At 68.4% G+C, this 53,712-nt stretch carries 60 protein-coding genes and 1 tRNA gene (2 of these 61 only partly in view); 37 read left to right on the top strand and 24 right to left on the bottom strand.

Annotated features, from left to right (window positions below):
* On the top strand, positions 1-1,365 hold the 3' portion of the coding sequence (locus ACFYWJ_RS03025; RefSeq protein WP_387160697.1) for a molybdopterin-dependent oxidoreductase. 597 nt of this gene lie to the left of the window's left edge; the window shows 1,365 of its 1,962 coding nt (coding positions 598-1,962); its start codon lies off the left edge, out of view; its stop codon occupies positions 1,363-1,365.
* Between the two features lie 92 nt (positions 1,366-1,457).
* On the top strand, positions 1,458-1,922 hold the full coding sequence (locus ACFYWJ_RS03020) for a hypothetical protein (RefSeq protein ID WP_355270816.1): 465 nt from the start codon (positions 1,458-1,460) through the stop codon (positions 1,920-1,922).
* 141 nt (positions 1,923-2,063) lie between these two features.
* Here the strand turns inward: ACFYWJ_RS03020 and ACFYWJ_RS03015 are convergent, their stop codons facing one another.
* From ACFYWJ_RS03015 to ACFYWJ_RS03000, 4 genes are read right to left on the bottom strand one after another with little or no spacing between them, the layout of a single operon-like run.
* Positions 2,064-3,149 carry a nitronate monooxygenase gene (locus ACFYWJ_RS03015; protein WP_355270818.1) on the bottom strand — a complete coding sequence of 362 codons (1,086 nt, stop codon included), beginning with the start codon at positions 3,147-3,149 and terminating at the stop codon, positions 2,064-2,066.
* Positions 3,146-3,892, bottom strand: coding sequence for a CoA-transferase (locus ACFYWJ_RS03010; protein ID WP_355270819.1), 747 nt, complete (start codon positions 3,890-3,892; stop codon positions 3,146-3,148). The genes ACFYWJ_RS03015 and ACFYWJ_RS03010 overlap by 4 nt, the downstream gene beginning before the upstream one ends.
* Positions 3,889-4,770, bottom strand: a complete 882-nt coding sequence (locus tag ACFYWJ_RS03005; RefSeq protein WP_355270821.1) for a CoA-transferase — start codon at positions 4,768-4,770, stop codon at positions 3,889-3,891. The genes ACFYWJ_RS03010 and ACFYWJ_RS03005 overlap by 4 nt, the downstream gene beginning before the upstream one ends.
* A gap of 5 nt (positions 4,771-4,775) precedes the next feature.
* The gene (locus ACFYWJ_RS03000) at positions 4,776-5,540 is read right to left on the bottom strand and encodes an enoyl-CoA hydratase family protein (RefSeq protein WP_355270823.1); all 765 of its coding nucleotides are present in this window, start codon (positions 5,538-5,540) and stop codon (positions 4,776-4,778) included.
* Between the two features lie 69 nt (positions 5,541-5,609).
* Between ACFYWJ_RS03000 and ACFYWJ_RS02995 the strand changes: the two genes are divergently transcribed.
* The 5 genes from ACFYWJ_RS02995 to ACFYWJ_RS02975 all read left to right on the top strand — a co-directional run bounded on the left by ACFYWJ_RS02995 (position 5,610) and on the right by ACFYWJ_RS02975 (position 10,354).
* Positions 5,610-6,386, top strand: a complete 777-nt coding sequence (locus ACFYWJ_RS02995) for an SDR family oxidoreductase (protein WP_355270825.1) — start codon at positions 5,610-5,612, stop codon at positions 6,384-6,386.
* Between the two features lie 28 nt (positions 6,387-6,414).
* A complete protein-coding gene (locus ACFYWJ_RS02990; protein ID WP_355270827.1) occupies positions 6,415-7,329 on the top strand; it encodes an SDR family oxidoreductase in 915 nt (304 codons plus the stop codon).
* Positions 7,330-7,530: 201 nt separating this feature from the next.
* On the top strand, positions 7,531-8,796 hold the full coding sequence (locus ACFYWJ_RS02985) for a hypothetical protein (protein ID WP_355270829.1): 1,266 nt from the start codon (positions 7,531-7,533) through the stop codon (positions 8,794-8,796).
* 11 nt (positions 8,797-8,807) lie between these two features.
* Complete coding sequence (locus ACFYWJ_RS02980) at positions 8,808-9,323, top strand: ImmA/IrrE family metallo-endopeptidase (RefSeq protein WP_019044757.1); 516 nt, start codon at positions 8,808-8,810, stop codon at positions 9,321-9,323.
* Positions 9,320-10,354: a hypothetical protein gene (locus ACFYWJ_RS02975; RefSeq protein WP_355270831.1), complete on the top strand. Its 1,035-nt coding sequence runs from the start codon at positions 9,320-9,322 to the stop codon at positions 10,352-10,354. Before ACFYWJ_RS02980 ends, ACFYWJ_RS02975 begins: the two co-directional genes overlap by 4 nt.
* Positions 10,355-10,484: 130 nt before the next feature.
* Here the strand turns inward: ACFYWJ_RS02975 and ACFYWJ_RS02970 are convergent, their stop codons facing one another.
* Both ACFYWJ_RS02970 and ACFYWJ_RS02965 read right to left on the bottom strand, forming a co-directional pair.
* Positions 10,485-10,901, bottom strand: coding sequence for a helix-turn-helix domain-containing protein (locus ACFYWJ_RS02970; RefSeq protein ID WP_019044759.1), 417 nt, complete (start codon positions 10,899-10,901; stop codon positions 10,485-10,487).
* Positions 10,902-11,266: 365 nt separating this feature from the next.
* Positions 11,267-12,430, bottom strand: a complete 1,164-nt coding sequence (locus ACFYWJ_RS02965; RefSeq protein ID WP_355270832.1) for a steroid 3-ketoacyl-CoA thiolase — start codon at positions 12,428-12,430, stop codon at positions 11,267-11,269.
* Between the two features lie 132 nt (positions 12,431-12,562).
* Between ACFYWJ_RS02965 and ACFYWJ_RS02960 the strand changes: the two genes are divergently transcribed.
* A complete protein-coding gene (locus tag ACFYWJ_RS02960) occupies positions 12,563-13,861 on the top strand; it encodes a cytochrome P450 (protein ID WP_355270834.1) in 1,299 nt (432 codons plus the stop codon).
* A 60-nt stretch (positions 13,862-13,921) separates the two neighbouring features.
* On the opposite strand, the gene ACFYWJ_RS02955 is transcribed toward ACFYWJ_RS02960, so the two are convergent.
* The 5 genes from ACFYWJ_RS02955 to ACFYWJ_RS02935 are packed head-to-tail and all read right to left on the bottom strand — an operon-like array spanning position 13,922 to position 18,400.
* Positions 13,922-14,344, bottom strand: a complete 423-nt coding sequence (locus ACFYWJ_RS02955; protein WP_355270836.1) for a nuclear transport factor 2 family protein — start codon at positions 14,342-14,344, stop codon at positions 13,922-13,924.
* On the bottom strand, positions 14,341-15,231 hold the full coding sequence (locus ACFYWJ_RS02950; RefSeq protein WP_355270838.1) for a TIGR03619 family F420-dependent LLM class oxidoreductase: 891 nt from the start codon (positions 15,229-15,231) through the stop codon (positions 14,341-14,343). Before ACFYWJ_RS02950 ends, ACFYWJ_RS02955 begins: the two co-directional genes overlap by 4 nt.
* Complete coding sequence (locus ACFYWJ_RS02945; RefSeq protein WP_355270839.1) at positions 15,228-16,397, bottom strand: thiolase domain-containing protein; 1,170 nt, start codon at positions 16,395-16,397, stop codon at positions 15,228-15,230. Before ACFYWJ_RS02945 ends, ACFYWJ_RS02950 begins: the two co-directional genes overlap by 4 nt.
* Positions 16,394-17,419 carry a thiolase domain-containing protein gene (locus ACFYWJ_RS02940; protein WP_355270840.1) on the bottom strand — a complete coding sequence of 342 codons (1,026 nt, stop codon included), beginning with the start codon at positions 17,417-17,419 and terminating at the stop codon, positions 16,394-16,396. Before ACFYWJ_RS02940 ends, ACFYWJ_RS02945 begins: the two co-directional genes overlap by 4 nt.
* 9 nt (positions 17,420-17,428) lie before the next feature.
* Complete coding sequence (locus tag ACFYWJ_RS02935) at positions 17,429-18,400, bottom strand: OB-fold domain-containing protein (RefSeq protein ID WP_355270842.1); 972 nt, start codon at positions 18,398-18,400, stop codon at positions 17,429-17,431.
* A 61-nt stretch (positions 18,401-18,461) separates the two neighbouring features.
* Here ACFYWJ_RS02935 and ACFYWJ_RS02930 point away from each other — a divergent pair, with 61 nt between their 5' ends.
* Together ACFYWJ_RS02930 and ACFYWJ_RS02925 are read left to right on the top strand one after the other, a co-directional pair.
* Positions 18,462-19,499: an LLM class F420-dependent oxidoreductase gene (locus tag ACFYWJ_RS02930; RefSeq protein WP_355270843.1), complete on the top strand. Its 1,038-nt coding sequence runs from the start codon at positions 18,462-18,464 to the stop codon at positions 19,497-19,499.
* 22 nt (positions 19,500-19,521) lie between these two features.
* Positions 19,522-21,057, top strand: a complete 1,536-nt coding sequence (locus ACFYWJ_RS02925) for an acyl-CoA synthetase (protein ID WP_355270844.1) — start codon at positions 19,522-19,524, stop codon at positions 21,055-21,057.
* 13 nt (positions 21,058-21,070) lie between these two features.
* Here ACFYWJ_RS02925 and ACFYWJ_RS02920 read toward each other — a convergent pair whose 3' ends face one another.
* Positions 21,071-22,069 (bottom strand): sigma-70 family RNA polymerase sigma factor, encoded by a 999-nt coding sequence (locus tag ACFYWJ_RS02920; protein ID WP_355270846.1) that lies wholly within the window; start codon positions 22,067-22,069, stop codon positions 21,071-21,073.
* Between the two features lie 151 nt (positions 22,070-22,220).
* On the opposite strand from ACFYWJ_RS02920, the gene ACFYWJ_RS02915 reads away from it, so the two are divergent.
* Positions 22,221-22,637, top strand: coding sequence for a VOC family protein (locus tag ACFYWJ_RS02915; RefSeq protein ID WP_355270848.1), 417 nt, complete (start codon positions 22,221-22,223; stop codon positions 22,635-22,637).
* Between the two features lie 53 nt (positions 22,638-22,690).
* On the opposite strand, the gene ACFYWJ_RS02910 is transcribed toward ACFYWJ_RS02915, so the two are convergent.
* Positions 22,691-23,473 (bottom strand): crotonase/enoyl-CoA hydratase family protein, encoded by a 783-nt coding sequence (locus ACFYWJ_RS02910; RefSeq protein ID WP_355270850.1) that lies wholly within the window; start codon positions 23,471-23,473, stop codon positions 22,691-22,693.
* A gap of 60 nt (positions 23,474-23,533) precedes the next feature.
* Here ACFYWJ_RS02910 and ACFYWJ_RS02905 point away from each other — a divergent pair, with 60 nt between their 5' ends.
* Positions 23,534-25,177, top strand: a complete 1,644-nt coding sequence (locus ACFYWJ_RS02905) for an acyl-CoA synthetase (protein WP_355270851.1) — start codon at positions 23,534-23,536, stop codon at positions 25,175-25,177.
* Positions 25,178-25,238: 61 nt separating this feature from the next.
* On the opposite strand, the gene ACFYWJ_RS02900 is transcribed toward ACFYWJ_RS02905, so the two are convergent.
* Positions 25,239-26,417 carry an FAD-dependent monooxygenase gene (locus ACFYWJ_RS02900; protein WP_355270853.1) on the bottom strand — a complete coding sequence of 393 codons (1,179 nt, stop codon included), beginning with the start codon at positions 26,415-26,417 and terminating at the stop codon, positions 25,239-25,241.
* Between the two features lie 99 nt (positions 26,418-26,516).
* Between ACFYWJ_RS02900 and ACFYWJ_RS02895 the strand changes: the two genes are divergently transcribed.
* Genes ACFYWJ_RS02895 through ACFYWJ_RS02885 form a run of 3 tightly spaced genes read left to right on the top strand, consistent with a single transcriptional unit; the run spans position 26,517 to position 27,721 of the window.
* On the top strand, positions 26,517-27,122 hold the full coding sequence (locus ACFYWJ_RS02895; RefSeq protein WP_355270854.1) for a TetR family transcriptional regulator: 606 nt from the start codon (positions 26,517-26,519) through the stop codon (positions 27,120-27,122).
* Between the two features lie 33 nt (positions 27,123-27,155).
* Positions 27,156-27,353, top strand: a complete 198-nt coding sequence (locus ACFYWJ_RS02890; protein WP_189029939.1) for a hypothetical protein — start codon at positions 27,156-27,158, stop codon at positions 27,351-27,353.
* Positions 27,350-27,721, top strand: a complete 372-nt coding sequence (locus tag ACFYWJ_RS02885) for a type II toxin-antitoxin system death-on-curing family toxin (protein WP_378825257.1) — start codon at positions 27,350-27,352, stop codon at positions 27,719-27,721. The genes ACFYWJ_RS02890 and ACFYWJ_RS02885 overlap by 4 nt, the downstream gene beginning before the upstream one ends.
* Positions 27,722-27,796: 75 nt before the next feature.
* Here ACFYWJ_RS02885 and ACFYWJ_RS02880 read toward each other — a convergent pair whose 3' ends face one another.
* Together ACFYWJ_RS02880 and ACFYWJ_RS02875 are read right to left on the bottom strand one after the other, a co-directional pair.
* Complete coding sequence (locus ACFYWJ_RS02880) at positions 27,797-28,894, bottom strand: acyl-CoA dehydrogenase family protein (protein WP_355270856.1); 1,098 nt, start codon at positions 28,892-28,894, stop codon at positions 27,797-27,799.
* Between the two features lie 22 nt (positions 28,895-28,916).
* Positions 28,917-30,110 carry an acyl-CoA dehydrogenase family protein gene (locus ACFYWJ_RS02875; RefSeq protein ID WP_355270858.1) on the bottom strand — a complete coding sequence of 398 codons (1,194 nt, stop codon included), beginning with the start codon at positions 30,108-30,110 and terminating at the stop codon, positions 28,917-28,919.
* Positions 30,111-30,298: 188 nt separating this feature from the next.
* Here ACFYWJ_RS02875 and ACFYWJ_RS02870 point away from each other — a divergent pair, with 188 nt between their 5' ends.
* The 12 genes from ACFYWJ_RS02870 to ACFYWJ_RS02815 all read left to right on the top strand — a co-directional run bounded on the left by ACFYWJ_RS02870 (position 30,299) and on the right by ACFYWJ_RS02815 (position 41,844).
* Positions 30,299-30,487: a ferredoxin gene (locus ACFYWJ_RS02870; protein ID WP_019044780.1), complete on the top strand. Its 189-nt coding sequence runs from the start codon at positions 30,299-30,301 to the stop codon at positions 30,485-30,487.
* Between the two features lie 43 nt (positions 30,488-30,530).
* Entirely contained in the window at positions 30,531-31,433 is a 903-nt protein-coding gene (locus tag ACFYWJ_RS02865; protein ID WP_355270861.1) for a 3-oxoacyl-ACP reductase, read from the top strand.
* A 324-nt stretch (positions 31,434-31,757) separates the two neighbouring features.
* Positions 31,758-32,522, top strand: coding sequence for an ABC transporter permease (locus tag ACFYWJ_RS02860; RefSeq protein WP_355271716.1), 765 nt, complete (start codon positions 31,758-31,760; stop codon positions 32,520-32,522).
* Positions 32,523-32,527: 5 nt separating this feature from the next.
* On the top strand, positions 32,528-33,379 hold the full coding sequence (locus ACFYWJ_RS02855) for an ABC transporter permease (RefSeq protein ID WP_355270863.1): 852 nt from the start codon (positions 32,528-32,530) through the stop codon (positions 33,377-33,379).
* Positions 33,380-33,383: 4 nt separating this feature from the next.
* Positions 33,384-34,589, top strand: coding sequence for an MCE family protein (locus tag ACFYWJ_RS02850; protein ID WP_355270865.1), 1,206 nt, complete (start codon positions 33,384-33,386; stop codon positions 34,587-34,589).
* Positions 34,586-35,614, top strand: a complete 1,029-nt coding sequence (locus ACFYWJ_RS02845; RefSeq protein ID WP_355270866.1) for an MCE family protein — start codon at positions 34,586-34,588, stop codon at positions 35,612-35,614. Before ACFYWJ_RS02850 ends, ACFYWJ_RS02845 begins: the two co-directional genes overlap by 4 nt.
* Entirely contained in the window at positions 35,607-36,674 is a 1,068-nt protein-coding gene (locus ACFYWJ_RS02840) for an MCE family protein (protein WP_355270868.1), read from the top strand. The genes ACFYWJ_RS02845 and ACFYWJ_RS02840 overlap by 8 nt, the downstream gene beginning before the upstream one ends.
* Positions 36,671-37,936 carry an MCE family protein gene (locus ACFYWJ_RS02835; protein WP_355270870.1) on the top strand — a complete coding sequence of 422 codons (1,266 nt, stop codon included), beginning with the start codon at positions 36,671-36,673 and terminating at the stop codon, positions 37,934-37,936. Before ACFYWJ_RS02840 ends, ACFYWJ_RS02835 begins: the two co-directional genes overlap by 4 nt.
* Positions 37,933-39,159 (top strand): MCE family protein, encoded by a 1,227-nt coding sequence (locus tag ACFYWJ_RS02830; RefSeq protein WP_355270871.1) that lies wholly within the window; start codon positions 37,933-37,935, stop codon positions 39,157-39,159. Before ACFYWJ_RS02835 ends, ACFYWJ_RS02830 begins: the two co-directional genes overlap by 4 nt.
* The gene (locus tag ACFYWJ_RS02825) at positions 39,156-40,559 is read left to right on the top strand and encodes an MlaD family protein (RefSeq protein ID WP_355270873.1); all 1,404 of its coding nucleotides are present in this window, start codon (positions 39,156-39,158) and stop codon (positions 40,557-40,559) included. Before ACFYWJ_RS02830 ends, ACFYWJ_RS02825 begins: the two co-directional genes overlap by 4 nt.
* On the top strand, positions 40,556-41,359 hold the full coding sequence (locus tag ACFYWJ_RS02820) for a hypothetical protein (RefSeq protein WP_355270875.1): 804 nt from the start codon (positions 40,556-40,558) through the stop codon (positions 41,357-41,359). The genes ACFYWJ_RS02825 and ACFYWJ_RS02820 overlap by 4 nt, the downstream gene beginning before the upstream one ends.
* The gene (locus ACFYWJ_RS02815; protein ID WP_355270877.1) at positions 41,356-41,844 is read left to right on the top strand and encodes a h domain protein; all 489 of its coding nucleotides are present in this window, start codon (positions 41,356-41,358) and stop codon (positions 41,842-41,844) included. Before ACFYWJ_RS02820 ends, ACFYWJ_RS02815 begins: the two co-directional genes overlap by 4 nt.
* Positions 41,845-41,884: 40 nt before the next feature.
* On the opposite strand, the gene ACFYWJ_RS02810 is transcribed toward ACFYWJ_RS02815, so the two are convergent.
* The 4 genes from ACFYWJ_RS02810 to ACFYWJ_RS02795 all read right to left on the bottom strand — a co-directional run bounded on the left by ACFYWJ_RS02810 (position 41,885) and on the right by ACFYWJ_RS02795 (position 45,877).
* Positions 41,885-43,336 carry a HAMP domain-containing sensor histidine kinase gene (locus ACFYWJ_RS02810; protein ID WP_355270878.1) on the bottom strand — a complete coding sequence of 484 codons (1,452 nt, stop codon included), beginning with the start codon at positions 43,334-43,336 and terminating at the stop codon, positions 41,885-41,887.
* Positions 43,333-44,049, bottom strand: a complete 717-nt coding sequence (locus ACFYWJ_RS02805; protein ID WP_355270880.1) for a response regulator transcription factor — start codon at positions 44,047-44,049, stop codon at positions 43,333-43,335. Before ACFYWJ_RS02805 ends, ACFYWJ_RS02810 begins: the two co-directional genes overlap by 4 nt.
* Before the next feature lie 67 nt (positions 44,050-44,116).
* Positions 44,117-45,652 (bottom strand): trehalose-6-phosphate synthase, encoded by a 1,536-nt coding sequence (locus ACFYWJ_RS02800; RefSeq protein WP_355270882.1) that lies wholly within the window; start codon positions 45,650-45,652, stop codon positions 44,117-44,119.
* Between the two features lie 66 nt (positions 45,653-45,718).
* The gene (locus tag ACFYWJ_RS02795; RefSeq protein ID WP_019044795.1) at positions 45,719-45,877 is read right to left on the bottom strand and encodes a hypothetical protein; all 159 of its coding nucleotides are present in this window, start codon (positions 45,875-45,877) and stop codon (positions 45,719-45,721) included.
* A 172-nt stretch (positions 45,878-46,049) separates the two neighbouring features.
* Between ACFYWJ_RS02795 and ACFYWJ_RS02790 the strand changes: the two genes are divergently transcribed.
* The 6 genes from ACFYWJ_RS02790 (at position 46,050) to ACFYWJ_RS02765 (ending at position 48,782) form a co-directional block, all read left to right on the top strand.
* Positions 46,050-46,883 carry an alpha/beta hydrolase gene (locus ACFYWJ_RS02790; protein WP_355270883.1) on the top strand — a complete coding sequence of 278 codons (834 nt, stop codon included), beginning with the start codon at positions 46,050-46,052 and terminating at the stop codon, positions 46,881-46,883.
* 120 nt (positions 46,884-47,003) lie between these two features.
* On the top strand, positions 47,004-47,240 hold the full coding sequence (locus ACFYWJ_RS02785; RefSeq protein WP_022565839.1) for an MbtH family protein: 237 nt from the start codon (positions 47,004-47,006) through the stop codon (positions 47,238-47,240).
* A 127-nt stretch (positions 47,241-47,367) separates the two neighbouring features.
* Positions 47,368-47,439: transfer RNA gene (locus ACFYWJ_RS02780), tRNA-Thr, on the top strand.
* A gap of 153 nt (positions 47,440-47,592) precedes the next feature.
* Positions 47,593-47,814, top strand: a complete 222-nt coding sequence (locus ACFYWJ_RS02775) for a hypothetical protein (protein WP_387160671.1) — start codon at positions 47,593-47,595, stop codon at positions 47,812-47,814.
* 244 nt (positions 47,815-48,058) lie between these two features.
* Complete coding sequence (locus ACFYWJ_RS02770) at positions 48,059-48,433, top strand: DUF4189 domain-containing protein (protein ID WP_387160668.1); 375 nt, start codon at positions 48,059-48,061, stop codon at positions 48,431-48,433.
* A gap of 130 nt (positions 48,434-48,563) precedes the next feature.
* A complete protein-coding gene (locus ACFYWJ_RS02765) occupies positions 48,564-48,782 on the top strand; it encodes a hypothetical protein (RefSeq protein WP_355270888.1) in 219 nt (72 codons plus the stop codon).
* Between the two features lie 340 nt (positions 48,783-49,122).
* Here the strand turns inward: ACFYWJ_RS02765 and ACFYWJ_RS02760 are convergent, their stop codons facing one another.
* Both ACFYWJ_RS02760 and ACFYWJ_RS02755 read right to left on the bottom strand, forming a co-directional pair.
* Positions 49,123-49,596 (bottom strand): hypothetical protein, encoded by a 474-nt coding sequence (locus tag ACFYWJ_RS02760; protein ID WP_355270890.1) that lies wholly within the window; start codon positions 49,594-49,596, stop codon positions 49,123-49,125.
* The gene (locus ACFYWJ_RS02755; RefSeq protein ID WP_355270892.1) at positions 49,593-49,841 is read right to left on the bottom strand and encodes a hypothetical protein; all 249 of its coding nucleotides are present in this window, start codon (positions 49,839-49,841) and stop codon (positions 49,593-49,595) included. Before ACFYWJ_RS02755 ends, ACFYWJ_RS02760 begins: the two co-directional genes overlap by 4 nt.
* Positions 49,842-50,521: 680 nt before the next feature.
* Here ACFYWJ_RS02755 and ACFYWJ_RS02750 point away from each other — a divergent pair.
* From ACFYWJ_RS02750 to ACFYWJ_RS02735, 4 genes are read left to right on the top strand one after another with little or no spacing between them, the layout of a single operon-like run.
* A complete protein-coding gene (locus ACFYWJ_RS02750; RefSeq protein ID WP_355270894.1) occupies positions 50,522-50,863 on the top strand; it encodes a WXG100 family type VII secretion target in 342 nt (113 codons plus the stop codon).
* On the top strand, positions 50,863-51,162 hold the full coding sequence (locus tag ACFYWJ_RS02745) for a WXG100 family type VII secretion target (protein ID WP_355270896.1): 300 nt from the start codon (positions 50,863-50,865) through the stop codon (positions 51,160-51,162). The genes ACFYWJ_RS02750 and ACFYWJ_RS02745 overlap by 1 nt, the downstream gene beginning before the upstream one ends.
* Before the next feature lie 3 nt (positions 51,163-51,165).
* Positions 51,166-52,515: a hypothetical protein gene (locus ACFYWJ_RS02740; protein WP_355270897.1), complete on the top strand. Its 1,350-nt coding sequence runs from the start codon at positions 51,166-51,168 to the stop codon at positions 52,513-52,515.
* Positions 52,512-52,895, top strand: coding sequence for a DUF6188 family protein (locus ACFYWJ_RS02735; protein WP_355270899.1), 384 nt, complete (start codon positions 52,512-52,514; stop codon positions 52,893-52,895). The genes ACFYWJ_RS02740 and ACFYWJ_RS02735 overlap by 4 nt, the downstream gene beginning before the upstream one ends.
* A 155-nt stretch (positions 52,896-53,050) precedes the next feature.
* Here the strand turns inward: ACFYWJ_RS02735 and ACFYWJ_RS02730 are convergent, their stop codons facing one another.
* On the bottom strand, positions 53,051-53,476 hold the full coding sequence (locus tag ACFYWJ_RS02730; RefSeq protein ID WP_355270901.1) for an HIT family protein: 426 nt from the start codon (positions 53,474-53,476) through the stop codon (positions 53,051-53,053).
* Positions 53,477-53,490: 14 nt separating this feature from the next.
* Positions 53,491-53,712, bottom strand: partial view of a PH domain-containing protein gene (locus ACFYWJ_RS02725; protein WP_355270903.1) — the 3' portion only. It continues 156 nt past the right edge of the window; only the last 222 of its 378 coding nucleotides appear in the window; its start codon lies off the right edge, out of view; it ends in the stop codon at positions 53,491-53,493.

The raw sequence follows: 53,712 nt of genomic DNA, 5'->3' as shown, positions 1-53,712 counted from the left end.
CGCACCAAGACCTCCGAGCGTTGCGACGAGCACATCGCGCCGCTGCCCGGCACCGACGCCGCGCTCGCGCTCGGGCTGCTGCACGTCATCGTCTCGCTCGGCGCGCAGGACGAGCGCTTCCTCGCCGAGCACACCGAGGGCTGGCCCGAATTCCGCGACCGCGTCCTGGAATTCACCCCGGAGCGCACCGCGGCGATCACCGGCGTGCCGCGGGAGCGGATCGTCGCACTCGGTGAGCGGATCGCCCGCACCAGGCCGACCGCCATCCGCGCCTCCCAGGGGATGCAGCGGCACGCGGGCGGCGGTATGGCCCTGCGGGTGCTGGCCTGCCTGCCCGGCGTCACCGGTGACTGGGCGATTCCCGGTGGGGGACTGCACTATTCGACCAGCGGCCATTTCCGGCTCGACGACGCCGCGCTGGTCCGCGACGACCTGCTGCCGCACCCGGTCCGCACCCTGTCGATGACCCGGCTCGGCGAAGCCCTGCTCGAGACCGAAAACCCGCCGGTGAAGGCGCTGTTCGTGATCGGCGCGAATCCGGTCGGTTCCAACCCCGACCAGCGCCGGGTGATCGAAGGGCTCGCCCGCGAGGACCTGTTCACCGTCGTGCTCGAGCACTTCGGCACCGACACCGTCGACTACGCCGACATCGTGCTGCCCGCCACCATGCAGCCCGAACACCTCGACGTGATCGCGGGCTACGGCCACCTCTACCTGGTCTGGAACGAACCCGCCGTCGCGCCGCCGGGCGAATGCCTGTCCACCACCGAGACCTTCCGCAGGCTCTCGCGCCGCCTCGGTCTCACCGAACCGGCGCTCTACGACTCCGACGAGGAACTGGCCAGGCAACTGCTGAAGGGCCACGACCTGGACCGGCTCCGCGCCGACGGCTTCCTGAAGATCCAGCCCGGCTCGGTCCCGGCGGGCAAGCTCCAATTCGTCTCGGCGCGTGCCGAACTGGCTGGCCACGATCCGCTGCCGGACTACACGCCACCGGCCGATGAGGGCGACGGGCTGGTCCTGATCTCCGCCGCCTCGCACTACTTCCTGAACACCTCCTTCGGCGGCAACCCCGAATTGCGCCGCCGGGCGGGCGAATCCACCATCACGCTGCATCCCGACGACGCCGCCGCCCGCGGCATCGCCGACGGCGAGCCGGTCCTGGTGTCCAACGCGCGCGGGTCGTTCGAGGCCGTGGCCGAGGTGTCGGATCGGGTCCGGCCGGGCGTCGCGGGTACCACGAAGGGCCGCTGGGCCAAGTTCACCAACGGCGCCACCGTCAACGCGACCATCGCCGAACGGGATTCGGACTACGGCGGCGGCGCCGTCTTCCACGACAACCGGGTCGAGGTACGTCCGCGCTGATCCGGGTGGTCGGCGCGCGGGCATGCTGGTGCTGTCCGGCCCGAGGTGCCACGCTGGACCGAGCCATGAACGGCGACGAAGGGATGACAGCGATGCCTCAGTACCTCGGCCGGGCCGCGATCGTGGCGGCAGCGGCAGGTGGCCTGCTCCTCGGCACGACGGTGACCGCCTCGGCCGCCACCACCCTGGCCCCCACCTACACGCTGGCCACCGGCTGGACCTGCGCGGGCCAGGTCGACGGCACCGCCATTCCCGGTCCCAGCGACTACAGCGGGCCCGGCGAAGCCGCGGTCTACCTGCGCGGCACCTTCTGGAGCGCGACGCCGGGTTCGCACGAGAGCGGCTGCTCCGTGACAGCCACCGTCGACTGGCGCAATCTCGACACCGGCGCGAGCGGCTCGACCGCGACCGTCGTCGCCGGCGGCCCCGCGGGCCAGACCGGCCCCGCGGTCGGCGTGCTCCTGCCCACCGGGCCCGGCCGGATCGAGGCGACCGTGCGGACCACGCCGCTGGCGCATCTGCCCGGCACCACGCAGTTCACCGTCTTCGCGCCCTGAGTCGAAAAGAGCACCGGACCCGGGCGCACCTCGTGAGTGCGGCACCGGGTCCGGTGTTCGATCGCCCCATGGTGACCGACGGTTGGCTCTGGGCCGTCGATCGGGGGCGAGCTTGTGGTGGGAGCCGGGTACGGCTCCGGGTCAGTGGGCCTCGGCGGCCGGCTCGGTGGTCAGTGCCGAGACGGCCGCGATCCGGGCGACGGCGTCGGCGACGATTCCGTCGATCAGCTCGGCCACGGTCGGCAGGCTGTCGATGATGCCGGTGACCTGGCCCGCGGGCAGCACGCCCGCGTCGGTGCGGCCCTCGACGAGGCCGGCCTTGGTCAGCATCGCCGAGTTCGCCGCCATCACGACCTGGGACCAGCTGAGGTCCTTGGTCTTGCGCATGGCGAGACCGTCGCGCATGATCGTCGACCACTTCATGCCGGTCATGGACTTGAACTTGGCCGCGTTGCCGACCGCCGCGGACAGTCCGCGCCAGCCGCCGGAATGCTCCAGCTTGTCGACAAGTTCGGTGTTCAGCATCCGGTGCGGCATGCCGTCGACCTTCACCGAGACCACCGTGTCCTGCAGGCCGCGCGCCAGGTACTCCTGCTTCACGGCCTCGGGGACGGTGCTCTCCTGGGTGAGCAGGAAGCGGGTGCCCATCGCGACACCGGCCGCGCCGTAGGACAGCGCGGCGGCCAGGCCGCGCCCGTCGAAGAAGCCGCCCGCCGCGACCACCGGGATGTCGACGGCGTCGAGCACCGACGGCAGCAGCAGCGTGGTGGCGACCGGGCCGGTGTGCCCACCGCCCTCGCCGCCCTGCACGATCACCGCGTCGGCGCCCCAGGAGGCCACCTTCACCGCGTGCTTGGCGGCGCCGATCGACGGAACCACCACCACACCGGCGTCTTTCAGCTTGGCGATGAGGTCCTTCTTCGGCGCGAGCGCGAAGGAGGCGACCTTGACCTGCTCGCGGATGAGCAGGTCGATGCGCTCGGTGGCGTCGGTCGCGTCGGCGCGGATGTTCACGCCGAACGGCTTGGCGGTGAGCGACTTGGTCTTGGCGATCGCCGCCTCGAGCTCCTCGAAGGTCATCGTGGCCGAGGCCAGGATGCCGAGGCCGCCCGCGTTGGCGGTGGCCGCGACCAGGCGCGGACCGGCGACCCAGCCCATGCCGGTCTGCACGACCGGATGCTCGATGCCGACCAGCTCCGTCAGCGGAGTCCGCAGCCGCGCGCTCACGCCGCCACTTCCTTCTCCCGGAAGCCCTTGGGATCGAGCACGGTACGGATGATCCGCAGCTCTTCCTCATTGGGCAGCCGGGTCTCGCCCGCGGTACCCAGCTCGGCGACCTCGAAGGAGGTGTTCTCGGCGACCTCGTCGGCGCTCACGCCCGGGTGCAGCGACAGCGCGCGCAGGGTGTGGTCGGGGCCGTTGAAGTCGAACACGCCCAGGTTGGTCACCACGCGGTGCAGGTGGTGGAACCGGTAGGCCGGGTTCTCGGGATCGATGCGGTCGTAACCGATGCCGGAGATGATGTCGACCTGATCGACGAACACCCGCTTGTTGTGCCGGGGCACGAAGTAGCTGGTGGCGTGGTTGATGGTGTTGCCCGGCGCGCCGCGCACACCGAACATCTGCCGGGTCGGCTGCTGCAGCGGACCGAAGGCCGACAGGTTCTGGTTGCCGAACCGGTCGATCTGGTTGGCGCCCATCACCACGTGCCGACGGCCGGAGGCGACCACGTCGAACACCTTGGAGAACGGAATCCAGCCCTCGACCGGGGCTTTCGCGCCGATCGCCGGAACCTCGGCGAAGAACAGCGCCTCGCCGTCGGACAGCAGCAGATCGGGCTCGAAGGTGAGCCGGGCCAGCCGGGCACCGATGGTGGTGACCGTCGACATCGGGCTCGCCATGATCTCGCCCGCTCCGCGGAAGATCTCCGCGGCGGCGACGACGCAGATCTCGGCACGGGTAATGCTCATAGCTTCTGCTCCTCGGCAAAGGCGGTGACAGCGGCCTGGTACTCGTCCTCGGAGACATCCAGGTAGCGAGCCTTGAACTCGGCCCACGACTCGGGAGTCGCCGCGGCGGCCACATAGTGCTTCTGGAACTTCTCGTCGCGGCCGTAGCTGCCGGAGAAGGTGAAGTGCGCGCCGCCGGGCGATTCGACGACGCCGTCGACAAGCATGCGGTTGAGGATGATCGACTGCTGCGGAACGGCTTTCACCAGTTCCTCGGTCTCGACGATGCGATCCACCGAGACGTAGCGCCGTTCGGCGGCCAGGCAGTAGAGGTCGTCGAAGTACGGGTCGACGCCGGTGTAGGCGGCATTGCCGTGCTTGTCGGCCAGATCCAGGTGCACGAAGGCGGCGTCGAGGTTCAGCGCCGGCATGGCGACGAGCGTCTCGGTCCGGCCGTCGGCGGCCGGGTACGGCGACTGGACCGTCGCCAGCTCGCCGTCCCAGAAGTCGATGACCGCGGAGCCCAGACCGGCCCGGATCGGCAGGAACGGCAGCCGGGCGGCCGCGGCCTGCAGACCGCACTTGACCATGCCCTCGTCCATCTCGCGCACGGTGATCGCGCCCTCGGTGCGCGCCTTGGCGAACCACGGATCGTAGAAGGGCGCCGAATCCAGCGAGACGAAGCCGTAGTACGCCTTGCGCACCTTGCCCGCCGAGCACAGCAGGCCCAGGTCGGGGCCGCCGTAGGTGACCACGGTCAGATCGGTGACGTCCGAGCGCAGCAGCGCGCGGACCAGCGCCATCGGCTTGCGCCGGGAACCCCAGCCGCCGATGCCGATGGTCATGCCGCTGCGCAGCTCGCCGACGACCTCGTCGAGCGTCATTCTCTTGTCGCGCATGGCGTCTACTTCTCCTTCTTCTGCGCGGCGAGATCGTCGTCGAAACGCGCCCGGATCTCATCGGCGACGCCGGCGAGGTTGAGCTCCATGGTGAAGCCCTGCTCGTAGCGGTAGGAGCGGTGCACGTCCTGCACGTCGATGCCGTTGAGCGCGCGCTTGGCGGCCCGGATCACGCGGCCGTCCTTGTTCGCGATGTTCTTGGCGACCTCCATGGCCGCGGCGTCGAGTTCGGCGCGCGGCACCACCTGGTACACCGAGCCGTAGTGGTGCAGCTGCTGGGCGGTGAGCTTGCCCGCGGTGTAGAACATGGTCCGCATCAGGTGCTGGGGGACCAGCCTGGCCAGGTGGGTGGCCGCGCCGAGCGCACCACGGTCCACCTCGGGCAGGCCGAAGGTGGCGTCGTCGGAGGCGATGATCACATCCGAGTTGCCGACCAGGCCGATGCCGCCGCCGAGGCAGAAGCCGTTGACGGCGGTCACCACGGGGACCTCGCAGTCGTAGACGGCCGCGAAGGCGTCGAAGCAGCCGTGGTTCGCGCGGATCAGCGCGGTGTGGCCGGTGTCGGCGTTCATCTCCTTGATGTCGACGCCGGCGTTGAAGCCGCGGCCCTCGGCCCGCAGCACGACCACCCGGGTCTCCGGATTACGCCCGGCCGCCCGGACGGCGTCGGCCAGGGCGAACCAACCGTCGGACGGTAGTGCGTTGACCGGCGGGTAGTCGACAGTGACGACTTCGACGCCCTCGGTTTCGGTGTGACGGTTTATCCCCATCGCAAGTCCCATCGTGCGCGCCTCGGCGAACCCGAGACAAAGCAAGCAATTGCTTGGTAGGTTAGCACGGTGGCTGTAGAAATCGACCTTTCCGAGCAGATCGTTCTGGTGACAGGCGGAGTCCGCGGTGTCGGCGCCGGTATCAGCCGGGCCTTCCTCGCCGCGGGCGCGACCGTGCTGACCTGCGCGCGCAGGCCCGCCGACGAACCGATCACGGTGGGGGATCGCGGCACCGAACACCTCACCTGCGATGTGCGTGACCCCGACGCCGTCGCCGCGATGTTCGCCGAGATCGTCGCCAGGCACGGCCGGATCGACCATGTGGTGAACAACGCGGGCGGTGCCCCGTTCGCGATGGCCGACGCCGCGAGCCCCAAGTTCCACGCCAAGATCGTGGAGCTGAATCTGCTCGCGCCGCTGCTCATCTCGCAGCAGGCCAACGCGGTCATGCAGAAGCAGGACGCGGGCGGCTCGATCGTGATGATCACCAGTGTCAGCGGGCACCGGCCGTCGCCGGGCACCGCCGCCTACGGCGCCGCCAAGGCGGGCCTGGACAACCTGGCCACCTCGCTGGCCGTCGAATGGGCGCCCAAGGTGCGGCTCAACTCGGTGGTCGTCGGCCCGGTGGAGACCGAGCTCAGTCACCTGCACTACGGCGACGCCGACGGCGTGGCGGCCGTGGCGCGGACGGTGCCGCTCGGCCGTCTCGCCAACCCCGCCGACGTGGGCAACGCCGCGCTGTTCCTGGCCTCCCCGCTCGCCGCGCACGTCAGCGGCGCCACCCTGCTCGTCCACGGCGGCGGCGAACGCCCGGCCTTCCTGGACGCCGCCAACGCCAACCACTAGACCCACCGATAGACACAGGAGCTTTCACATGGACGACCAGCAGTTGATCTGCGCGGGCCGCACCGTCATCGTCACCGGCGCAGGCCGCGGGATCGGCCGCGCGCACGCGCTGGCCTTCGCCGCGGCGGGCGCGAAGGTGGTGGTCAACGATGTCGGCACCGCGCTCGACGGCGCCGCGACCACCGAGACCCCGGCCCAGCAGGTGGTCGACGAGATCGTCGCCGCCGGTGGCGAGGCCGTCGCCAACTACGACGACGTCGCCGACTGGGACGGCGCCCGCAACCTGATCCGGCAGGCCGTCGACACCTTCGGTGGTCTGGACGTGCTGGTCAACAACGCCGGCTTCGTGCGCGACCGGATGCTGGTCAACCTGGGTGAGGACGAGTGGGACGCGGTGGTCCGCGTGCACCTCAAGGGCCACTTCGCCACCATGCGGCACGCGGCCGAGTACTGGCGTGGCGAGGCCAAGGCCGGTCGTCCGGTCGACGCCCGCGTCATCAACACCAGCTCCGGCGCCGGTCTGCAGGGCAGCGTCGGCCAGGGCAACTACGGCGCGGCCAAGGCGGGCATCGCCGGTCTCACCCTCACCGCTTCGGCCGAGTTCGGCCGCTACGGCGTGACCGTGAACGCCATCGCGCCCGCCGCCCGCACCCGGATGACCGAGACGGTCTTCGCCGACACCATGGCCGCCCCCGACGCGGGCTTCGACGCCATGGCGCCGGAGAACATCTCCCCGCTCGTCGTGTGGCTCGGCAGCACCGAGTCGGCGGGCGTGACCGGCCGGATGTTCGAGGTCGAGGGCGGAAAGGTGGCGCTCGCGCAGGGCTGGCGCCACGGCGCCCCGGTCGACCGCGGTGCCCGCTGGAACCCCGCCGAACTGGGTCCGGTGGTGGCCGAACTGATCGAGAAGAGCACTCCGCCGGAGCCGGTGTACGGCGCATAGCAAACTCTATGAGCGCAGGCCGGGGAAACCTCCCCGGCCTGCGCTTATGGCATGTCACACACGTTCAGGGGGCTGGACGACTCTTGCTCTCTTCTGCGTGGAATCAGGGGTGGGTTTACTATGGGCTACTGTTCGTCGATCCCGGAATGTGTCGCGACCGGGGGTAATGCTGCGCTGAAAAACTAAGGGGATGACAAGCGCATGGCCGTTGGTCGCATCTTGCGCGTACTTGCCGCTGCGAGCGTGCTGGCCGGTTCCGCTCTACTGGGGCCGGCGGTAGTCGCCGTCGCCGCACCGGAGAAACCGCCGACGCCCGCCGCGCAGGCGCCGGGGAGCGGCAGCAGCGGCCAGGACGACAACGGTCCGAACAACGGTGGTCAGAACACCGGCAAGCCCACCGAACTGCGCCTCCCCAGCGGTTCCGGTGCAGGCACTCAGGGCAACGACAACGGTCAGAGCGGCGCCGACGGCACCACCGGGCCCGGCCCGGCCGATCCGCAGCACCCCTCGGGTGCGCCGGTCGCCGGCGAGGGCGAGTGGCAGCCGCTGACCATCCCCGGCCAGGTCGCCCAGGACATCCCCAAGAAGGAAGTCGCCGGTTCCGGTTCCGCCGCGGGTTCCGCGGCCGCCGGTTCGGCGGCGGGCTCGGCGGCCGCGGGCGCGGTCCTCGGTACGGGCTCGGCCGGTCTCGGCCTGCTGCTCGGTTCCGGTTCGGCGGGTGTCGGCGCGATTCTCGGCACCGGGTCGGCGGGCGTCGCCGCGGTCCTCGGTACCGGCTCGGCGGGGGCGGGCGCGATCCTCGCGACCGGTTCGGCCGGTGCGGCCGCGGTCCTCGGTACGGGTTCGGCCGGTGCGGCCGCGGTGCTCGGCACCGGTTCGGCCGCCGTCGGCTCGGCCGCGGCGGGCACCGGGTCCGCCACCCTCGGCCTCGGCTCCGCGCTACTCGGCACCGGTTCGGCGGCGGTGGGCTCGGCCGGTATCGGTTCGGCCGCCGTCGGCTCCGCGGGCGTCGGTTCGGCCGCGGTCGGTTCGGCTGCCGTCGGTTCCGCCGCGGTCGGCTCCGCCTCCCCGCTGCTGTTGCTGCTGCTGCTCCAGGTCCCTTCCGTCCCGGCCGCGCCGGCCCTGCCCTCGATCGCGATTCCGCCCGCGCCCGGCGCGCCGTCGGTCTCCGCCCCGAATATCGCTGTGGCGGCACCGGTTCCGGCGGCAGCTCCGCCCGCCGTCGAAGCGCCCGCCGCGCCGCCCGCGGCCGCCGCGCCGGCGCCCGCCGCGAAGCCGAACCCCGAGTTCAAGCCGACCAGCGACAACAGCGGTCTGCCCGAACCGAAGCTGCTGTCGGTGATCGGCGGCCTGATCGCGTTGACCCTGGCCGGAACCGGTTCGGGCGCAGTGAGTTTCCAAGGTGCCGCGGCCGCCCAAGCACGGGTGAACGCGGCGCGTGCCGAATTCTTCGGACCGAGGTCGTGAGGGGATCTTCGATGAGCAAGAGCAAGACCCAGAGCACCTCCCGGTCCTATCGCCGCGTCGCCGCCGCCGTCGACGCGGTGTGCGCGGTCGCCGCCGACTCCGACGCGACCACCCTCGATGAGGTGGTCGCGGCGATCTCGCTGGAGCGGCAGCGCGAAATCGAGATCACCAGCGCGCAATTGGGCCCTGGCGTGTGCGGCCAGCGCCGGTTCTACCCGGAACGCGACATCATCGTCCTGGCCGACGCCCTGCCGAGCCGGGATCACACCCTCGCGCACGAACTCGGCCACATCGTCTTCGACCACGAAGGTGCCCCCGCGGTGGAGACGACGCTCGAGGTCAGCGACGACCTGATCGCCTACATGCTCAGTCAGCGCGCCCACGCGCAGATCGTCGACGACGGCGCCGACGATCTCGCCGAGTGGGAGGCCGAGACCTTCGCGGCCATGCTCATGACCCGGCTGCGCGTCTTCAACAACCGGGGCGCAGGCGTCTCGGTCCTTCGATTCGATGAGGCACTCGGATGACACTCTGGTTGACAGCCCTGCTGGTCTGGGTTGCCGCGGGTGCGCGAGTGGGTCGCGTGCTGGTGAAGCCCGCGACGACCGCCCGCGTCGCCATCGTCGTCGCGGTCGCCGCTGTCGCGCTCGCGTCGACCGTCGCGATTCCCGATATCGCGGTGGCCGTCGATAATCTGTTGCCCGGCGGGGTGCGTAGCGGGTGGTTGTCCACCGGCATCGTGGATTCGGCGTGGATTCTGTTCACCACCGCCACCTCGGTGGTCGCCTCGGCCGCGTGGCCGGTGGTCTCGCGGCGCAATCTGCGCCAGATCGCGATGGTGGTCTACGGCATCGGCGCGCTCGCCATCGCGATCACGCTGGGGTGGTCGTTCACCTTCGGCTGGATCGTTGTCGCGCTCGGCGCGGTGTTCATCGTGACCACCGGTCTGCGCAACCTGGACTGGACCACCCTGGGTCGCGGCATCGCGATCTACACGGCGGGAACGGCTTTGGTCGCCGTGCTCGCGGTCGCCAACGCCGGCCGCGCCTTCCAGCACGCCGAGCCGTCCCCGCCCGGCGAGCCGACCTGGGGCTGGCAGGCCTGGGAGATCGCGAGCCTGCTGATCGCGTTCGGCGCGGTATCGATCGTGGTCGAGTTGTGGTGGCGGGCCCGGATTCTGCTGCGCCGGATCCGGCCGTTGCACAAACTGATGGTCGGCCGCTTCCCCGATGTGGTCGCGCCCGAGCAGAACGCCACGTCGACGCAGCTCAAGGCCTCCGACCACGTGGCCCAGGTGATGGACGCGCTGTACCTGCTCTCCGGCAGCGGCATCGTCATCCCGGCGGCGGGCGAGCCGCCCGCGTCGGTACCGGAGCGGGCCGCGGTCGTCGCCGAGTGGGTGCGAGATCCGTTGGGGGACTTGTTCGTCGACGCGCGCTGGATCGCGCCCCCGCCCGGGGTGAGTCCGCGCGGCTGGGTGCTGGCGATCGCCTCCGAGTACGACTCGGCGGTCGCCGCCGCCGGCGCCGCGCCGAAGAGCGCCGCCGCTTCGAGCTGAAACGAGTACAGAGAACGGGCCTGAGCTGGTGGATCACACCGTCTCAGGCCCGTTCACTGTGCACGTATCCGTCTGTCACGGCCGGTCCCAGGACACCATCAGGTGCGTCAGGCCGACCGCTCTGTGGTTCCTATTCCGTTCCGTCCGGCGGAATTTCGGGCAAACCTTCGCTCGCCCGCAACTTCTCCGCCATGGAGGTGAGCAAATTCTGTGATTCTTCCGAGAGGTCGAATGCCCTGCTGGACAGTCGACGCAGCCCGTAGCCCTGCAGCTGCGCGAGCAGCTCCAGGTCGTGATCGATCTTGGCCGCGTAGATGTCGTTGAAGAAGTAGTCAGGCTTGACCTTGAAGAACTTCGCCAGGGCGGCCACCGTCTCGTCGGACGGGTTCGTTCGTTGTCCCGACCGCAGCTGCGAGAGATACGGCTTCGAGATCGGATGCCCGGAGGCAGTCAGCGCAGCCGCAACCTCTGCGTTGGTGTGCGGCTTGCGCCCCGGGGGATGCACGGTTTCGAACAGCTTGTTCAGCCGCGCCGCGAAATCAGCCATTGTGAGCCGCCCAATTCCCTTCACTGTACTAACAGTCGTTATCTCGGATACGTATCATTGATATTAGCGGCTCAGTAACTGAAAACCTACGCCTGATTCAGGATTTCTCTACGGTTTCCGACGCTCACCTGCGTGCAGGGGCCGCGACGGTCGCGTTTGCGGGTCACGCCAACGACTCTTGTGGAGCCGGAGGGTGCCCGGGTTCGTGCCCGTCGCGGGGTTCTTCAACCTTGGGTCGATGGTAGCCCAAAGTTAGCTGATGTCTCATGTTCCCCCTCGCCCCCTGGATTGTGTGGCGTACGACACGTTCCGGGCGCCCTGGGATGAATGTTCAACCTGGGCGCCCGGTTTCGGTGATCGTCAGTCTACAGGCGTTCGATGATCGTTCCGGTGGCGAGTGCGCCGCCTGCGCACATGAGCACCATGGCCGTGCCCTTGCCCGTTCGCTCCAGCTCGTGCAAAGCCGTCGTGATGAGCCGCGAGCCGGTGGAGCCGACCGGATGCCCGATTGCGATCGCACCGCCGTTGACATTTACCCGGTCCATGTCCGGCTGATGTACAGAAGCCCACGAAAGTGCGACCGAGGCGAATGCTTCATTGATCTCGAAAAGGTCGATATCCGAAATCTTCATTCCGGAGCGCTCGAGCAGCCGGGTGCACGCCTGCACCGGGCCGTCGAGGTGGAACTCCGGCTCCGCGCCGACGAGCACCTGGGTGCGGATGCGGGCCCGCGGGCGCAAACCCTTGTCGCGCGCGACGGTTTCGTCCATCAGCAGCACGGCGGCGGAGCCGTCGGAGATCTGCGAGGAGGTGCCCGCGGTGTGGATGCCGTCGGCGACGACCGGCTTGAGCGCGGCCAGGCCCTCGAGCGTGGTGGCCCGCAGGCCCTGGTCCCTGGTCATCTCGAACTTCTCGCCGGTGGCGTTGCCCTCGCTGTCGAGCACCGGTGCCGAGACCGGGAGCACCTCGCGGTCGAAGCGCCCCTCGGCCCACGCCTGCGCGGCCAATTGCTGTGAGCGCAAACCGAATCCGTCGATATCGGCGCGGGTGATGCCGCGCCTGCGGGCGATTCGCTCGGCGGCGCCGAACTGGTCGGGCAGGTCGATCGACCACGACGCGGGCCGGCGCGGGCCCGCCTCGGTGCCGACGTTCGCGCCCAGCGGCACCCGGCTCATGGCCTCCACGCCACACGCCATGCCGACGTCGATCGCGCCGGTCGCGATGAGGCCGGCGATGAGGTGGTTGGCCTGCTGGGCCGAGCCGCACTGGGCGTCGATGGTGGTGGCGCCGGTCTGCCAGGGCAGGCCCGCGTGCAACCACGCCACCCGGGTGACGTTGTTGGACTGCTCGCCCGCCTGGGTGACGCAGCCGCCGATCACCTGCTCGACCTCGGCCGGATCGATGCCGGCCCGATCGAGCAGCCCGCGCTGGGCCAGGCCGAGCAGTTCGGCCGCGTGCAGTCCCGAAAGCTGTCCGCGGCGCTTACCGATCGGAGTACGCACGGCCTCGACGATGACGGGTGTGCCCATCTGATTCTCCCTCGTAACTGCAACAAGTTCTGTTCCTGTGCCCAGGGTAAAACCGCGTGGTTCTTCCGTCACGGCAACCCCTGTGCTTGAATGATTGTAGAACGTGTTTCAGTTTGTCGAAGGAGACATCTGGTGGTAGATCCGCGCACCGAACACGCCGGCCCCGGTCACGCGACGGGTACCCGGCCGAACCTGCCGGACGGGTTCGACGTCACCGACCCCGATATCTACGCCGAGCGTGTCCCGGTGGAGGAGTTCGCCGAGCTGCGGCGGGCCGCCCCCATCTGGTGGAATGCGCAGTCGCCCGACGTCGGCGGTTTCCATGACGACGGCTTCTGGGTGGTGAGCAAGCACGCCGACGTGAAGGAAGTGTCGCGACGCAGCGATGTGTTCTCCACCTACGAGAACACCGCGATCCCGCGCTTCAACGACGACATCCAGCGCGAGCAGATCGAGCTGCAGCGATTCGTCATCCTCAACAAGGACGCGCCGGAGCACACCAAGCTCCGCAAGCTGATCGCCAAGGGCTTCACCCCGCGCGCGGTCAACGGCCTGCGCGCCGAGCTGTCGGACCGGGCCGAGAAGATCGTCAAGGCCGCCGCCGAGGCGGGCTCGGGCGACTTCGTCACCCAGGTCGCCTGTGAGTTGCCGCTGCAGGCGATCGCCGAGCTGATCGGCGTGCCGCAGGAAGACCGGATGAAGGTCTTCGAGTGGTCCAACGACATGACCGGCTACGACGATCCCGACAATGTCGACATCGATCCGGTCGCCGCGTCGATGGAACTGCTGGGCTACTCGTACCAGATGGCCGAGGCGCGCAAGGCCAACCCGACCGACGACCTGGTCACCACGCTGATCGAGGCCGACGTCGACGGCGAGGCGCTCACCCCGGAGGAGTTCGGCTTCTTCGTCATCCTGCTCGCGGTCGCCGGTAACGAGACCACGCGCAACGCCATCAGCCACGGCATGGTCGCCTTCATGGAGAACCCCGACCAGTGGGAGCTCTTCAAGAAGGAGCGCCCGTCCACCGCGGTGGACGAGATCATCCGCTGGGCGACCCCGGTCACCTCCTTCCAGCGCACCGCGCTCGAGGACACCGAGCTCGGCGGCGTGCAGATCAAGAAGGGTCAGCGTCTGGTGATGCTGTACCGGTCGGCCAACTTCGACGAGGACGTCTTCGAGAACCCGGAGAAGTTCGACATCATGCGGGCCGACAACCAGCACCTGGCCTTCGGCGGCACCGGCGCGCACTTCTGCGTCGGCGCGAACCTGGCCCGGCTCGAGGTCGACCTGATCTTCAACGCGATCGCCGACCACCTGCCCGACATCACCAAGGTCGCCGACCCCAAGCGCCTGCGCTCGGGCTGGCTCAACGGCATCAAGGAACTGCCGGTCGACTACAAGACCTCCGGGTGCCCGGTAGCGCACTGATATCCCGGAAACGAAACAGCCCCGGACCGAAAGGTCCGGGGCTGTTCTCGTCGGTGCGGTTCAGGACACCTTGCGGGTGGTGGCCATGGCGCGGTCCACCTCCCAGAACGCGCGCAGGGCGGCGATCTTGCCCTCGGCGTCGACCTTGTAGGTGAACACGCCCTCGGCATCGATCACGTGACCCGCCATGGTGGTGCGGATCCTGCCGGTGAAGGCGATCTCGTTGCCGCAGGCGAAGGAGTCCTCGAAGAGGAACTCGATCGACTCGGTCAGCGCGATGGCCTTGTCCCAGAACGCGCCGATCGCCTCGTGACCGCGATGGCCGACGCCCTCGGGGTCGAAACCCGAAGGGCCGACCGGATCTTCGACGATCCCGTCGGTCGCGAACAGGGCGACCCAGGCCGCCCGGTCCCTGGCCCGCACTGCGGCCTGGGAGGCCAGGCCCGCCGCGCGCGCCGAGCGGTCCACCGTTGTCTCGGTCATGACTCGTCCTTCCCGATGATGGGGTCGGCGATGTACTTCGCGGCGAACTTGCGCAGCGAGTCCTGCTTGGCGGCCAGCTCGCCGTCGAAGCCGATGCCGTCGGACAGCCACGGCACCACGATGGTGTCGGTGACGCCGGCGTCGGCCAGATCCTGGTAGCCGTCGCGGCCGAACTTGTCGATGCACACGGCCTGGATCTCGAACGGCACGTCGGACCGGTCGTACTCCGCGCGCAGCTCGCGCAGGCTGGCGATGGTGGTGACCAGGTCGTCGAACTTCATCATCGCCGAGGTCCAGCCGTCACCGATCTTGGCGGCCCGGCGCAGTGCCGGGCCGGTGTGCCCGCCGACATAGAACGGCACCCGCTCGCTCGGCGCCGGGCTGATCTGCAGCTCGTCGAAGTCGAAGAACTCGCCGTGGTACTCGACCATGCCGCCGTCGAGCACCAGCCGGATGATCTCGATCATCTCGTCGACCCGGGCGCCGCGACGGGCGTAGGGAACCCCGCACCACTCGAATTCCTCGGGGGCCCAGCCGATCCCGATGCCGAAGCCGAAGCGGTTGCCCGACATGTTGGCGATCGAGCCGACCTGACGGGCCAGCAGCAGCGGATTGCGCGAGCCGAGCTTGAGGACGTTGGTGTAGAACCGCAGCGTCGTGGTCACCGCGGCCATCGAGGCCGCGGCGATCAACGGGTCGACCCACGGCGTCTCCGGACCCCAGAACCGGCTGCCGTCCGGGGTGTACGGGTAGTCGGCCGCCTGGGACTTCATGTAGAACAGCGAGTCGGGCAGGCCGATCGAGGCGAATCCGCATTCTTCGGCCGTCTTGGCCAGCTCGGTGAGCTGGTCGAGCGGGCTCAGTGCGACACCGAGGGTGAACTTCATTCCGGTCGCTCGCTTCCCACGACCCACATCGAGAAGTACTGGGAGCCACCGCCGTACGCGTGGCCCATCGCCTTGCGGGCGTTCTCGACCTGGTAGTCGCCCGCGCGGCCCATGACCTGCTTGGCCGCTTCGGCGAAGCGGATCAGGCCGGAGGCGCCGATCGGGTTGGAGGAGAGCACGCCGCCGGACGGGTTCACCGGAATCCGGCCGCCGATCTCGGTCTCGCCCTTGTCGGTGAGCTTCCAGCCGTCGCCCTCCGCGGCGAAGCCCAGGTTCTCCAGCCACATCGGCTCGAACCAGGAGAACGGCACGTAGATCTCGGCGACGTCGATCTCCTCGAGCGGGTCGGTGATCCCGGCCGACTTCCACAGCGCGGCGGCCGCGTCCCGGCCCGCCTGCGGATTCACCTGGTCGCGGCCCGCGAAGGTGGTCGGCTCGGTGCGCATCGCGGTGCCGTGCACCCAGGCGACCTTCTTGCCCTGGGCCTCGACCACCGCGGCGGCCTCGGCATTGCCGATCACCAGGGCGCAGGCGCCGTCGGAGGACGGGCAGGTCTCGTCGAACCGGATCGGGTCCCACAGCATCTGCGAGGCCAGCACCGATTCCATGGTGATGTCGGGCTGGTGCAGATGGGCGAGCGGGTTCTTGGCGCCGTTGCGCCGGTCCTTCACCGCGACCATCGCGCCGATGTGCGCCGGGGCGTTGGAGCGGCGGATGTAGGAGCGCACGTGCGGGGCGAAGTAGCCGCCCGCGCCCGCGCCGACCGGCATGGTGAACGGCACCGGAATCGACAACGCCCACATGGCGTTCGACTCCGACTGCTTCTCCCACGCGATCGCGAGCACCTTGCCGTGCACGCCGGCCTGCACCAGGTTGGCGGCGACGACACCGGTGGAGCCGCCGACCGAACCGGCGGTGTGCACGCGCAGCAGCGGCTTGCCGACGGCACCGAGGGCCTCGGCGAGATACAGCTCCGGCATCATGACGCCCTCGAAGTAATCGGGCGCCTTGCCGACGACGACGGCGTCGATGTCGTCGATGGTCAGGCCCGCGTCGTCGAGCGCGCGATCGATCGCCTCACGGCACATGCCCGCCATGGACACGTCCGCGCGCTTCGTCACGTGATGAGTTTGGCCGGTGCCGAGCACCGCCGCGGGGAAGCTCATCGTGCCTCCGATTCCAGAACGGCGACCAGGTTCTGCTGCAGCGCGGGGCCGCTGGTCGCATGAGCGAGGGTCCGGTTCGCGCCGCCGGAGATGATGGCGGTGGCGGCATTGCCGATCCGCTCCAGACCGGCCGCGAACATCGGGTTGGCGGCGAGTGCGCCGCCGGACGGGTTGATCGTGGTCCCGGCGGGCAGGCCGATGGCCTCGGCCAGGATCAGCTGCTGATGACTGAACGGCGCGTGCAGCTCGGCCAGGTCGAAGCCGGTGGTGTCGCCCCGGGTGGCCGCTGCGGCCGCCGCGGTCGCCGACGGCGCGCGGGTGAGGTCGCGTCCGCCGAGCGCCTGGGCATCGATGTTGTGCGCGATTCCGGTGATCCACGCCGGGCGCTCGCACAGTTCGCGGGCCCGATCGCCGACCGCGAGCACGATCGCGGCGGCACCGTCGGTCACCGGCGCGATGTCGTGGGCGCGCAGCGGATCGGCGACATACGGTGCGGCCAGCAGCGCGTCGATGTCACCGCCGGCGACGGCGGCCATCTCCTGCTCGGTCCAGCGGCCCGCGTCCAGCCCGGCCCTGGCCTGCAGGCCCGCGATCGACACGGCGTCCGGCCACAGCGGCCCGACCAGGTACGGATCGAGCTGCATGGTCAGCACCTGCTGGATGGACGCCGCGGCCGAGGACTTGCCGAAGCCGTAGACGAGCGCGGTCTCGGCCTGGCCGGACAGCAGCTTCACCCATGCCTCGTACAGCGCCCAGGCCGCGTCCATCTCGACGTGCGACTCGTTGATCGGCGGCACGGCACCGATCGCGTCGACCGCGGAGATGAACGAGAAGGCGCGGCCGGCCAGGAAGTCCGACGACCCGGAGCACCAGAAGCCGATATCGGACTTGGTGATGCCGAGATCGGCGTAGAGCTGCTGGAAGCACGGCACGAGCATCTCGACGCCGTTGGTGGTGCCGAAGGTCTCCGGCACGTGCGGTGCGTGGGCGAATCCCACCACCGCGATTTCTGGTGTACTCAACGTCGCCTCTCAGAGGTGGTGCTGGTAGGACTCGTACGGGGCATCTGGCTCGCCGGACGGCCGGAAGTGATCGATATTGGCCAGCGCGTGGCCCCATTCCTCGCGGGGTTTCCACACCGCCTCGACCCGCATGCCCATCCGCACCTCCGCGGCATCGCAGCCGAGAACCAGGTGCAGGAACGGGATGTCGGCGCCGTCGAGCAGCACGTAGGCGGCCACATACGGCGGCTTGATGCGCTGGCCGAGGAACGGCACGTTGACGATGCAGAAGGTGGTCACCGTGCCCCGGTCGGGCAGTTCCACCAGATCGTCGGTGGGCGTACCGTCGGTCGGGTTGGCCCCGCGCGGCGGGAAGTACACCTTGCCACCGGCCTCGGACCGGCCGCCGATCAGTTTGCCTTCGGCCAGACCGCGCAGGTAGACGCTCTCCTGAGGGGACGCGGTGTGCTTGTAGCTCAGATCGACGGGGGTGGTCAGCACGGTCACCGGCTCGGCGGGGTCGCCGGCGGGTGCCGCCTGCTCGACGGTCTCGCCCGGCTCGAAGCAGGCGATATCGGTGATGCTGCCGGTCGGCGCGTCGGCCCACCGGACACGCACCCGCATTCCGGTGTGCACTTGCGCGGGTTCGGTCACGTCCAGCGCGTGCAGCAGTGCCGTGTCGGCACCGTCGAGCTGGATCAACGCCCATGCGAACGGGCGGTCGAACGGCTGTCCTTGCAGCGGTTCGGCCACCCACGTCCACGACTGCACCGTGCCGGTCGGCGCGACCTCGACCAGCTCGGCCAGCGGGGCCGAGGTGATCGGGTCGTATTCCTGCGCCGGCACCAATACCCGGCCGTCGCTGCCGCGCACGCCGAGTATCCGGCGGTCGCGCAGTCCGGTCAGGAAGGCGCCGATGATGGGTCCGACGGACCTGGTGTAGTCGAACTGCACCCGAAGGGGTGCACTCAATACTTCCACTGCGGTATTCCCCTGGGTCACGATATCGAGTAGAACAGGTTCTTATTCTGCTGGCAAGGATTCGCCGGAAAGGGCGTCGGTCATGAAATTCGGACTGCAACTCGGTTACTGGGGTGCGCAGCCGCCCGCCAACGCAGGCGAGCTGGTGATCGCGGCCGAGGAAGCGGGCTTCGACGCGGTGTTCGCGGCCGAGTCGTGGGGCTCGGACGCCTTCACGCCGCTGGCCTGGTGGGGTTCGTCGACCGAGCGGGTCCGCCTCGGCACCTCGGTCGCGCAGCTCTCGGCCCGCACGCCCGCCGCGGCGGCGATGCACGCGCTCACCCTCGATCACCTCAGCGGCGGCCGGGCCATTCTCGGCCTCGGCGTCTCCGGGCCGCAGGTGGTGGAGGGCTGGTACGGGCAGCCGTTCGCGCAGCCGCTGCGCCGCACCCGCGAGTATGTCGACATCGTGCGCCAGGTGCTGGCCCGCGAGGCCCCGGTGACCTCGGACAGCAAGTACTACGGCCTGCCCTACGCCGGTCCAGGCGCCACCGGCATGGGCAAGCCGCTCAAGCCGATCGTGCATCCGCTGCGCGCCGACCTGCCGATCTGGCTGGGTGCGGAGGGTCCGAAGAACGTCGCCCAGACCGCCGAGATCGCCGACGGCTGGCTCGCGATCTACTACGCCCCGCGCCTGGCAGGCATGTACAACGAGTGGCTCGACGAGGGCTTCGCGCGGCCCGGCGCCCGGCGCAGCAGGGCCGATTTCGAGATCGCCGCCAGCGCGCAGGTGGTCCTCACCGACGACCCGGCCGCCGAGATCGAGCGCATGCGCTGGGTGACCTCGCTCTACATCGGCGGCATGGGCGCGCCGGAGCTGAACTTCCACGCGCAGGTCTACAAGCGGATGGGGTACAGCGCCGAGGTCGACGAGATCTCCGCGCTGTTCCAGGCGGGCCGCAAGGCCGAGGCCGCCGCCGCGGTGCCCGACGAGCTGATCACCGACACCGCGATCTTCGGCGACGAGGCGCACGTCCGCACGCGACTGAAGGAATGGGAGGACGCCGGCGTGACGATGATGCTGATCTCGGTTTCCGACGCCGAACAACTTCGTCGCCTTCAGGCTCTTGTAACCGAGTAGAACAGGTTCTAAATTCGATGGGGTGAGCAGCCAGCAGACAACGGAAGTCCTCGGACTGTGGAATATCGCCGCGGCCGATCCCGAGCGGATCGCCGTCGTCGACCCGGACGGCAGGGAGATCACCTATCGAGAATTGGCCACCCTCGCCAACCGCTACGCCAACGGACTACGCGGCATCGGATTGCGCACCGGCGACGTGGTCGTCAGCATGCTGCACAACGGTGTGGAGGCGATCGCCGCGTACTTCGCCGCCTACCAGGCGGGGCTGTACATCGTCGCGGTGAACTGGCACCTCACCGCGCCGGAGATCGCCTACATCCTCGGCGACAGCGAGGCCGCGGCCTTCCTGGCCAGTGAGCGGTTCGCCGCCACCGCCGCCGAGGCCGCCGACCTCGCGAACCTGCCCGCCGACGCCCGCTTCTCGGCGGGCACCATCGAGGGCTTCCGCCCGGTGTCGTGGCTCGGTGCCGCCGACACCGGCCGCCCCGACGAGCGCTCGGTCGGCGCGCCGATGCTCTACACCTCGGGTACGACCGGCCGCCCCAAGGGCGTTCGCCGCCCGCTGACCGGCGCCGATCCCGACCAGGTCCCGGCGCCGAACAAGGCCTTCTTCGCCCTGTTCGAGCTCGCGCCCTACGACGAGCACGTGCACATCTGCGGCTCGCCGCTCTACCACACGGCCGTGCTGAACTTCTCGACCATCTCGATCCAGATGGGCCACAAGCTGGTGCTGATGGATCGCTGGGACGCCGAGGACATGCTCGCGCTGATCGAGCGGCACAAGGTGACGCACAGCCACATGGTGCCCACCCAGTTCCATCGCCTGCTCGCCCTGCCCGAGGACGTGCGCGCCCGCTACGACGTGTCCTCGCTGCGCAGCATGGTGCACGGCGCCGCGCCGTGCCCGCAGGCGACCAAGCGGCAGATGCTCGAGTGGTGGGGTCCGGTCGTCACCGAGTACTACGCGGCCACCGAGGGCGGCGGCACGGTGATCAACGGGACCGAGTGGCTGAACAAGCCCGGCTCGGTCGGCAAGGCCTGGCCGTGGTCGGTCATCAAGATCCTCGACGAGACCGACGGCTCCGAACTGCCCGCGGGCAAAGAGGGCATGGTCTACATGAAGATGGGCGCGTCCAGCTTCGAGTACCACCACGCCAAGGAGAAGACCGAGGAGTCGCGCGTCGGTGACCTGTTCACCGTCGGCGACATCGGCTACCTCGACGAGGACGGCTACCTGTTCCTCTGCGACCGCCGCTCCGACCTGATCCTGTCCGGTGGCGTGAACATCTACCCGGCCGAGATCGAGGGTGTGCTGATGAGCCACCCGAAGGTGGCCGACGTGGCGGTTCTCGGTGTGCCCGACCCGGATTGGGGTCAGCAGGTCAAAGCGTTCGTGCAGCCGGTCGAGGGTGCCGCGGGCGACGACGCGCTCACCGCCGAGATCCTCGAATTCGCGGCCGGTCAGCTCGCCAAGTACAAGCTGCCCCGCACGGTGGAATACCGCGCGGAGCTGCCCCGTGACCCCAACGGCAAGCTGTACAAGCGTCGCCTGCTCTGAAAGACGTTCCCGCTCAGACGGCTTCGCGCCACTCCGGCGCGAGCCCGAAGAGCGGGAACAACTTCTCGGTGTCGAGGAAGAAGTTCAGGCCCGAGATGGTGTCGCCCTCGAGCTCGAGCACGGTGATCGACCACGGCACCCACACGCCGGGCTCGCCACTGGGCTTGTAGTGGCCGAAGGCGGGCAGGCCGTTGGCGCCTGCCAGCGGCACCATCCGCGAATCGCGGCACGCGCTGCCGGTGCTGAGCATGAACGCGGCCACGTTCTCCGGCCCGGAGATCCAGAGGTCGAAGGGCGGCATCGACAGCGCCACATCGGCTTTGAGCAGCGTGGTGAGCGCGTCCATGTCGTAGGCCTCGAACGCCTTCACGAAATCGTCGACCAGCTTGCGCTGCTCGGGATCGGTCTCGTCGAAACCGTCGGTGACGGTCGGCTGGACCTTCGACATGGTGGCGCGGGCCCGTTGCAGCGCGCTGTTCACCGACGCGGGCGACATCATCAGCGCCTCGGCGGTCTCACCCGCGGAGAAGCGCAGCACCTCACGCATGATCAGGATGGCGCGCTGGGTCGCCGGCAGATGCTGGCAGGCCGCAACGAACGCCAGGCGCAGCGTGTCCTTGGTCGAGGCGTGCTCGGCCGGGTCGGCGCCGAAGGCGAGCGCGTTCGGGATCGGCTCGATCCACACGTAATCGGGCTGCGGTGCGGGCAGCGGGGAATCCGGGCGGCCTGGACCGTTGAGGTCCATCGGTCTGGCCCGGCTCTGTGGCCGGTCGAGCATGTCCAGACAGATATTGGTGGCGATCTTGTACAGCCACGAGCGCAGACTCGCGCGGCCCTCGAAGGAATCGTAGGAGCGCCAGGCGCGGGTGAAGGTCTCCTGCACCGCGTCCTCGGCTTCGAACGAGGAGCCGAGCATGCGGTAGGCGTACGCGCACAATTCGCGCCGGTGGGTTTCGAATTCGGCCAGCACTTCGGGATCGGGGCCGGTGGTAGCGGTTGTGGCGTCGCTCATAGGTCTTCACGATGCCACAGGGGTCCGACAGTCGACAGGGGCGAGAACGGACCGGCGAGATTTGCGAACTTTGCCTGGTGCGATGAATTCCCGGGGGTCGTCGCGTCTACATGAACGAGACCGCAACGACGTTCCCGAAAGGCTGACACCCATGAGCAGCAAGATGATCTTCATCAATCTCCCCGTCGCCGACCTCGACCGCTCGAAGAGCTTCTACGAGGCGCTCGGCTGGAAGGTCAACGAGGATTTCACCGATCAGAACGCGTCGTGCATCGTCATCGACGACAACATCTGCCTGATGCTGCTGACCAAGCCCTTCTTCTCGACCTTCAGCACCCGCCCGATCGCCGACACGATCAACACCGCCGCCGCCGGCTACGCGCTGTCGCTGGCCAGCGCGGCCGAGGTCGACGCGCTGACGGACGCCGCCGTCGCCGCGGGCGCCACCGAGGAGAAGAACGAGGACAAGCGGGCGCAGGAGGCCCAGGTGGGGATGCACGGTCGGACGTTCATCGACCCCGACGGCCACCAGTGGGAGCCGTTCTACATGAACTACCCGGGCGCGTAGGCACCCCGGCGGAACAGGGCGCGAGGCTGCTGCCAGCGCCCTGTTCGCGGTGACTACTGCCCGGTGAAGTTCGGCTTGCGCTTCTCCGCGAAGGCGCGCGGCCCTTCCTTGGCATCGGCGGACCGGAACACCTCCATGCCGATCTTCGCCTCGATCGGGAACGCCTCGTTCTCCGGCATCGCCTCGGTGTCGCGCAGAGTGCGCAGCATCGCCTGGACGGCGAGCGGGCCGTTGGCGGCGATCTGGCCCGCCAGCGCCAGGGCCTTGTCGAGGGCGGTCCCGTCGGGGACGACGTGGCCGATCAGGCCGATCTCCTTGGCCTCGGCGGCGGTGATGTGCCGTCCGGTCAGCAGCAGGTCGGCGGCCACGGTGTAGGGGATCTGCCGAGCCAGCCGCACCGCGGAACCGCCGAGCGGGAACAGGCCCCAGCGGGCCTCGGAGACGCCGAACTTGGCGCTTTCCCCGGCCACGCGCAGGTCGGTGCCCTGCAGGATCTCGGTGCCACCGGCGATGGCCGGGCCCTCGACCGCCGCGATCAGGGGCTTGCTCAGCCGCCGCCCCTTCAGCAGCGCGGGGAGGTAGGCCGGGTCCCAGGTGCCCTCGGTGGCGGTGTCGCCCGGATGCTGCGAGCTCATCGCCTTCAGGTCCATCCCCGCGCAGAAGGCCCCGCCCGCGCCGGTGAGGATCGCGACGCGGATATCGGGATCGCTGTCCACCTGGTCCCAGGCGTCGCGCATGATCGCCATCATCTCGCCCGAGAGGGCGTTGCGAGCCTCCGGCCGGTTCATCGTGACGATGAGGACGTGGTCTCGCTTCTCGACCAGACAGTGGGCCATTTCGATATCTCCTGACGTTCGAGCTTGTCAGAAACAGTAACACGTTCTATTTTTGTCTTTGTGAGCTACAACATAGCCGATCTCGTCGAACACGCCGTCGACCTGATGCCCGACCGGATCGTGCTGGTCGGCGAACATCGCGAGTCGACCTACGCCGAACTGGAGGAGCGGGCCAACAAACTGGCCCACTACCTGCTGGAACAGGGTGTGAAACCCGGCGACAAAGTCGGAATCTACTCCCGTAACACCGTCGAAGCCGTCGAGGCGATGGTGGCGATCTTCAAGGCGCGGGCGGTGATGATCAACGTCAACTACCGCTACGTCGAGAACGAGTTGCTGCACATCTTCGACAACTCCGACATGGTCGCGCTGATCCACGAGCGCCGCTACACCGACAAGGTCGCGGCGGTCCGCCCGAAGGTGCCCGGCCTGAAGACGGTGCTCGTCGTCGAGGACGGCACCGACGGACCGACCGCGCCCGACACGGTGGAGTACGAAGCGGCGCTGGCCGCCTCCTCCGGTGAGCGCGACTTCGGCGAGCGCTCGCCCGACGACATCTACATGCTCTACACCGGCGGCACTACCGGCCTGCCCAAGGGCGTGATGTGGCGGCACGAGGACGTGTGGCGGGTGCTCGGCGCCGGGATCAACTTCATCACCGGTGAGTACACCAAGGACGAGTGGGAGCTGGCCAAGATCGGCGCGGCCAACCCGCAGATGGTGCGTTTCCCGATCCCGCCGATGATCCACGGCGGCGCGCAGTGGGCCACCTTCCACAGCCTGTTCGGCGGCGGCAAGGCCGTGATGATCCCCGAGTTCAGCGGGCACGGTGTCTGGCAGGCCGTCGACAAGCACAAGATCAACCTGATCTTCATCACCGGCGACGCGATGGCCCGGCCGATGCTCGACGCGCTGGAGGAGGGCAACCCGGAAACCGGTGAGCCCTACGACCTCTCGTCGCTGTACGTGCTCGCCAGCAGCGCGGCGCTGTTCTCGCCGCCGCTCAAGGACAAGTTCCTCGAGCTGCTGCCCAACCGCCTGCTCACCGACTCCATCGGTTCCTCGGAGACCGGCTTCGGCGGTCTGGCGACGATCGCCAAGGGGCAGACCCACACCGGCGGTCCGCGGGTGAAGATCGACGCGGCCACCCAGGTGCTCGACGAGGAAGGCAACCCGGTCGAGCCGGGTTCCGGCGTCGTCGGTCTGCTGGCGCGCAGCGGCCACATCCCGCTCGGCTACTACAAGGACGAGGTCAAGTCGGCCGCGACGTTCAAGGAGTTCAACGGGGTTCGCTACGCGATCCCCGGCGACTTCGCGCGCGTCGAGGAGGACGGCACCGTCACCATGCTCGGCCGTGGTTCGGTGAGCATCAACAGCGGTGGCGAGAAGATCTACCCCGAAGAGGTCGAGGGCGCGCTCAAGGCGCATCCGGAGATCTTCGACGCGCTGGTGGTCGGCGTCGAGGACGAGCGCTGGGGCCAGCGGGTCGTCGCGGTGGTGCAGTGTCGCGGTGCGAACCGGCCGACGCTGGCCGAGCTGAAGCCGGTGCTGACCCAGGAGATCGCGTCCTACAAGCTGCCCCGCAGCCTGTGGTTCGTCGACGAGATCAAGCGCTCGCCCGCGGGCAAGCCGGACTACCGGTGGGCCAAGTCGCAGACCGACGAGCGGCCTGCCGACGAGCACGCCGACGCGGGCTCCGCGTAGGTAATCGACAGCAACAGGGGCCCTTCCGGCAATGTCGCCGGGAGGGCCCCTGTCGCGTGCGTCAGTGGTTGGCGAGTTCGGCGAGCTGGTAGGCCAGCTTGCCGCGGACCGCGGGGATGCCGGTGAGCAGGCGCAGCGCGGTGTTGCGCGCGGTGCGGGCCGGGCTCGACTGCAGGGTGGCCATCCGGGTCATCCGGTCGGTGAACGCGACGACGTCCAGCGCGATCGGCCTGCGTACGGTCTCGTACTCGTCTAGCAGTGCGTCCGGTTCGCCGGCGACCACCTTCGCCAGCAGCCGGGCGAGCAGCGCGGCGTCCTGGATGCCGGTGTTCATGCCCTGGCCGCCCGCCGGGCTGTGCACGTGGGCGGCGTCGCCCGCGAGCAGGATCCGGCCCGCGCGGTAGTGGTCGGCGACGCGGTGGTGCACGCGGAAGCGCGAGCTCCACAGCACTTCGTCGACGCGCACCTCGCCCGCCGGGCCCCTGGCGTCGAGGAGGGTCTGGATGTCGTCGCGCGTCGGGTGCTCGGGGGCCTCGTCGACGGTGGCGACGACGCGGTAGCGCTCCTCGGCGGGGTCGGGCAGCGGGGCGACCACGGTGACGCCCTCGGGCGAAAGGTGCAGCGAGACTTCCGAACGCGGGGTCGGCCAGCTCATCCGGACATCGGCCAGGACGAACGACGCGGGGTAGGTGTCGCCGGTGAAACCGATGCCAGCCTGGTCGCGCACCGCGCTGTGCATGCCGTCGGCGCCGATCACGTAGTCGGCGGTGATGGTGCCGGTCGTGTCGTCCGCGGTGCTGTATTCGACGGTGACGTGGCCGTTCTCGTCGGCGACCCGCGCGACGGTGACCGGGCGGTGGACGGTGCCGCCCAGCGCGTGCAGCCGGTCGAGCAGGACCTGCTCGGTGACGTCCTGCGGGATCATCAGGGTGTAGGGGTAGGCCGTCGGCAGGTCGCCGAACTCGATGGTGGCCAACGTCTTCGGGCCGTCGTGCACCTTGAAGGTGGGGACCTGGATGCCGCGGGCGAGCAGTTCCTTCGCGATGCCGAGTTCGTCGAGGACCTCCAGGGTCCTGGCGTGCACGACCGCGGCGCGGGAGGTGTTGGCGCCCTCGCTCAGGCGATCGAGCAGGACATGGTCGACGCCGGCTTCGGCGAGCACGATCGCGGCGGTGAGACCGGCGGGGCCCGCGCCGACGATGACGACGGACGTGGCTTCGGGCAGTGGGGTGGCGGACATTGCGACTCCTGGTCAACGCTTGTTTGCCAACGCTTGTAGGCATAACGGTAAACCGGGCCGTCGGTGAAAGTCAACAGTTGTTGGCCTACACTTGTTGGCATGACTTCCGCCGACCAGGAGACCCCGGCCCGCCGCTCGGACGCCACCCGCGCCGCCATCCTCGCCGCCGCGCGCGCCCGCTTCGCCGCCGACGGCTACGCGAAGGCGACCATCCGCGCCATCGCCGCCGACGCCGCGATCGATCCGTCGATGGTCATGCGCTACTTCGGCAGCAAGGACGGCCTCTTCGCCGCCGCCGCCCAGATCGACCTGGACCTGCCCGACCTGGGCGCCGCCGACCCGGACACCATGGGGGAGCTGCTGATCCGCCGCTTCCTCACCATCTGGGAGGACAACGACAACACCGTCCTGCTGATCCTGCTGCGCTCCTCGATCACCGACGACGCGGTCGCCGCCCGCTTCCGCGAGGTCTTCGCCCAGCAGGTCCTCCCCGCCGTCCTGCGCTTCGGCACCCCCGCCGACGCCCCCCGCCGCGCCGCCCTCATCGTCACTCAGCTCCTCGGCCTGGCCCTGTGCCGCTACATCCTGCGCATCCCCCCGGTAGCCGACCTGACCCCGCACCAGATCACCACCGACATCGCCCCCACCCTCCAGCGCTACCTGACCTCGGAACCCGGCTCCGGCGATCGGTCCGAAATGTCGTAGAACCAGCTGGTACCGCGCGGTACCATCGGGCCTATGGCTGGTCTCAATGTGCGATTCACCGACGAGGAGCTGGACGCGCTCCGGCAGCGCGCCGAGGCCGAGGGCCGAAGCATGCAGCAGTTCGCGCACGATGCGGTCGTGGCCGCCATCAACGAGCGGTCGCGATTGTTCAACGAGGCGGCAGACCATGTGCTCCGGGTCAGCGAAGAGCTGAACCGGCGGCTGGCGTGATCCACTATCTGACGCTGCCGGAGCTGCTGAGCTTGGCGGAGCGGCTCGGTACGCCGGATGTCCGTGATTACGGGCTGCTCGATTCCGCCTCGGCGCGGCCCCAGTCGAGTGTGTTCGGGCAGGACGCCTATCCCGATCTGTGGCAGAAGGCCGCCGCGCTGATGGAATCGCTCGCCCGCAACCACGGCTTGGTGGACGGAAACAAGCGCCTCGCCTGGTACGCGACCTGGGTGTTCCTGCATCTCAACGGATGCCCGCTGGACGAGGCTTTCGATATCGATCGCGCCGAGGAGTTCGTGCTCGCGGTGTGCCAGGGCCGGCTCGATGTGCCTGCCATCGCCAAGGAACTCGTCCGATTCGCGCGATAGCGTCGGCGGGTGAACGCGGCAGGGCCCGTGCGGATCGGGGGAACGATCCGCACGGGCCCTGCTGTGTGCGAGCGGCTAGCCCGCCAGTTCCGCGCCGAGGGCGAGGAGGTGGGGAGTGGCGCCGCCGAGGGCGAATTCGTTGTGCTTGGCGGCGGTGAAGTAGTTGTGGGTGATGTGGTCGCGGTCGATGCCGAGGCCGCCGTGGACGTGGACGACGGTGTGGGCGACCTTGTGGCCCGCGTCGGCCGCCCAGAACTTGGCGATGTGGATGGACTCGGTGGCGGGGAGGCCTTCGGCCACGCGCCAGGCGGCCTGGGTGACCGTCAGGCGCAGGCCACCGATGTCGATGGAGGCGTCGGCCAGGCGCTGGGCGACGGACTGGAACGAGCCGATCGGCTTGCCGAACTGCTCGCGGGTGCGGGTGTGCTCGGCGGTCAGCTCGAGCGCGCGCTCCAGGGTGCCCAGCTGCAGGGCCGACAGGCCGAGCCAGGCGTGCTCGCGCAGCCAGGTGAGGACGTCGGCGCCGGACTCGATGGAGCCGAGCAGCGTGGCCGGGGTAGCCGCGAGCTCGACGACGAACTCGGGGCTCAGGTCGACGACCTGCTGGGCGGTGCGGGTGACCGACGCGTCGTCCGGGTCGACCACGAAGACGCCGACACCGTTGGAGGTGATGGCGGGCACCAGGATGCGCTCGGCACGATCGGCGAAGGCGACAGTGGTCGCGGTACCGGTCAGGGTCCAGGCCGCGCCGGCGGGCTCGGCGACGATGCCCGGCGCGGCGGTGGTCGCGCGCAGTTCCTCGGCGAGCGCGGCGGTCAGCACGATCTCGCCCGCGCCCGCCCGCGCGGCCAGCTGCCGCTGGCCGGCGTCGCCGAACTTCGCCAGCGCGCCCGCGCCGACGACGATCGACCACAGGTAGGGCACCGCGGCGACGACGCGGCCGAGCTCACGCAGGATCGCGGTCTGCTCGAGCATGCCGAAATCGCTGCCGCCCAGCTCCTCCGGCAGGGCCGCGGCCAGCACGCCGGTCTCGGCGAGCGACTTCCAGAGCTGCTCGTCGTAGCGGCCCGCGGTGTCGAGCTCGCGCAGCCGGTCGGCGGTGACGAGCTTGGCGCAGATCTCGCCGGTCAGCCGGGCGAGATCGGTCTGGGCTTCGGTGGGAGTGAAATCCATGAGGGGATACCGGCTTTCGGGATCAGCGGGCGGACGCGGGCTGGCGCAGGGCGGTCATGGCGATGATGTCGCGCTGCACCTCGTTGGTGCCGCCGCCGAAGGTGAGGATGAGCGCGGCCCGGTGCATCCGCTCGAGCCTGCCGAGCATCACCGCGCCGGGGGAGTCCTGGCGCAGGTAGCCGTGCGAGCCGACGACCTCCATCAGCAGCCGATAGGCCTCGGTGGCCAGCTCGGTGCCGTAGACCTTGCACGCGGAGGCGTCCCACGGCTTGGGCGCGGCTTCGCCGCCCTGGTCGGCGCGGCTGGCGATCTCCCAGTTCAGCAGCTTGAGGTACTCGACCTTGGCGTAGACGCGCGCCAGATTCAGGCGCACCCACTCCTGGTCGATCACCCGCTTGCCGTCGGAGGCGGTGGTATCGCGCGCCCACTGCACCGTCTGGTTGACCGCGAGCGAGAGCGGCCCGGCCGAGGTCAGCGCGACGCGCTCGTGGTTGAGCTGGTTGGTAATCAGCGACCAGCCGCCGTTCTCCGGCCCGACCATCGAGGAGGCGGGCACCCGCACGTCCTGGTAGTAGGTGGCGCTGGTGTCGGGCCCGGCCATCGTGTGCACCGGCGTCCAGGAGAAGCCCTCGACATCGGTCGGCACGATGAACATCGAGATGCCCTTGTGCTTCTTGGCCGTCGGGTCGGTGCGCACCGCCAGCCAGATGTAATCGGCGTAGGCGATGAGGCTGGTCCACATCTTCTGGCCGTTGATGACGAAATCGTCGCCGTCGCGCACCGCGGCGGTGCGCAGCGAGGCCAGGTCGGTGCCCGCGCCCGGCTCGGAGTAGCCGATGGCGAAGTGCAGCTCGCCCGAGGCGATCTTGGGCAGGAAGAACTTCTTCTGCTCCTCGGTGCCGTACTGCATGATCGTCGGTGCGACCGAGTTCAGGGTGAGGAACGGGACGGGCGCGCCCGCGATGGCGGCTTCCTCGACGAAGATCAGCTGATCCATCGTCGTGCGGTCCTGGCCGCCGTACTCCTTGGGCCAGCTCAGCGTCAGCCAGCCGTCCTTGCCCATCTGGCGGACGACGTCGCGGTAGACAGTGCCCTCGCCGTACTCGCCGGTCTGCAGGCTCAGCGCCGCGCGTCGTTCCGGCGTCATCAGCTGGGCGAAATACTCGCGCAGCTCGGCGCGCAATTCTTCCTGCTGCGGCGTATACGCGACGCGCATGGTTCCTACCTCGGTCTCAGCTGCGAAAACGGACGTCGGCGGGGCGCAGGGGATGGGCCCCGCCGAAACCGATCATTGCATATGAACTGGAACATGTTCCAGTATTGACAGTGAATCGACAGCTGTTCCGCCTCGCGGGCCGTGCTGTCTGGGTTAGTGTCGCGAAGACCGCGTGGAAGGAAGTTCTCATGAAGATCATCGTCGATTTCGACCGGTGCGAAGCGAATGGCGTATGCGTAGGAATCGCCCCTGACATGTTTGAACTCGATGACGACGACAACCTGCACGTGCTCGAGGGCGATGTGGCCGACGATCGCGTCGCCGATGTCGAGGAAGCGGTGGCGCAGTGTCCCAAGGCCGCGCTGCGGTTGGCGTGATCCGGTCTTGTCGGATAGTGAAACACGTTCTAAAGTCGGCCCGATGAGTGTGATGCAGACTTCACTGGACGGCCGAGTCGCGATCGTGACCGGCGCAGGCGCCGGTCTCGGCCGGGCCGAGGCCCTCGCGCTGGCCGCGGCGGGCGCGGCGGTGGTCGTCAACGACCTCACCGAGGACGCCGCCGCCGAGACCATCGCCGCGATTCGCGAGCTGGGCGGCAAGGCGGAGTTCGTCGGCGGCAGCATCGCCGAGCGCTCGACGGCCGACGCGCTGATCGCGACCGCCCAGGAATCCCTCGGCGGCCTCGACATCGTCGTCAACAACGCGGGCATCACCCGCGACCGCATGCTGTTCAACATGTCCGACGAGGACTTCGACGCGGTGATCGCCGTGCACCTGCGCGGCCACTTCCTGCTCTCGCGCAACGCGGGCGCCTACTGGCGCGCGGCGTCCAAGGCCGCCGGCGCGCCGGTCTACGGCCGGCTGGTCAACACCTCCTCGGAGGCGGGTCTGCTCGGACCGGAGGGCCAGGCCAACTACGGCGCCGCGAAGGCAGGCATCACCGCGCTGACGCTGTCGGCCGCGCGTGGCCTGTCCCGCTTCGGCGTGCGGTCCAACGCGATCTGCCCCCGGGCCAGGACCGCGATGACCGAGGCCGTGTTCTCCGAGGCGCCCGAGGGGTCGGTCGACCCGCTCGCGCCCGAGCACGTGGCCAAGCTCGTCGCCTACCTCGCCTCGCCCGCCGCCGACGCGGTGAACGGTCAGGTCTTCGTCGTCTACGGCCCGATGGTCGCCCTGATGGCGGCTCCCGAGGTGGAGGCCCGCTTCGACGCCGCCGGCGCCGAATGGGCCGAGGAAGACCTCGCCTCGACGCTGCACGGCTACTTTGCCGAGCGGCCCGCCGACCACACGTTCTCGGCCCGCGCGCTCCGCGATCTGGGCTGATCTTCCCGCCACCGATTTGCCGGGTGTTGGCTCGCCGCGCGCCACGACGGGCATGTCTGCCGAGTTGTGTTGATCACAGGTCCAGGTGTTGGTAGACATGAGCGTCGGGGTGTGTGGCGGCTCACAGGAGGTAAATGGCATTCGGTCAGGATTCGTTTCAGTTTCCTCGACATATTTCGCGAAAAAGTCCTGGTAATAGTCTCCCCAAACGGCAGACATCAACAGGAACATGTTCTAGTCTTTGGGCAGTCTTCAGATCGGGGTGGCGGTGAAGTACGGGTGCGCGGGCAGGTCTGCCCGCCCGTCGGACAAGGAGGAAACCGAGTGAACGACCTCCTTGCTGTGCCGTTGCGGGCAGTTGGCGGATTCTTCGAACTCGGCGCGAATGTGGCGCGAGCCGCGTTCCGCCGTCCCTTCCAGTGGCGCGAATTCGTCGACCAGTCATGGTTCGTCGCCCGCGTCTCGATCGTGCCGACATTGCTCGTCGCGATTCCGTTCACGGTGTTGGTGGTCTTCACCCTCAACATCCTGTTGCGCGAGATCGGCGCCGCCGACCTCAGTGGCGCGGCGGCCGCGTTCGGCGCCGTCACCCAGGTCGGACCGATCGTCACGGTGCTGATCGTGGCGGGCGCGGGCGCCACCGCGATCTGCGCTGACCTGGGCGCACGCACCATCCGCGAAGAGATCGACGCGATGATGGTGCTCGGCATCGACCCGATCGCCCGGCTGGTCGTCCCCCGAGTGCTCGCCTCGATGTTCGTCGCGCTGATGCTCAACAGCCTGGTCTGCACCGTCGGCATCGTCGGTGGCTTCATGTTCTCGGTGTTCCTGCAGGGCGTGAATCCGGGCGCCTTCGTCAACGGGATTCCGCTGCTCACGAATCTGCCCGAGTTGATCCTCTCGGAGGTCAAGGCCGGGCTGTTCGGATTGATCGCCGGAATGGTTGCCTGCTACCTCGGTTTGCAGGTGAAAGGCGGGCCGAAGAGTGTCGGTGACGCGGTGAACCAAACAGTCGTCTTCGCCTTCATGGCGCTGTTCGTGGTGAATGTCGTCGCCACCGCGATCGGCCTGAAATTCACGGTGCGGTGACCACGATGGCATTCGTTGTTCGCAGTAAGTTCCCCCGGACGGTTCGCCGTTTCGATCGCGCCTCGAAATCCCTGGATTCGCTGGGCGACAAGGCGATCTTCTTCGTCCAGGCGCTCGCCTCGGTGCCAAGGGCACTGGTGCACTACCGCACCGAGACGATCCGGCTCATCGCCGAGATCAGCATGGGCTCCGGCGCGCTGGCCGTGATCGGCGGCACCGTCGTGATCGTCGGGTTCCTCACCCTCATGGCCGGTGGCACCATCGCGGTGCAGGGCTACAGCTCGCTCGGCAATATCGGTGTCGAGGCGCTGACCGGCTTCTTCGCCGCCTTCCTCAACGTCCGCATCGCCGCACCGGTGATCTCCGGTATCGGCCTGGCCGCCACCATCGGCGCCGGCGCGACCGCGCAGCTGGGCGCCATGCGGGTGGCCGAGGAGATCGACGCGCTCGAATCGATGGCGGTGCGCCCGGTTCCGTTCCTGGTCGGCACCCGGGTGCTGGCTGGCATGATCGCGATCGTCCCGCTCTACGCCCTGGCGGTGATCGCCTCCTTCGTCGCCAGCCGCTTCGCGACCGTGGTGATCTACGGACAGTCGGCCGGTGTGTACGACCACTACTTCTCGACGTTCCTCATCCCGAGCGACATTCTCTGGTCCTTCGGGCAGGCGATCGTCATGGCGATGGCCGTGATGCTGATCCACACCTACTTCGGTTACAACGCCGCGGGCGGTCCGGTCGGCGTCGGCGTCGCGGTCGGCAACGCGGTGCGCGCCTCGCTGGTCGCGGTCGTCATGGTGACCCTGATGATCTCGCTGGCCATCTACGGCACCTCCAGCAACTTCCACCTCTCGGGATAGCGCGATGCATACATCACGGATCGTCGCCGCACTGCAGGGCGGGCTCGGGCGCAAGCTCGCCGCGCTCGCCCTGGTCGCCCTGCTCGTCGGGGCTGTGGCCTTCGCACTCGCGCTGTTCCAAGGCGCGTTCACCACCACCGCGGTGGTGCTGGTGGACACACCACGCACCGGCCTGGTGCTCGACCCCGACGCCAAGGTGAAGGTGCGCGGCGTCGAGATCGGCCGCGTCACCGACATCGCCCTGCACGACGAGGGCGCGCAGCTGCGGCTGGAAGTCGACCCCGATCAGCTGAAGCTGGTGCCCGCCAACGCGGGTGTCGACATCCGCTCGACCACCGTCTTCGGCGCCAAGTACGTCAACTTCATCGTGCCCGAGCAGCCGGCCTCGACCGCGCTGGCACCGGGCAGCACGGTGTCGGCCAGCGCGGTGACCGTCGAATTCAACACGCTGTTCCAGCACCTGTCCGATGTGCTCGCCCAGGTGGAGCCGGAGAAGCTGAACGCGACGCTGACCGCGCTCGGCACCGCGCTGGAGGGCCGCGGCGACAAGCTGGGCGAACTGCTGGTGAGCTCGGACCGCTACCTGCGGGAGATCAACCCCTACCTGCCTACGCTGCAACAGGATCTGGACAAGACGGCCCAGGTGTCCGACATCTACGCCGACGCGTCCGGCGCGCTGCTGCGCACCGTGGACAACGCCACGGTCACCTCGCGCACCCTGTCGGAGCTGCAAGCTCAGTTCGACGACGTGCTGGTGAACGTGATCGGCCTGTCCGACACCACGGGTGCGGTGCTGCGGGAGAACGAAGCCAATATCGTCACCGCGCTCGACCTGCTGCGACCAACGACCAGCCTGCTGTTCGAATACGCGCCCGCGCTCGGCTGCCTCATCGACGGAATAGGTCCGATCATGCCGTTGGCCAACGAGGTATTCGGTGGTGTCCTGCCGGGCGTCGGCATGCATGCCTCCTTCATGCCCGGCCAGAAGCCCTACAGTTACCCCGAGGATCTGCCCAAGGTGAACGCGACCGGTGGACCGCACTGTGAGGGTGTCGTGACCCGGGTGCCGGACAGCCACGCGAACTACGTGGTGACCGATACCAGCGAGGGTGCGCCGTACACCCCGCGTACCGCGCCGCCCGCCCTGAACGACAGCGCACCAATGGTGTTCCAGCTCCTGCTGGACGGACTGCCGGGAGTGACACGGTGAAAAACACGGCGACGACGGTCAAGCTCGCGATCTTCTCCGTGGTGATGACACTGGTCTTCGCGGGCCTGGCGATCGTGCTCAGCCAAGCGCGCTTCTCCAGCGAGAACGGCTACAAGGCGGTCTTCACCAGCTCCTCGGGCATGGTGCCGGGGGCGAAGGTGCGCATCGCCGGCGTCCCGGTGGGCTCGGTGACCTCGGTGAAGGTCGGCGACGACGATCTCGCGCACGTCGAGTTCGACGTGGACACCAAGTACGCCGTGCTGTCGAGCACCCGCCTGGCGATCAAGTACGAGAACCTGGTCGGTGACCGGTATCTGGAACTGATGGAAGGCCCGGGCTCGGCCCGCGTGCTGCCCGAGGGGTCCACCATCGGCAAGGAGCAGACCGCGCCCGCATTGGACCTGGACCTGCTGCTCGGCGGTTTCAAGCCGCTGCTGCGTGGGCTCGACCCCGGCCAGGTCAACGACCTGACCTCGGCGCTGCTGCAGATCTTCCAGGGCCAGGGCGGCACGCTGGTCTCGCTGCTCAACAGCGGCGGCAACTTCTCCCGAACCCTCGCCGACCGCGACGCCCTGATCGGCAGCGTGATCGACAACCTGAACACGGTGCTGGCCACCATCGACGATCGCGACGAGCAGTTCACCACCACGATCGACGAATTGCAGCGCCTGGTCAGCGGATTGGCCGCCGAACGCGACCCGATCGGCGCCGCGCTCCCGCGGATCGCCGGTGCGACGAAGGAACTCAACGACTTGCTGACCACGGCACGTCCCGATCTGCGCAACACCATCGAGCAGACCGGCCGGCTGGCCACCAACCTCGACAACGGCTCCGACCAGCTCGAATGGGTGTTGGGGAAGCTACCGGACACCTACAAGAAACTGATCCGCATCGGCTCCTACGGCGCGTTCCTGCAGCTCTACATCTGCGGCACCGTCCTGCTGGTAGACGGCCCGAACGGTCAGCCGATGGAAGTGCGAATCCCGGGTTCGCAGGCGAGCGGAAGGTGTACGCCGAATGAGTGAGAGCAAGTCGTCGGCCGCCACCATCGGCGTCGTCGGCATCGTGCTGGCGGTGACGATCTCGCTCGCCACGCTGCAGTACACCAAGCTGCCGTTCATCCGCTCCGGCGCGACGTTCACCGCGTTCTTCGCCGACGCGGGCGGGCTGGTGCCCGGCGACCCGGTGCATGTGGCCGGCGTGCGATCCGGCGAAGTCGACGATGTGTCGCTCGACGGCCCGAAGGTACTGGTGAAGTTCACCCTGGACGAGTCGATCGTGCTGGGCGAGAAGACCTCCGCCGCGATCAAGACCAACACGGTGCTCGGTCGCAAGTCCCTGGATGTGGTGCCGACCGGACCGGGTGCGTTGCGTACCTCCGACACCATCCCGCTCGACCGGACCACCTCGCCGTACTCGCTCAACGAGGCGCTCAGCGATCTCGGCGGGACCGTCCGCGATCTCGACATGGATCAGATCGACCAGACACTGGACGCCCTCTCGGCCGCCTTCGCCGACACTCCGGGCCCGCTGCGCAACGCCCTCGATGGCGTCACCGCGCTCTCGCGCAGCATCAACACCCGCGACCAGGCGCTCACCGACCTGCTCGGCCGGGCGCAGAACGTCACCGCGATCCTGGCCGACCGTAGTTCGCAGCTCAACGCGCTGCTGCTCGACGGCAACAACCTGCTCGGCGAGCTCGACAACCGCCGCGCCGCCATCAACCAGCTCATCGTCTACGTCGACGCGGTCGCCAAGCAGCTCTCCGGGCTGGTCGCCGACAACGAGGCGCAGATGAAACCGACACTGGACCGGCTGAATTCGGTGCTCGCCCTGTTGCAGCGCAACAAGGAGAACCTGACCCAGGCGCTCGAGAACGTCGGCCCCTACGCCTCGGCACTGGGCGAGCAGGTCGGCAGCGGCCCGTGGTTCAACGCCTACGTGGTGAACGCGACGAGTACCACGCTGCGTCCGCTGGTCGACGCGCTGGTCTGGCCCGAGCATGTGCCGCAGGACCTGCTCGACTACCTCACCCATCCGGCGCCGCCGAGCATCGTGCCTTCCGAGGAGGACCCGCCGCGATGAACATCGCATCGAAAGTTCGTGGCGTGCCACGTTGGACGCTCGGGGTCGCCGTGGCGGTGATCGTCGCGTTGGTCGCGGTCGGGGTCTACTTCAGCCTCGGCATCGGGAAGACCAAGATCACCGCGGCCTTCACCTCGACCAACGGCCTGTACGCGGGTGACGAGGTGCGAATGCTGGGTGTGACGATCGGCAGGATCGACGCGATCGAGCCCGGCGAAGGCCGGGTGCAGGTGCGGATGTCCGTCGACGGCGACGTCGACCTGCCCGCCGACGCGCGCGCCGTGCTGATCGCGCCCTCGCTGGTGTCGGCCCGGTTCATCCAGCTGGCGCCCGCCTACGAGGGTGGTCCGAAGCTGGCCGACGGCGCACAGATCCCGATCGAGCGCACCGCGGTGCCGGTGGAGTGGGACGACATCAAGGCCGAACTGTCCAATCTCGCGACGGCTCTCGGGCCCGTCGGGGACGACGAGCAGGGTTCCTTCGGGCGCTTCGTCAACACCGCGGCGGACAACCTCGACGGCAACGGCCAGAAGTTCCGCGACACCCTGCGGGAACTGTCGGCGACGCTGACCACGTTGTCCGACGGGCGAACCGACCTCTTCGGCACCATCCGCAACCTGCAGAAGTTCGTCGAGGTGCTCTCGGCGAGCAACGAGCAGATCGTGCAGTTCGGCGGCCGCCTGGCCTCGGTGGCCTCGGTCCTCGCCGGCGCGTCGGAGGAACTCGGCGCAGGCCTGGACAGCCTGGACGTGGCGCTCGCGGACGTGAAGCGCTTCCTCGACGGCAGCGGTGCCGAACTCACCGAAGGCGTCGAGCGATTGGCCGATGTCACCCAGATCCTGGCCGACAAGCGGCCGGAGATCGAACGGCTGCTGCATTCCGCGCCGACCGCGCTGGTGAACTTCTACCAGATCTACCAGCCTGCCCAGGGCGCGCTCAGCGGCTCGGTGGCACTGCCCAATACGGCCAACCCGTTGAGCTTCCTCTGCGGCTCCATCCGGGCGCTCGAGATGAACGACTCGGACCGGTCGGCGGATCTGTGCGCGGAATTCGTCGCCCCGGTGATCAGCTCGCTGGCGATGAACTACGCGCCGATCATGCTCAACCCGGTCCTGGGCACCACCGCCCTGCCCGGCCAGCTGACCTACAGCCCGCCGAGTTTGGAAGCGGAGGTGGACCCGGCGAAGGTGCCCCCGACGGCTGCGCCGATCACCGTGCCGAGCGGTCTCGCCGGACTCGCCGTTCCAGGAGGACATCGATGAGGCCCCAACGAATGCTCGCCGGGCTGGCGGTGGGCGTCGCCGTGACGCTCGGCGCGACCGGCTGTCAGTGGGACGGACTGAACTCACTGCCCATGCCGGGTTCCGAGGGCACCGCTCCCGGTTCGTACACCGTGCGCATCCAGATGCCCAATGTCACCACGCTGACCAGGAATTCGCCGGTGCGGGTGGACGATGTCGAGGTCGGCAACGTCACCGGAATCGATGTCGAGGGCTGGCACGCGCTGGTCACGGTGTCGCTGAATCCCGACGTGAAGCTGCCCGCCAACGCGGTCGCCAAGATCGGCCAGACCAGCCTCCTCGGCAGCAATCACCTCGAGCTGTCCGCGCCGACCGATGTCCCCGCCCAGGGTCAGCTGCGCAACAACGACGTGATCCCGCTGGATCGGGCCGGTGCCTACCCGACCACCGAGCAGGTGCTGTCCTCGCTGTCGGTCGTGCTCAACGGCGGCGGCATCGCTCAGCTCGAAACGATCACCAGGGAGATGAACGCGGCGCTCAACGGTCGCGAGGCCGAGATCGCCGATCTGCTGCCCCAGCTCAACGAGCTGACCACCGGCCTGGAGAAGCAGACCGGCAACATCATCGCCGCGATGGAGGGCCTGGACCGGGTGGCGGGCAGCTTCGCCGCCCAGAAGGACGTGCTCGCCCGCGCGCTCGACGAGATCCCCCCGGCGCTGACGGTGCTCGCCGACCGCACCGCGAACATCACCAGGGCGGTCACCGCGCTCGGCGAGCTCAGCGACGTGACCGAGCGGATCATCCAGACCAGTGGCGACGACCTGAAGGCCAACCTGGCCAGCCTCGGCCCGGTGCTGGAAACCCTGGCGAACACCGGCACCAACCTCATCGCGGCGATGGCCGTGCTGCCGACGTTCCCGTTCCCGATCAAGAACATCGACAACGCGATCAAGGGTGACTACCTCAATCTCTTCATCACCTTCGACCTGACCGGAAAGCGGCTGGACACCAACTGGCTCACCGGCACGCCGCTCGGTGGCCGCTTCGGTGGTGTCGAGGGTGTGCTCGGTACCTTCGCGCCGTCGACGTCGACCGACGCGGGCGACCCGAGCAAGGTCCCGGCGGCGCCCGCGCCCAGCGCGGCGCCGACGCCGACCCTGCCCGGCCTGCCGCCGATCCCCGGCCTGCCCTCCATTCCCGGCATCACCGTGCCGCTGCCCGGCCAGGAAGGAGCGGGTCGATGAAACTCACCAGGTTCGTCCATATTCAGCTCGCGATCTTCTCCGTCCTCACCGTGATCGGTCTCGTCGTGATGGGCGGGACGTACATCCAGATACCGGCGATGCTCGGGATCGGGCGCTACGGGGTGACGGTCCAGCTCGCCGCCACCGGCGGGCTGTATCCGACCGCGAACGTCTCCTACCGCGGCACCAATATCGGCAAGGTGGAGGCGGTCCGGCTCACCCCGGCCGGGGTCGAGGCGGATCTGTCGATCGACAGCGACTACAAGGTGCCGAAGGACTCGATCGCCTGGATCCGCAGTGTCTCGGCGATCGGTGAGCAGTACGTCGACCTGGTGCCCGAGCCCGGCGCGGGCTCCGGCGATCTGCGTGACGGCTCGGTGATCCCGGTGGAACGCACCAGGCTGCCCCAGGACGTCGGGTCGCTGCTCGACCAGACCGACAAGCTGCTCTCGACCGTCGCCGATACCCGGCTGCGCCAGGTGATCGACGAGGCGTTCAAGGCGTTCAACGGCGCGGGCCCGGACCTGCAGCGGTTCATCGACTCGGCGTCGCTGCTGTTGCAGCAGGCCGAGACCGATGTGGAGCCGACCAAGAAGCTGCTCGATCAGATCGGCCCGCTGCTGGACACCCAGATCCAGTCCGATGCCAATATCCGTTCCTGGACAGCGGATCTCGCGACCCTCACCGATCAACTCCGCGAGCACGATCCGACCTTGCGAAACCTGTTGCACGACAGTCCTTCCGCGATGCAGAAGGTGAACGAGCAGTTCCAGAGTCTGCGCCCGACGCTGCCGTTGCTGGCGAGCAATCTGGTGAGTCTCGGCCAGGTCGGCGTGACGTATCACGCTGGTGTCGAACAACTCCTGGTCGTCTTCCCGCCGCTGATCGCGGCGTTCAAGACCATCCTGCGCGGACCGACCAAGTACGGCGCGATGGTCAACTTCATGACCGCGGTCCAGGACCCGCCCGCCTGCACCACCGGCTTCCTGCCCGCCGACCAGCGGCGCGAGCCGAGTGACTTCACCCCGATCGACACACCCCAGGGGCTGTACTGCAAGGTGGCACAGGATTCTCCGATCGAGGTGCGCGGCATCCGCAACAGCCCGTGCATGGAGAATCCAGGCGTTCGGGCGCCCACTCCCGAACTGTGCCGGACCGGGTACGTGCCCCTGGGCACCAACCCGCCGTTCGGCGCGCCGCAGCCGGTCGCACCGGCCTCGGCTCCGACCGGCGCGTCCACGGGCGGTGTGACCCCCGCCTCAGCGCGCCCCTATGATCCGTCCACAGGCACCTATCTGGGCACCGACGGACGTACGTACCGGCAAGGCGACATCGCTTCCGACGGCTCAGGCACTGTCCCGGCCAGCTGGCAGGCGATGTTGGAGGAGCAGCAACGATGAGTGACAACGACAACCGCCGCCCGCGCAGGCGGGCCGCACGGTCGGCCGGTCCGCCGGTCGACGAGCCGACGCAGGCCACGGTCAGCATCCGCAAGGACGACGCCGAGGTCACCGAGGTCGTGGCCGCCGCGGCGGCTCCGGCCGAGACCGTGCCGGTCGCCGACAAGGCCGTGCCGGCGGATGTCGTTCCGGCCGCCGCGGACAAGACCGTGGTCCTCCCCGTAGCCGACGAGACCGTCGTCCTGGACAAGGCCGCTGTCGCGGCGGCGTCCGACGCCGACCTCGACGACGACAGCACCGACGGGGCGACACCGACCGGCCGTGGCCGGATCTTCGCCCTCGCCGCCGCGGTCGTCCTGGTGCTCGCGCTGGTCGTCGGCGCCGGGTTCGCCGCCTTCGCGGTCCGCTCGGTCGACGCCGACGAGGACCTGCGCGCGGAGTACACCCAGACCGCCCGGCAGGCGGTCATCAACCTCACCACCATCCGCGCCGACTCCGCCAAGGAGGACATCGACCGCATCCTGTCGGTGGCCTCGGGCGAGTTCAAGACGGAGTTCGACGGTCGCCTCGATCCGTTCATGGACGTGGTGAAGCAGGCCAAGGTGGTGTCGCACGGCGAGGTCGTCGAGTCGGGCATCGAGTCGGCCGACGACACGACCGCCAAGGTGCTCGTCGCCGCGAAGCAGACGGTGAGCAACAGCGGCTCGGCCGAGCCGCAGCAGCGTCAGTACCGGTTCCGGGTGACCGTCACCAAGGGCGATACCGGCATGACCGTCTCGAAGGTGGAGTTCGTCGGATGAGTGGGAACCGCGCAAAGATCGTCTTCGGCAGCCTCGGTGTCCTCGGCCTGATCGCCGCGGTGATCCTCGGTCTGAGCGGTTACCAGCTCTACGAGCACAGCCGCACCGAGCAGGCCCGCACCGACGCGCTGACCACGGCCAGCCGCACGGTGACCGCGATGTTCAGCTACGAGCCGGGCACGGTCGACACCGAGCTGCCCAAGGCCGCGGACAACCTCACCGAGGAGTTCCGCGCCGACTACCTGAAACTGATCGAGCAGGCCATCGCGCCGGGCGCCAAGGAGAAGCAGCTCACCGTCAAGGCCACCGCCCAGGCCGAGGGTGTCGTCTCCGCCGACCCCGAGCACGTGGTGGTGTTGCTGTACCTGAACCAGCTGACCACCAGCAAGGATTCCCCGCAGGGCACCACCTCGGGCAGCCGGGTGCGGGTGTCGCTGGACAAGGCCGACAACCGCTGGCTGGTCGCCCAGGTCACGCCGGTCTGAGTCAGCGCGACACGGATGTTCCCGTCGGCCCGGCCTGATTTCAGGCCGGGCCGCGGTCGTCGCGGGGCAGCCGGACCACGAAGGTCGCGCCGCCGCCCGGTGTCGGCCCGACCGTCACCTTGCCGCCGTGCGCGGCGACCAGCGCCGCCACGATGGACAGCCCGAGCCCGGTGCCGCCGCTGCTGCGGGTGCGTGAGGCGTCGGCGCGGTAGAAGCGTTCGAAGATCCGCGCCGATTCCGCCGCGGACAGCCCGGGGCCGGTATCGGCGACCTCGAGCAGCACCTCGTCGTCGGCGGGCGTGAGCCGCACGGTGATCGACGTACCGTCCGGCGTGTGCGTGCGGGCGTTGTTCAGCAGGTTGGTCAGGATCTGGCGCAGGCGGTGATCGTCGCCGAGGATCTCCAGGGTGCCGGTGCCGTCGGCGATCTCGAGGGTGATCGGCCGGTGCTCGCCCTCGGCGGCCGCCACCGCGCGGGCGCTGTGCACGGCGTCGCCGGCGATCGCGAGCAGGTCGACCGGCTTCAGGTCGACGGGGCGTTGCGCGTCGAGCCTGGCCAGCATCAGCAGGTCCTCCACCAGCAGGCCCATCCGCTGGGCCTCGTGTTCGATGCGGTTCATGAACATCGCCGGATCGCCGGTCGCGCCCTGCCGGTAGAGCTCGGCGAAGCCGCGGATGGTGGTGAGCGGGGTGCGCAGTTCGTGACTGGCGTCGGCGACGAAACGCCGCATCCTGGCCTCGGATTCGCGGGCGGCGGCCTCGGAGGCCTCGGTCGCGGCGAAGGCCTGCTGGATCTGGGTGAGCATGCTGTTGAGCGAGCGCGAGAGCCGGTCGACCTCGGTGTCGTTGCCGCGCACCGGAACCCGGCGATGCAGCTGACCTTCCGCGATCGCCGCCGCGGTGGCCTCGACCCGGCGCAGCGGCCGCAGGCTGCCGCGCACCACGAAGTAGGCGGCCACGGCCAGGGTGATCAGCACGATCGCGCCGACCACGACCTGCAGCACGACGAGCTTGCGCACCGTTTCGATGTCGTCGGTCAGCGGCCACGCGACCGTCGCCGACGCGCGGTGCCCGTTGACGGTCAGCACCCGCCACTGGTCGGTCGAGTCGCCCTGCGAGCCGACGGTGACCGGTTGCAGCGCGGGGGGATCGGGGAGATCCGGCTTCGCGTCGGTGCCGAAGACGTTGTCCAGGGTGATGTTCCGGGTGCCGTCGGTGCTCTCGGCCTCGAGGTAGTACCGGCCGGGCGGCTGCCGATCCGGCGACGGCGCGGGCAGGGCGGGCGCGGGCATCCCGACCCGGCGCTCCCATTCGACGGCGGCGTCGGTCAGCTGCTGGTCGGTGCGGTTCTGCAGCGAGTTCTCCATCGCCTTGGTGACGACGAAACCCGAAGCGACCAAACCGAATCCGGCCATCGCCACCAGCATCAGCACCAGCGTCACGCGCAGCGGGATCGCCGAGAACCGCCGGGCGACACGCGCGCGCAGGCTCATCGCGCGGCCGACTCCCGCATGACGTACCCGACGCCGCGCAGGGTGTGGATCAACCGCTGGTCCCCGGTGTCGACCTTCTTGCGCAGATACGACACGTAGGTCTCCACCACGCCGACCTCGCCGCCGAAGTCGTAGCGCCACACGTGATCCAGGATGCGGGGTTTGCTGAGCACGCTGCCCGCGTTCACCATGAAATAGCGCAGCAGCGTGAACTCGGTGGGGGACAGGGCCACCGGCTCGCCCGCCTTCCACACCTCGTGGGTGTCGTCGTCGAGTTCGATGTCGGCGAAGCGCAGCCGGGTGCTGGCCTGCTCGGGTGCGGTGCGGCCGGAGCGGCGCAGGATCACCCGCAGCCGGGCCACCACTTCCTCGAGGCTGAACGGCTTGGTGACGTAGTCGTCGGCGCCGAGGGTGAGACCGGTGATCTTGTCCTCGACCTCGTCGCGGGCGGTCAGGAACAGCACCGGCGCGTCGATGCCGTCGGCGCGCAACCGGCGCAGCAGGCCGAAGCCGTCCATGCCGGGCATCATCACGTCGACGATCAGCGCCTCCGGGCGGAACGCGCGGGCCTTGTCCAGGCCCTCCGCGCCGTCGCTCGCCGTTGCCACCTCGAAGCCCTGGTAGCGCAGGCTCACCGCCAGCAACTCGACGATCATCGGTTCGTCGTCGACGACGAGCACCCTGGCTTCGGGTGCTTCCGGCACACCACTCATGGATCTCATGGTCCACCACCCGGCTGGGAAGTGGCTGGACCCGCGCTGTGAGGTAGCTGTGAGCGCCTCAGTGCGATTCGCGGAAGACGTCCTCTTCCTCGCTGAGCAGGGCCGATCCGGCGACACTGCCCTGGGACAGTGCGTCGAGGAAGGCGCGGGCCCAGCGCTCGACGTCGTGGGTCAGCACCTGGCGGCGCATCGAGCGCATCCGGCGGCGCTTGGTGTCGCGGTCGTCGTCGAGCGCGCCGACGATGGCGTCCTTGACGCTGTCCAGGTCGTGCGGGTTACACAGGTAGGACTGGCGCAGCTCGGCCGCGGCGCCGGTGAACTCGCTGAGCACCAGGGCGCCGTTGAGGTCGCTGTGGCAGGCCACGTACTCCTTGGCCACCAGGTTCATGCCGTCGCGCAGGGGCGTGACCAGCATGGCGTCGGCGGCGACGAAGAAGGCGATCAGCTCGTCGCGGGGGATCGGGCGGTGCAGGTAGTGCACGACCGGGTAGCCGACCCGGGCGAATTCGCCGTTGATCCGGCCGACCTGGCGCTCGATGTCGCCGCGCATCTTGATGTAGCTCTGCACCCGTTCCCGGCTCGGCGTTGCCAGCTGCACCATCACCGTCTCGGCCGGGTCGACCCGGCCCTCTTCCAGGAGTTCCTGCAGCGCGTTGAGCCGGATGTCGATGCCCTTGGTGTAGTCCAGGCGGTCGACGCCGAGCATGATGTTCTTCGGATTGCCCAGTTCGGCGCGGATCTTGGCGGCCCGCTCGCGCACCGACCGGCGCCGGGAATGCTCGTCGAGCTCGGCGGAGTCGATCGAGATGGGGAACGCGCCGACGCGCACCGTACGGAAGCCGACCTGCACGACGCCCAGCTTGGAGCGCACCCCGATGGTCCCGCGTGAGGTGGGCTGGCCGGCCAGTCGCCGGGCCAGGTAGAGGAAGTTCTGCGCGCCGCCGGGGAGATGGAAGCCGATCAGGTCGGCGCCGAGCAGGCCCTCGACGATCTCGGTCCGCCACGGCATCTGCATGAACAGCTCGACCGGCGGGAACGGGATGTGCAGGAAGAATCCGATGGTGAGGTCGGGGCGCAGCATGCGCAGCATCTTCGGCACCAGCTGCAGCTGGTAGTCCTGCACCCAGACGGTGGCGCCCTCGGCGGCCACCTTGGCGGTCTCTTCCGCGAAGCGGCGGTTGACCTCGACATAGGCCGCCCACCAGGACCGGTCGTAGACCGGACGCACGATCACATCGTGGTACAGCGGCCACAGCGTGCCGTTGGAGAACCCCTCGTAGTAGTCCTCGACCTCCTGTGCCGTCAGCGGCACCGGATGCAGTTCCAGACCGTCTTCGATGATCGGCTCGACCTCGACGTCCGGGACGCCCGCCCAGCCGACCCACGCCCCCTTGTTGCTGCGCAGTACCGGTTCCAGGGCGGTCACCAGACCACCCGGGCTGCGCTTCCACCTGGTCGTTCCGTCGGGCAGGCGCTCGAGGTCGACCGGCAGCCGGTTCGCGACGACCACGAATCCCGAGCCGGCACCGCTGGGTGCGGCCGCGACGGGTTCGCTGTTCTCGGACGGACGGTCGTTGGACTGTTTATCGATCATTTGGTCCACTCACGCATCCTTTGCGCGTCGCAGGGTCCCGCTTTGAGATTGTGGTCGTCAGGAGGGTCAGCTGGGGCCGATGCCGAGCATCGACAGCAGCATCCGGCACTCGTCGGCGTCTTCGGCGTACGCCGCGACGACCCGCTGTGCCTGGCGAGCGGTCTCGTCGGCCAGTGGCTCGAGCTCGTCGTCGGCGATGTCGTTGGCGCTGCTCTTGGCGGCCATAGTGGTTCGTCCTCCCGGTTTCCAAACGCTCTGCGTGCGAGTAGTCAATACTATCGGTCGCCTGTGCACGGCCGATGAACTCCCGACCCGATCACCCCACCCCGGTGCAGGGTCGTGGCGGTCCCGTTACCGTGAGTGTCGGACAGCTCCACCCCGCAGAGAGGTTTGTTTCATGCCAGTGGCCACGGTGAACGGCATCGCACTGAACTATCAGGTCAAGGGCGACCGTACCAAGGGCACCGACGTCAAGGGCGGCGGTCCGCTGGTGGTGTTGATCATGGGCACCGGATCGCCGGGCCGGGTGTGGGAACTCCATCAGGTGCCCGCGCTGGTGGCGGCCGGGTACCGGGTGTGCACCTTCGACAACCGGGGTATCGCGCCGTCGTACGAGGCGGCCGGTGGCATGCGGATCGAGGAGCTGGTCGCCGACACCGCGGCGCTGATCGAGTTCCTCGGCGAGGGTCCGGCCCTGGTCGCGGGCACCTCGATGGGCGCGCGGGTGGCCCAGGAACTGGCCCTGGCCCGCCCCGACCTGGTCCGCAAGGCCGTGTTCATGGCCGGTCACGGCAGGCTGGACCAGTTCCAGAAGACGCTGTCGGCCGGCGAACAGGACCTCGACGCCGCCGGTGTGCAGCTGCCCGCCAAATTCGAGGCGGCGCTCACCGCGGTGATGAATCTGTCGCCGGCGACCATGTCCGACACCAATGCCGCCCGCGACTGGCTGGACCTGTTCGAGTTCACCGGCGGGCCAGCGACCCCGGGCATCCGCGCGCAGCGGGCGATGGACCACGAGTTCGAGCGGGTGGCCGCCTATCGCGCAATCACGGTGCCCTGTCTGGCAATTGGCTTCGCCGATGATAGGATGATTCCGCCTTATCTGTCGCGGGAAGTCGCCGACGCCATCCCCGGCGCCAGGTACCAGGAAATCCCGGACACCGGCCACTACGGCTACCTGGAACGCCCCGAGGCGGTCAACAAGATCCTCCTCGATTTCTTCGCGGTCTGACCGCCGAGGCTGAGGTAACCACCTACCAGTAACGTCAGCCTTGCTAGGGTCGACACAACGCCCGGGGCCTCGCACCCCGAAGCGATCCCGTACACAGCGCCAGTATCCAGTGAGGTGAAATTGAGCACCAACCCCTTCGACGACGAGGACGGCCGCTTCTTCGTTCTGGTCAACGACGAAGAGCAGCACTCCCTGTGGCCCGCTTTCGCGGAGGTCCCGGCGGGTTGGCGTGTCGTGTTCGGCGAAGAGAGCCGGGCCGCGTGCGTCGAGTACGTCGAGAAGAACTGGACCGACATGCGTCCCAAGAGCCTGCGTGACGCGATGGCCGCCGACGATGCGGCCCGCGCCCAGTCCTGAGCAGTAACACCGATACTGCGCCGGGACATCGCTGAGCGCGACGGCCGCGTGGCACCTCTACCGATGCCACGCGGCTGCCGCGTCCCGCTATGATGATCGCTGCCCTCCGGGGCGCCTGTTCGTACCCGCCTCCTTAGCTCAGTGGTAGAGCACCGCTCTTGTAAAGCGAAGGTCGTCAGTTCAATCCTGACAGGGGGCTCTCGCAGAACCCGACCCGTCCAACGGGTCGGGTTCTTTGTCGTTCGTGGTGCCCCAGAAAGCGGGGGCGATCGATCCACTCCGAAACAGTGGCGTTTCTCACTAGGCTCACTCGCACGCCGAACACCGGCGTACCTGTTCGAGAGGGATCCTCGTGAAACGCTTCGCCATTCTCGCCGCCGCGGTCACCGCGATCGGCGCCGCCTCCGCCGGGCTCGCCACCGCGACTCCGGCGCAGTCCGCCCCCGATCGACTCGCGACGGCCCAGCCGGTTGTCCTGGTGACCGGCTCGGCGGTGATCGACCTGCTCTCCTTCCTCGCCGCGGGCTGCATCGGCAGCGCCCCGACCCTGCCCCCGCACTGCGTCGCGGACTGACCGCTCGATCCTGCTCGGGTTCAGGCCCCCGGCCTGCGTCTACGTGCGCGACGGGGGCCTGTCCATGCCCGGCCCGGTCCGTCACATCGTTCGCGGGCGGGGTATTCGCCGTGACCCCAAGACTTTTGGGGCCACCTCGCGTCTATGTGCTGCGGTATCTTCCATGCGATCGCCGCAGTAGCCGGCGCGCAGAGGAAGTCGTTCCCCCATGTTCAAGAAGTCCTTTGCGGCCGCAGTGCTCTCGATGAGCGCCGCTGCCGTCCTCGCGGCACCGCCCGCCACCGCCGACCCGGTCAACTGGGGCGCCGTTTCGCTCAGTGCGTGGGGCAATGTCTACGCGTTCTCGGTCAACCATCCGACGGAAGCCGACGCTGTTCGGGCCGCCGACCGGGCATGCAAGGGTCAGGGCATCATCGACTGCCGGACGATCGTGACGTTCGCCGACGGCTGCGGTGCGGTCGTGACGAGTCCGCTCGCGATCGTCGCGGGGTTCCCGATCGTCGGCTTCGGTAAAGGGGCGAACCCGGGCGAGGCGATCGCGGACGCCACCCGCAATCTCCCCACCGGCACCGGAAGCGCCGGCTCGTTCGATCGCGACTACGCCTGCACCGTGCTCTGATCGAAAGGCCGTGTGACGGCAGGTCGTGCCCAAGAAAGCAGGGGCGATCGATCCACTCCGAAACAGTGGCGTTTCTCACTAGGCTCACTCGCACGCCGAACACCGGCGTACCTGTTCGAGAGGGATCCTCGTGAAACGCTTCGCCATTCTCGCCGCCGCGGTCACCGCGATCGGCGCCGCTTCCGCCGGGCTCGCCACCGCGAGCCCGGCGCAGCCCGCCCAGCCCGCGACCGCCCAGCCGGTCGTCCTGCAGACCGGCTCGGCCGTGATCGACCTGCTCGCCTACTTCGCCGCGGGCTGCTTCGGCAGCTGGAGCCCCGCCCCGCCCCCGCACTGCGTCACCCAGTAGCGGCGCGACCCCGGCCGGTTCGGCCCCCGACTATGGGTTCCTCGAGAACCTCGGCTTCGACGTCCGCGGGAACCTGCTGCTGTCGGAGCAATCCGCCACCGAAGTCGGCGGCTCGCTACAGCGACTGGCAGCCGACGGCACGAAATCCGTTGCGGTGACCACGGTCGCCACCGGTTTGACGATGCCGAACGGCTTGGCGCAACTGCCGAACGGCGATTTCGTCGTCAAGGCCCGGGCTGGGACGCGCACGCACTGTATGTCACGAGCTTCCTCGGCACCGTCACGCAGCTGACCCCACCCAGCGCATGAGGGTGCTCAGGCGCTGGCGGACTAGAACCCGTCAGGCGCAGTTGGTCCTCGGTCGGCCCGGCTTGCGGTCCCATTCCTGTGCGAACTTGCGGATCGGTACCGCATCCCATACCGGACCGGTACGCAATTCGAACAGCGGCTGCGGGAACGCCGGGGTCGAGCGAAGCTGGTGCACCCGCTGACGGCTCACTCCGAGGAGCTCACCCACCTCCGGGGCGGATACCAGCTCCGGCAGTGTCGGAGCTTCGGCGCGCCGAGCCTGCTCGTCCTCGGTGATGACCTCGATCGCGGTCGGCGGCAGCGGGACGGCGACACTGATCACCGTGTGTGCCATCTCGGCGGCGCTGATCGGGTCCGCCGTATCGACGTACACCGACACCTCGATACCGCGCTCGTTCTGGGACACCGTGCCATCGTGCTCGGTGAGCATCTCTTCCCACGCGATCAGCTGAGCCTCGTCGGCCCCGCGATCGAAGGCGAATGTTGCGACCCACGTCTGAATCACTGGTCCTCCTTCCGGCGCTGTGCGCGTTGTTCCTTTTTGCTCGGCGGTGGAATCTGTAGTCCTGCCCCGCGGAGTGCGACTTTCAGGTCGGCTATCCTGCGGCGGGAGTTGCTGGGCGTGGCCGGGTAGCGCACGACATAGTCGCCGTTCGGTGCGTAGAACCGGGTGTAGCCCTTGGTGTCATCGACGACTGTCCATCCCTGACTCCTGGCCCAGTCGGCGATGTCCTTGATATCTGAGTTCATGGTCGCCTTTCCCTTGCGATGTGTCAAGTGTTTGCCGGGGTTCGACCATGCGGAGCACCCAAGGGTGCCGGTGTCGAAACCCCCCTTCCCCGGACTCCCGGTCACCATGTCCCGATAGACCATCTCGGCCAACACTTCTGGCCCCGCGTCGAGGAGACGCGCGGCGAGGTTGGACCGTGACGTAGGTGTGCACCCCGGCCGACACGGTGCGTACGTGCGAGGCGTACGACGGTGGTACTCGCAGACGGCTGGGTTTCGGAGTGGGAGCTTCCCCTGGTCGGGCTCGTCGGTGACGACCGTGGAACAGTCCACCGGGGCCTGGGAGGCGGGCAGCAGGTCGTCCGGGCACGGGAGCGTTGACGGCTCCTGGCGTCAGGGCGGCTCCTCGGCGTGGAGAGGTGCCGAGGCGTTGCAGGTAGGGTGTCCCCTACGGTGCGAACAGGTAGTGACTGCTTCGTACCCAGGCCCTCGGATAGCGTTGGCGCGCTACCGGGGGCCGTTCTGTGAACGCGACGCTACACCTCGGGTAACCGACGGGCAAACAGCTTCGGCGCGTTGCGGATTCGGCTTCCGGCGGCCGCGTCTACACGCTCATCGTCGGCCCTACCGGACTGCCGCCGTCCTTCGCCCGCTCGGTCAGGGTTGGCCCCGTGTCTCGGTGTCCGGTAGCGTCTTCCGGCGTGAGTACTCCTGGGGGGAGCGACGGTCAGTCGTTGTCGGTAGTCCCCGAAGAGGTCAGTGACGTCGGCAGGTACGTTTACGGTCTCGCCGAAACGCTACGCGCGGCCTTGGATTCGGCAAGTGGGGATGTCGAAGCGTTACTCAGTGGCGGTTGGCTCGGTGATCTGGCCGACGAGTTCGGTACCGGTTGGACCGAAACCAGCAGTGGTGGCCGCCAGATATGCACCGCCTTGACCGAGATGGCAGAGAAGCTAGGTGTCACCGCCGACACGTACCAGCGGCAAGATGCCTCGAATCAGTTCTCGCTCAATATGATCGGCCTCGATCTACCGGAGTTGTGATGGGTTCGGAATTTTCTGTCGATATGGATCAGCTCGATCAGATCGTGGCTCGCCTGGCCGGGCTGGCCGGGTTTGTCGCTGATCATCTCGACGACATCGATGACCAGGTCGCAAAGCTGAAGGGCACCAGCTGGGAAGGGCTCGCGGCGGATGCCTACCAGGTCGCGCACCAGCAGTGGGTCACGGGGGCACGTGAATTCGCCGAGGGCATACGCGACATGAGCGACGCGGCGAAAGCCGCTCACGGCCGCTACACCACGGCGGCTGAAGCCAACAAGCGGATGCTGCAAAGTGGTTAACCGATGACGTGGACCATCGACTCCGGCATGTACTACGATGCCGCGAAAAAGTGTCATCTGCTCGCCGACGATATCAGCCTTGCGCTGGGGCCACTGAACTCCACGCTGCAACATGAGTGCGGTGGAATGGCTGGGGACCACGAAAAATGCGGGGAGTGGACCACCACCTACGACAGGCACGCCGCCGACATCGTCACTCTCACCGCGACTTTGGCGAACGCGCTTCGCCGGTACGGTGACGTGCTGGAAGCAAACGGCTACAACTGGTGGCATTCCAACCGAGCCAAGGCCAGCGGCAGTGAACCCACGCGGCCGACAGCGTCTGAGCCGCTGTACGACTCGGGGATGGCGCTGCCGGTTACCGCGAAAGGTGACAATGGCGCGGGCTTGGACGAAGGCGCGGTCGTCGGGCTACTCGAAAAGGTCGGCAAGATCCCTAACGGCGACGCCACCAAACTTGCTACGGCCCGCGATGCCTGGAAGAAGTTCGCCGAGAGCGGTTACATCACCGGTGCGGAAGGCCGGATCAAGGGGGTCGGCGCCAAGTTCGAGGGCAGCACCGACCCGAACATCATCGCTATCGAGGAAAAGCTCAACACGCTCGAACAGGCCGCGAAACTCGTAGCCGAGGCAGCCAAAGGCATGGTCACGCCTGTCACCGAGCATCACTCTGCGCTCACCGACATGCGCTCGGAGATTCAAGCCGCCGTCGCGCAGGCTGGGATCGAAGTCGCTGCCGCTATCGGCATCACCATCGCCGTTGTCGCGGTCGCGGCGGTCTTCACCGCCGGTCTTGCCTCAGGTGGTGCGGCGGCGGGTGGAGCTGTTGTCACCATCGAAATCGTCGAGGCGACGGCCTTGGTCATCAAGAACACGGTCACCGCCAGCCGTCTCCTGGTGATCTTCGGTGCTGTGGTCGCGGCGGGTACAGCATCAGGCGGTTTCACAGCGATCCCCGACCTGACCAGAGCGGGGGTCGGCGCAGCGGTCACAGCCATCGCGGGCATGGCTGTCTATATTGCGGCGAACGAGGCAGAGGGGATCGATATTCCGGATGAATCCGGAGACGGTTCGACCACTCCTGAACGCCCCGAGCATGTTCCGCAGGATTGGAACGTTCGCCGGGCTGATAATGACAAGGGCTGGGTTTGGCAGAAAGAAGGCGCAGCAAACCCCAATGGAAACATGTTCAGAGAAGGCGAGCCTACCTCCAAGTATCCGGACGGCTATGTTCGCTACTATAATGAGCACGGTCAGCCGGTGAAGCTGGATGGCAAACCGGGGTCGAATGCAGAAACTCATTTCCCGAAGAATCCCGATGGAACTTATCCCGTGCCGAAAGGTTGGCCATGATAGAACTGCAAATACAAGGAACGGTGGTAAAGGAGATATTGGTCGGTTACACAATTACGCTGCGCTCTGGAACGTCGGCGTCTGAATACGAGCTCCAGATCGAGTGTGAATTGTCTCTTTCTGATCCTGCGGGTTTTACGAAAGTGGCGCCTGAGGAATACTCGTTGATTGAATCCAGATTGGGATCGCTGGTCGGGGCGACTGTTATCTCTGCTTGCTCTGATGATAATGGTGAACTAATTATGAAATTCAGCAATGATGTCATGATCTCTGTGCCGGTTGATCAGGATTTCGAAGCATGGGGGATAGCTGGTCCGGGTGGATACCGGGTGATCAGTAGCCCCGGAGGTGGAGTGGCACGCTGGTCCGAGCGTCCCTGATCCGCCCTGCGCGATCCACGTGAAGAAGCCATCGAGCAGGTCGACGGACGCTGGCCTGAACCGGGTGACGAGGCGACCTATGTAGTTCGCGATGGTGGTCGTCAACCTGTGCCCGCCGAGGTATGGGAACTGGCCAACGACCTCCACAGCAAGGCTCAGTCGGGGACGTTGGCCTCGTAGCCGAGTTTCCGGAGGGCGGCCTTGATCTTGGCCTGGGCCTCGTCGAGGGACTCGGGGGTGGGGGCGGTGTCGGCGCCGGAGATGTCGAAGTCGCCCATGGTGTAGGCGGGGAAGACATGGGTGTGCAGGTGGGGGACTTCCAGGCCGGCGATGAGCAGGCCGGCGCGTGGTGCGTCGAAGGCGAGGCGGACGGCCTGGCCGATCTGCTGGGCGAGGCCGGTCATCCGCGCCATGACGGCGGGGTCGACGTCCTGCCACTGGTCGATCTCGGCGCGCGGCACGATGAGGGTGTGACCCTGGGTGACGGGGGCGATGGTGAGGAAGGCGACGAACTCGTCGTCCTCCCAGACGAAGCGGCCGGGAAGCTGTCCGGCGATGATCGCGCTGAAGACGGATGCCATAGCGGCGAGCCTAGCTAGATCGCCACGAAATGCGACAGGATGCCCTGCACCTCGTAGATGTCGACCTGGCGGTTGAACCGCTGCTTGACCGGCTCGTTCCCGCTGCCGATCCAGATGTAGAGCTCGGCGTCGAGGTCGAAGGTGCCCGCGGTCTCGACGGCGAAATGGGTGATCGAGCGGTACGGGATGGAGTGGTAGCTGACCTTGCGGCCGGTGACGCCCTGCTTGTCGACCAG

The sequence above is a fragment of the Nocardia sp. NPDC003269 genome, assembly GCF_042888005.1.
Lineage (GTDB): Bacteria > Actinomycetota > Actinomycetes > Mycobacteriales > Mycobacteriaceae > Nocardia.
The sequence above is the reverse complement of the archived record's forward strand: the minus strand, read 5'-3'. Positions and strand labels throughout refer to the sequence as shown.

What these genes read in the sequence shown, in the direction of transcription:
- ACFYWJ_RS03020 (WP_355270816.1), top strand. Translation starts at nt 1,458, where the DNA reads ATGCCTCAGTACCTCGGCCGGGCCGCGATCGTGGCGGCAGCGGCAGGT.
- ACFYWJ_RS03010 (WP_355270819.1), bottom strand. Translation starts at nt 3,892, where the DNA reads ATGAGCATTACCCGTGCCGAGATCTGCGTCGTCGCCGCCGCGGAGATC.
- ACFYWJ_RS03005 (WP_355270821.1), bottom strand. Translation starts at nt 4,770, where the DNA reads ATGCGCGACAAGAGAATGACGCTCGACGAGGTCGTCGGCGAGCTGCGC.
- ACFYWJ_RS03000 (WP_355270823.1), bottom strand. Translation starts at nt 5,540, where the DNA reads ATGGGGATAAACCGTCACACCGAAACCGAGGGCGTCGAAGTCGTCACT.
- ACFYWJ_RS02990 (WP_355270827.1), top strand. Translation starts at nt 6,415, where the DNA reads ATGGACGACCAGCAGTTGATCTGCGCGGGCCGCACCGTCATCGTCACC.
- ACFYWJ_RS02985 (WP_355270829.1), top strand. Translation starts at nt 7,531, where the DNA reads ATGGCCGTTGGTCGCATCTTGCGCGTACTTGCCGCTGCGAGCGTGCTG.
- ACFYWJ_RS02980 (WP_019044757.1), top strand. Translation starts at nt 8,808, where the DNA reads ATGAGCAAGAGCAAGACCCAGAGCACCTCCCGGTCCTATCGCCGCGTC.
- ACFYWJ_RS02975 (WP_355270831.1), top strand. Translation starts at nt 9,320, where the DNA reads ATGACACTCTGGTTGACAGCCCTGCTGGTCTGGGTTGCCGCGGGTGCG.
- ACFYWJ_RS02970 (WP_019044759.1), bottom strand. Translation starts at nt 10,901, where the DNA reads ATGGCTGATTTCGCGGCGCGGCTGAACAAGCTGTTCGAAACCGTGCAT.
- ACFYWJ_RS02965 (WP_355270832.1), bottom strand. Translation starts at nt 12,430, where the DNA reads ATGGGCACACCCGTCATCGTCGAGGCCGTGCGTACTCCGATCGGTAAG.
- ACFYWJ_RS02955 (WP_355270836.1), bottom strand. Translation starts at nt 14,344, where the DNA reads ATGACCGAGACAACGGTGGACCGCTCGGCGCGCGCGGCGGGCCTGGCC.
- ACFYWJ_RS02950 (WP_355270838.1), bottom strand. Translation starts at nt 15,231, where the DNA reads ATGAAGTTCACCCTCGGTGTCGCACTGAGCCCGCTCGACCAGCTCACC.
- ACFYWJ_RS02945 (WP_355270839.1), bottom strand. Translation starts at nt 16,397, where the DNA reads ATGAGCTTCCCCGCGGCGGTGCTCGGCACCGGCCAAACTCATCACGTG.
- ACFYWJ_RS02930 (WP_355270843.1), top strand. Translation starts at nt 18,462, where the DNA reads ATGAAATTCGGACTGCAACTCGGTTACTGGGGTGCGCAGCCGCCCGCC.
- ACFYWJ_RS02920 (WP_355270846.1), bottom strand. Translation starts at nt 22,069, where the DNA reads ATGAGCGACGCCACAACCGCTACCACCGGCCCCGATCCCGAAGTGCTG.
- ACFYWJ_RS02915 (WP_355270848.1), top strand. Translation starts at nt 22,221, where the DNA reads ATGAGCAGCAAGATGATCTTCATCAATCTCCCCGTCGCCGACCTCGAC.
- ACFYWJ_RS02910 (WP_355270850.1), bottom strand. Translation starts at nt 23,473, where the DNA reads ATGGCCCACTGTCTGGTCGAGAAGCGAGACCACGTCCTCATCGTCACG.
- ACFYWJ_RS02900 (WP_355270853.1), bottom strand. Translation starts at nt 26,417, where the DNA reads ATGTCCGCCACCCCACTGCCCGAAGCCACGTCCGTCGTCATCGTCGGC.
- ACFYWJ_RS02895 (WP_355270854.1), top strand. Translation starts at nt 26,517, where the DNA reads ATGACTTCCGCCGACCAGGAGACCCCGGCCCGCCGCTCGGACGCCACC.
- ACFYWJ_RS02890 (WP_189029939.1), top strand. Translation starts at nt 27,156, where the DNA reads ATGGCTGGTCTCAATGTGCGATTCACCGACGAGGAGCTGGACGCGCTC.
- ACFYWJ_RS02880 (WP_355270856.1), bottom strand. Translation starts at nt 28,894, where the DNA reads ATGGATTTCACTCCCACCGAAGCCCAGACCGATCTCGCCCGGCTGACC.
- ACFYWJ_RS02875 (WP_355270858.1), bottom strand. Translation starts at nt 30,110, where the DNA reads ATGCGCGTCGCGTATACGCCGCAGCAGGAAGAATTGCGCGCCGAGCTG.
- ACFYWJ_RS02870 (WP_019044780.1), top strand. Translation starts at nt 30,299, where the DNA reads ATGAAGATCATCGTCGATTTCGACCGGTGCGAAGCGAATGGCGTATGC.
- ACFYWJ_RS02865 (WP_355270861.1), top strand. Translation starts at nt 30,531, where the DNA reads ATGAGTGTGATGCAGACTTCACTGGACGGCCGAGTCGCGATCGTGACC.
- ACFYWJ_RS02855 (WP_355270863.1), top strand. Translation starts at nt 32,528, where the DNA reads ATGGCATTCGTTGTTCGCAGTAAGTTCCCCCGGACGGTTCGCCGTTTC.
- ACFYWJ_RS02850 (WP_355270865.1), top strand. Translation starts at nt 33,384, where the DNA reads ATGCATACATCACGGATCGTCGCCGCACTGCAGGGCGGGCTCGGGCGC.
- ACFYWJ_RS02840 (WP_355270868.1), top strand. Translation starts at nt 35,607, where the DNA reads ATGAGTGAGAGCAAGTCGTCGGCCGCCACCATCGGCGTCGTCGGCATC.
- ACFYWJ_RS02835 (WP_355270870.1), top strand. Translation starts at nt 36,671, where the DNA reads ATGAACATCGCATCGAAAGTTCGTGGCGTGCCACGTTGGACGCTCGGG.
- ACFYWJ_RS02830 (WP_355270871.1), top strand. Translation starts at nt 37,933, where the DNA reads ATGAGGCCCCAACGAATGCTCGCCGGGCTGGCGGTGGGCGTCGCCGTG.
- ACFYWJ_RS02825 (WP_355270873.1), top strand. Translation starts at nt 39,156, where the DNA reads ATGAAACTCACCAGGTTCGTCCATATTCAGCTCGCGATCTTCTCCGTC.
- ACFYWJ_RS02820 (WP_355270875.1), top strand. Translation starts at nt 40,556, where the DNA reads ATGAGTGACAACGACAACCGCCGCCCGCGCAGGCGGGCCGCACGGTCG.
- ACFYWJ_RS02815 (WP_355270877.1), top strand. Translation starts at nt 41,356, where the DNA reads ATGAGTGGGAACCGCGCAAAGATCGTCTTCGGCAGCCTCGGTGTCCTC.
- ACFYWJ_RS02810 (WP_355270878.1), bottom strand. Translation starts at nt 43,336, where the DNA reads ATGAGCCTGCGCGCGCGTGTCGCCCGGCGGTTCTCGGCGATCCCGCTG.
- ACFYWJ_RS02805 (WP_355270880.1), bottom strand. Translation starts at nt 44,049, where the DNA reads ATGAGTGGTGTGCCGGAAGCACCCGAAGCCAGGGTGCTCGTCGTCGAC.
- ACFYWJ_RS02800 (WP_355270882.1), bottom strand. Translation starts at nt 45,652, where the DNA reads ATGATCGATAAACAGTCCAACGACCGTCCGTCCGAGAACAGCGAACCC.
- ACFYWJ_RS02795 (WP_019044795.1), bottom strand. Translation starts at nt 45,877, where the DNA reads ATGGCCGCCAAGAGCAGCGCCAACGACATCGCCGACGACGAGCTCGAG.
- ACFYWJ_RS02790 (WP_355270883.1), top strand. Translation starts at nt 46,050, where the DNA reads ATGCCAGTGGCCACGGTGAACGGCATCGCACTGAACTATCAGGTCAAG.
- ACFYWJ_RS02770 (WP_387160668.1), top strand. Translation starts at nt 48,059, where the DNA reads ATGAGCGCCGCTGCCGTCCTCGCGGCACCGCCCGCCACCGCCGACCCG.
- ACFYWJ_RS02755 (WP_355270892.1), bottom strand. Translation starts at nt 49,841, where the DNA reads ATGAACTCAGATATCAAGGACATCGCCGACTGGGCCAGGAGTCAGGGA.
- ACFYWJ_RS02745 (WP_355270896.1), top strand. Translation starts at nt 50,863, where the DNA reads ATGGGTTCGGAATTTTCTGTCGATATGGATCAGCTCGATCAGATCGTG.
- ACFYWJ_RS02740 (WP_355270897.1), top strand. Translation starts at nt 51,166, where the DNA reads ATGACGTGGACCATCGACTCCGGCATGTACTACGATGCCGCGAAAAAG.
- ACFYWJ_RS02735 (WP_355270899.1), top strand. Translation starts at nt 52,512, where the DNA reads ATGATAGAACTGCAAATACAAGGAACGGTGGTAAAGGAGATATTGGTC.
- ACFYWJ_RS02730 (WP_355270901.1), bottom strand. Translation starts at nt 53,476, where the DNA reads ATGGCATCCGTCTTCAGCGCGATCATCGCCGGACAGCTTCCCGGCCGC.